General features: G+C 71.1%; 53 protein-coding genes (2 of these 53 cut by a window edge). 18 read left to right on the forward strand and 35 right to left on the reverse strand.

Annotated features, from left to right (window positions below; translation table 11 throughout):
• Positions 1 to 1,292 carry the 5' portion of an HNH endonuclease signature motif containing protein gene (locus CLV30_RS07635; protein WP_106536595.1) on the reverse strand. 70 nt of this gene lie to the left of the window's left edge, so 1,292 of the gene's 1,362 nt are visible here — the first part of the coding sequence; the start codon lies at positions 1,290 to 1,292; its stop codon lies off the left edge, out of view.
• Between the two features lie 170 nt (positions 1,293 to 1,462).
• On the opposite strand from CLV30_RS07635, the gene CLV30_RS07640 reads away from it, so the two are divergent.
• From CLV30_RS07640 to CLV30_RS07650, 3 genes are all read left to right on the forward strand, one after another.
• Positions 1,463 to 4,330 (forward strand): ATP-binding protein, encoded by a 2,868-nt coding sequence (locus CLV30_RS07640; RefSeq protein WP_106536596.1) that lies wholly within the window; start codon positions 1,463 to 1,465, stop codon positions 4,328 to 4,330.
• Positions 4,331 to 4,497: 167 nt separating this feature from the next.
• Positions 4,498 to 5,814, forward strand: a complete 1,317-nt coding sequence (locus CLV30_RS07645) for an FAD-binding oxidoreductase (protein WP_205740509.1) — start codon at positions 4,498 to 4,500, stop codon at positions 5,812 to 5,814.
• Between the two features lie 72 nt (positions 5,815 to 5,886).
• Positions 5,887 to 7,323, forward strand: a complete 1,437-nt coding sequence (locus CLV30_RS07650; RefSeq protein ID WP_106536597.1) for a lipase maturation factor family protein — start codon at positions 5,887 to 5,889, stop codon at positions 7,321 to 7,323.
• Positions 7,324 to 7,377: 54 nt separating this feature from the next.
• Here the strand turns inward: CLV30_RS07650 and CLV30_RS07655 are convergent, their stop codons facing one another.
• A complete protein-coding gene (locus CLV30_RS07655; RefSeq protein WP_106536598.1) occupies positions 7,378 to 7,665 on the reverse strand; it encodes a WhiB family transcriptional regulator in 288 nt (95 codons plus the stop codon).
• Positions 7,666 to 7,886: 221 nt separating this feature from the next.
• On the opposite strand from CLV30_RS07655, the gene CLV30_RS07660 reads away from it, so the two are divergent.
• Positions 7,887 to 10,367 carry a transglycosylase domain-containing protein gene (locus CLV30_RS07660; protein ID WP_106536599.1) on the forward strand — a complete coding sequence of 827 codons (2,481 nt, stop codon included), beginning with the start codon at positions 7,887 to 7,889 and terminating at the stop codon, positions 10,365 to 10,367.
• A gap of 29 nt (positions 10,368 to 10,396) precedes the next feature.
• Here the strand turns inward: CLV30_RS07660 and bagB are convergent, their stop codons facing one another.
• From bagB to CLV30_RS07685, 5 genes are read right to left on the reverse strand one after another with little or no spacing between them, the layout of a single operon-like run.
• The gene (gene bagB, locus CLV30_RS07665) at positions 10,397 to 11,551 is read right to left on the reverse strand and encodes an ArsA family ATPase (RefSeq protein ID WP_106536600.1); all 1,155 of its coding nucleotides are present in this window, start codon (positions 11,549 to 11,551) and stop codon (positions 10,397 to 10,399) included.
• Positions 11,548 to 12,528, reverse strand: coding sequence for an ATPase BagA (gene bagA, locus CLV30_RS07670; RefSeq protein ID WP_106536601.1), 981 nt, complete (start codon positions 12,526 to 12,528; stop codon positions 11,548 to 11,550). The genes bagB and bagA overlap by 4 nt, the downstream gene beginning before the upstream one ends.
• Positions 12,529 to 12,539: 11 nt before the next feature.
• A complete protein-coding gene (locus CLV30_RS07675) occupies positions 12,540 to 13,373 on the reverse strand; it encodes a phosphatase PAP2 family protein (protein WP_205740508.1) in 834 nt (277 codons plus the stop codon).
• A 24-nt stretch (positions 13,374 to 13,397) separates the two neighbouring features.
• Positions 13,398 to 15,053 carry an ABC transporter permease gene (locus CLV30_RS07680; RefSeq protein WP_106536602.1) on the reverse strand — a complete coding sequence of 552 codons (1,656 nt, stop codon included), beginning with the start codon at positions 15,051 to 15,053 and terminating at the stop codon, positions 13,398 to 13,400.
• The gene (locus CLV30_RS07685) at positions 15,050 to 16,000 is read right to left on the reverse strand and encodes an ABC transporter ATP-binding protein (RefSeq protein ID WP_106536603.1); all 951 of its coding nucleotides are present in this window, start codon (positions 15,998 to 16,000) and stop codon (positions 15,050 to 15,052) included. The genes CLV30_RS07680 and CLV30_RS07685 overlap by 4 nt, the downstream gene beginning before the upstream one ends.
• Before the next feature lie 94 nt (positions 16,001 to 16,094).
• Between CLV30_RS07685 and CLV30_RS07690 the strand changes: the two genes are divergently transcribed.
• Together CLV30_RS07690 and CLV30_RS07695 are read left to right on the forward strand one after the other, a co-directional pair.
• The gene (locus tag CLV30_RS07690) at positions 16,095 to 16,601 is read left to right on the forward strand and encodes a GbsR/MarR family transcriptional regulator (protein WP_106536604.1); all 507 of its coding nucleotides are present in this window, start codon (positions 16,095 to 16,097) and stop codon (positions 16,599 to 16,601) included.
• Positions 16,602 to 16,670: 69 nt separating this feature from the next.
• Positions 16,671 to 17,201, forward strand: a complete 531-nt coding sequence (locus CLV30_RS07695; protein WP_106536605.1) for a GbsR/MarR family transcriptional regulator — start codon at positions 16,671 to 16,673, stop codon at positions 17,199 to 17,201.
• Here the strand turns inward: CLV30_RS07695 and CLV30_RS07700 are convergent.
• The 3 genes from CLV30_RS07700 to pdhA are packed head-to-tail and all read right to left on the reverse strand — an operon-like array spanning position 17,172 to position 20,637.
• Positions 17,172 to 18,491, reverse strand: coding sequence for a dihydrolipoamide acetyltransferase family protein (locus CLV30_RS07700; RefSeq protein ID WP_106536606.1), 1,320 nt, complete (start codon positions 18,489 to 18,491; stop codon positions 17,172 to 17,174). The genes CLV30_RS07695 and CLV30_RS07700 overlap by 30 nt on opposite strands.
• Positions 18,488 to 19,507: an alpha-ketoacid dehydrogenase subunit beta gene (locus tag CLV30_RS07705; protein WP_205740507.1), complete on the reverse strand. Its 1,020-nt coding sequence runs from the start codon at positions 19,505 to 19,507 to the stop codon at positions 18,488 to 18,490. Before CLV30_RS07705 ends, CLV30_RS07700 begins: the two co-directional genes overlap by 4 nt.
• Entirely contained in the window at positions 19,507 to 20,637 is a 1,131-nt protein-coding gene (gene pdhA, locus CLV30_RS07710; RefSeq protein ID WP_106536608.1) for a pyruvate dehydrogenase (acetyl-transferring) E1 component subunit alpha, read from the reverse strand. The genes CLV30_RS07705 and pdhA overlap by 1 nt, the downstream gene beginning before the upstream one ends.
• 137 nt (positions 20,638 to 20,774) lie before the next feature.
• Between pdhA and CLV30_RS07715 the strand changes: the two genes are divergently transcribed.
• The 5 genes from CLV30_RS07715 to CLV30_RS07735 all read left to right on the forward strand — a co-directional run bounded on the left by CLV30_RS07715 (position 20,775) and on the right by CLV30_RS07735 (position 23,644).
• Positions 20,775 to 21,287, forward strand: coding sequence for an Lrp/AsnC family transcriptional regulator (locus CLV30_RS07715; RefSeq protein WP_106536609.1), 513 nt, complete (start codon positions 20,775 to 20,777; stop codon positions 21,285 to 21,287).
• Between the two features lie 203 nt (positions 21,288 to 21,490).
• Positions 21,491 to 21,649 (forward strand): Sp36 family protein, encoded by a 159-nt coding sequence (gene sp36 / locus CLV30_RS25920; RefSeq protein ID WP_129710863.1) that lies wholly within the window; start codon positions 21,491 to 21,493, stop codon positions 21,647 to 21,649.
• Entirely contained in the window at positions 21,646 to 22,110 is a 465-nt protein-coding gene (locus CLV30_RS07725) for a RidA family protein (protein ID WP_106536611.1), read from the forward strand. Before sp36 ends, CLV30_RS07725 begins: the two co-directional genes overlap by 4 nt.
• A 2-nt stretch (positions 22,111 to 22,112) precedes the next feature.
• Entirely contained in the window at positions 22,113 to 22,871 is a 759-nt protein-coding gene (locus CLV30_RS07730) for an NUDIX hydrolase (protein WP_205740506.1), read from the forward strand.
• Positions 22,868 to 23,644: an MBL fold metallo-hydrolase gene (locus tag CLV30_RS07735; RefSeq protein ID WP_205740505.1), complete on the forward strand. Its 777-nt coding sequence runs from the start codon at positions 22,868 to 22,870 to the stop codon at positions 23,642 to 23,644. Before CLV30_RS07730 ends, CLV30_RS07735 begins: the two co-directional genes overlap by 4 nt.
• A 4-nt stretch (positions 23,645 to 23,648) precedes the next feature.
• Here CLV30_RS07735 and CLV30_RS07740 read toward each other — a convergent pair whose 3' ends face one another.
• Complete coding sequence (locus CLV30_RS07740) at positions 23,649 to 24,326, reverse strand: Crp/Fnr family transcriptional regulator (protein ID WP_106536743.1); 678 nt, start codon at positions 24,324 to 24,326, stop codon at positions 23,649 to 23,651.
• A 183-nt stretch (positions 24,327 to 24,509) separates the two neighbouring features.
• Here CLV30_RS07740 and nth point away from each other — a divergent pair, with 183 nt between their 5' ends.
• From nth to CLV30_RS07755, 3 genes are read left to right on the forward strand one after another with little or no spacing between them, the layout of a single operon-like run.
• Positions 24,510 to 25,214, forward strand: coding sequence for an endonuclease III (gene nth / locus CLV30_RS07745; RefSeq protein ID WP_106536612.1), 705 nt, complete (start codon positions 24,510 to 24,512; stop codon positions 25,212 to 25,214).
• Positions 25,211 to 25,897, forward strand: a complete 687-nt coding sequence (locus tag CLV30_RS07750) for an NUDIX hydrolase (RefSeq protein ID WP_106536613.1) — start codon at positions 25,211 to 25,213, stop codon at positions 25,895 to 25,897. The genes nth and CLV30_RS07750 overlap by 4 nt, the downstream gene beginning before the upstream one ends.
• Positions 25,882 to 27,072, forward strand: coding sequence for a MarP family serine protease (locus CLV30_RS07755; RefSeq protein ID WP_106536614.1), 1,191 nt, complete (start codon positions 25,882 to 25,884; stop codon positions 27,070 to 27,072). The genes CLV30_RS07750 and CLV30_RS07755 overlap by 16 nt, the downstream gene beginning before the upstream one ends.
• 10 nt (positions 27,073 to 27,082) lie before the next feature.
• Here the strand turns inward: CLV30_RS07755 and CLV30_RS07760 are convergent, their stop codons facing one another.
• The 4 genes from CLV30_RS07760 to CLV30_RS07775 all read right to left on the reverse strand — a co-directional run bounded on the left by CLV30_RS07760 (position 27,083) and on the right by CLV30_RS07775 (position 30,405).
• On the reverse strand, positions 27,083 to 28,003 hold the full coding sequence (locus tag CLV30_RS07760) for an alpha/beta fold hydrolase (RefSeq protein WP_205740504.1): 921 nt from the start codon (positions 28,001 to 28,003) through the stop codon (positions 27,083 to 27,085).
• Positions 28,000 to 28,419: a phage holin family protein gene (locus tag CLV30_RS07765; RefSeq protein ID WP_106536615.1), complete on the reverse strand. Its 420-nt coding sequence runs from the start codon at positions 28,417 to 28,419 to the stop codon at positions 28,000 to 28,002. The genes CLV30_RS07760 and CLV30_RS07765 overlap by 4 nt, the downstream gene beginning before the upstream one ends.
• A 110-nt stretch (positions 28,420 to 28,529) precedes the next feature.
• Positions 28,530 to 29,744, reverse strand: coding sequence for a Na+/H+ antiporter NhaA (nhaA, locus tag CLV30_RS07770; RefSeq protein ID WP_240723174.1), 1,215 nt, complete (start codon positions 29,742 to 29,744; stop codon positions 28,530 to 28,532).
• A gap of 190 nt (positions 29,745 to 29,934) precedes the next feature.
• Positions 29,935 to 30,405 (reverse strand): pyridoxamine 5'-phosphate oxidase family protein, encoded by a 471-nt coding sequence (locus CLV30_RS07775; RefSeq protein ID WP_106536617.1) that lies wholly within the window; start codon positions 30,403 to 30,405, stop codon positions 29,935 to 29,937.
• Positions 30,406 to 30,471: 66 nt separating this feature from the next.
• On the opposite strand from CLV30_RS07775, the gene CLV30_RS07780 reads away from it, so the two are divergent.
• Complete coding sequence (locus CLV30_RS07780; protein WP_106536618.1) at positions 30,472 to 31,437, forward strand: helix-turn-helix transcriptional regulator; 966 nt, start codon at positions 30,472 to 30,474, stop codon at positions 31,435 to 31,437.
• Between the two features lie 307 nt (positions 31,438 to 31,744).
• Here CLV30_RS07780 and acs read toward each other — a convergent pair whose 3' ends face one another.
• The 9 genes from acs to CLV30_RS07825 form a co-directional block, all read right to left on the reverse strand.
• Positions 31,745 to 33,715 (reverse strand): acetate--CoA ligase, encoded by a 1,971-nt coding sequence (gene acs, locus CLV30_RS07785; RefSeq protein ID WP_106536619.1) that lies wholly within the window; start codon positions 33,713 to 33,715, stop codon positions 31,745 to 31,747.
• 317 nt (positions 33,716 to 34,032) lie between these two features.
• On the reverse strand, positions 34,033 to 35,640 hold the full coding sequence (locus CLV30_RS07790) for a solute symporter family protein (RefSeq protein WP_106536620.1): 1,608 nt from the start codon (positions 35,638 to 35,640) through the stop codon (positions 34,033 to 34,035).
• Positions 35,640 to 35,993 (reverse strand): DUF485 domain-containing protein, encoded by a 354-nt coding sequence (locus CLV30_RS07795; RefSeq protein ID WP_106536621.1) that lies wholly within the window; start codon positions 35,991 to 35,993, stop codon positions 35,640 to 35,642. The genes CLV30_RS07790 and CLV30_RS07795 overlap by 1 nt, the downstream gene beginning before the upstream one ends.
• 183 nt (positions 35,994 to 36,176) lie before the next feature.
• Entirely contained in the window at positions 36,177 to 37,922 is a 1,746-nt protein-coding gene (locus tag CLV30_RS07800; RefSeq protein WP_106536622.1) for a sodium/solute symporter, read from the reverse strand.
• Positions 37,919 to 38,281 carry a DUF485 domain-containing protein gene (locus CLV30_RS07805; protein ID WP_106536623.1) on the reverse strand — a complete coding sequence of 121 codons (363 nt, stop codon included), beginning with the start codon at positions 38,279 to 38,281 and terminating at the stop codon, positions 37,919 to 37,921. The genes CLV30_RS07800 and CLV30_RS07805 overlap by 4 nt, the downstream gene beginning before the upstream one ends.
• Entirely contained in the window at positions 38,278 to 39,006 is a 729-nt protein-coding gene (locus CLV30_RS07810) for a LytR/AlgR family response regulator transcription factor (RefSeq protein ID WP_106536624.1), read from the reverse strand. The genes CLV30_RS07805 and CLV30_RS07810 overlap by 4 nt, the downstream gene beginning before the upstream one ends.
• Positions 38,913 to 39,473 (reverse strand): hypothetical protein, encoded by a 561-nt coding sequence (locus CLV30_RS07815; protein WP_106536625.1) that lies wholly within the window; start codon positions 39,471 to 39,473, stop codon positions 38,913 to 38,915. Before CLV30_RS07815 ends, CLV30_RS07810 begins: the two co-directional genes overlap by 94 nt.
• A complete protein-coding gene (locus CLV30_RS07820; protein WP_106536626.1) occupies positions 39,470 to 40,981 on the reverse strand; it encodes a sensor histidine kinase in 1,512 nt (503 codons plus the stop codon). The genes CLV30_RS07815 and CLV30_RS07820 overlap by 4 nt, the downstream gene beginning before the upstream one ends.
• Positions 40,978 to 41,658 (reverse strand): response regulator transcription factor, encoded by a 681-nt coding sequence (locus CLV30_RS07825; protein WP_106536627.1) that lies wholly within the window; start codon positions 41,656 to 41,658, stop codon positions 40,978 to 40,980. Before CLV30_RS07825 ends, CLV30_RS07820 begins: the two co-directional genes overlap by 4 nt.
• Positions 41,659 to 41,762: 104 nt before the next feature.
• Between CLV30_RS07825 and CLV30_RS07830 the strand changes: the two genes are divergently transcribed.
• Positions 41,763 to 42,326, forward strand: coding sequence for a D-alanyl-D-alanine carboxypeptidase family protein (locus CLV30_RS07830; RefSeq protein WP_106536628.1), 564 nt, complete (start codon positions 41,763 to 41,765; stop codon positions 42,324 to 42,326).
• Positions 42,327 to 42,336: 10 nt separating this feature from the next.
• On the opposite strand, the gene CLV30_RS07835 is transcribed toward CLV30_RS07830, so the two are convergent.
• Together CLV30_RS07835 and CLV30_RS07840 are read right to left on the reverse strand one after the other, a co-directional pair.
• Positions 42,337 to 43,539, reverse strand: coding sequence for a sensor histidine kinase (locus CLV30_RS07835; protein WP_106536629.1), 1,203 nt, complete (start codon positions 43,537 to 43,539; stop codon positions 42,337 to 42,339).
• Between the two features lie 38 nt (positions 43,540 to 43,577).
• Positions 43,578 to 44,486 (reverse strand): branched-chain amino acid transaminase, encoded by a 909-nt coding sequence (locus tag CLV30_RS07840; protein ID WP_205740503.1) that lies wholly within the window; start codon positions 44,484 to 44,486, stop codon positions 43,578 to 43,580.
• Between the two features lie 138 nt (positions 44,487 to 44,624).
• Between CLV30_RS07840 and CLV30_RS07845 the strand changes: the two genes are divergently transcribed.
• Positions 44,625 to 46,031 carry an aminotransferase-like domain-containing protein gene (locus CLV30_RS07845; protein WP_106536745.1) on the forward strand — a complete coding sequence of 469 codons (1,407 nt, stop codon included), beginning with the start codon at positions 44,625 to 44,627 and terminating at the stop codon, positions 46,029 to 46,031.
• Positions 46,032 to 46,043: 12 nt separating this feature from the next.
• Here CLV30_RS07845 and CLV30_RS07850 read toward each other — a convergent pair whose 3' ends face one another.
• On the reverse strand, positions 46,044 to 46,997 hold the full coding sequence (locus tag CLV30_RS07850; RefSeq protein ID WP_106536631.1) for a threonine ammonia-lyase: 954 nt from the start codon (positions 46,995 to 46,997) through the stop codon (positions 46,044 to 46,046).
• Positions 46,998 to 47,079: 82 nt separating this feature from the next.
• On the opposite strand from CLV30_RS07850, the gene CLV30_RS07855 reads away from it, so the two are divergent.
• Positions 47,080 to 47,979 carry a LysR family transcriptional regulator gene (locus CLV30_RS07855; protein WP_106536746.1) on the forward strand — a complete coding sequence of 300 codons (900 nt, stop codon included), beginning with the start codon at positions 47,080 to 47,082 and terminating at the stop codon, positions 47,977 to 47,979.
• A gap of 299 nt (positions 47,980 to 48,278) precedes the next feature.
• Here the strand turns inward: CLV30_RS07855 and CLV30_RS25925 are convergent, their stop codons facing one another.
• From CLV30_RS25925 to CLV30_RS07890, 8 genes are all read right to left on the reverse strand, one after another.
• Positions 48,279 to 49,268 (reverse strand): hypothetical protein, encoded by a 990-nt coding sequence (locus CLV30_RS25925; RefSeq protein WP_129710862.1) that lies wholly within the window; start codon positions 49,266 to 49,268, stop codon positions 48,279 to 48,281.
• A gap of 2 nt (positions 49,269 to 49,270) precedes the next feature.
• A complete protein-coding gene (locus CLV30_RS07860) occupies positions 49,271 to 49,624 on the reverse strand; it encodes a hypothetical protein (RefSeq protein ID WP_205740502.1) in 354 nt (117 codons plus the stop codon).
• A gap of 198 nt (positions 49,625 to 49,822) precedes the next feature.
• Positions 49,823 to 50,671 (reverse strand): ABC transporter ATP-binding protein, encoded by an 849-nt coding sequence (locus CLV30_RS07865; RefSeq protein WP_106536633.1) that lies wholly within the window; start codon positions 50,669 to 50,671, stop codon positions 49,823 to 49,825.
• The gene (locus CLV30_RS07870; RefSeq protein ID WP_240723173.1) at positions 50,664 to 51,782 is read right to left on the reverse strand and encodes a FecCD family ABC transporter permease; all 1,119 of its coding nucleotides are present in this window, start codon (positions 51,780 to 51,782) and stop codon (positions 50,664 to 50,666) included. Before CLV30_RS07870 ends, CLV30_RS07865 begins: the two co-directional genes overlap by 8 nt.
• Positions 51,779 to 52,846 (reverse strand): FecCD family ABC transporter permease, encoded by a 1,068-nt coding sequence (locus tag CLV30_RS07875; protein WP_420841958.1) that lies wholly within the window; start codon positions 52,844 to 52,846, stop codon positions 51,779 to 51,781. The genes CLV30_RS07870 and CLV30_RS07875 overlap by 4 nt, the downstream gene beginning before the upstream one ends.
• 278 nt (positions 52,847 to 53,124) lie before the next feature.
• Positions 53,125 to 54,042 (reverse strand): alpha/beta fold hydrolase, encoded by a 918-nt coding sequence (locus CLV30_RS07880; protein WP_106536634.1) that lies wholly within the window; start codon positions 54,040 to 54,042, stop codon positions 53,125 to 53,127.
• Between the two features lie 13 nt (positions 54,043 to 54,055).
• Complete coding sequence (locus tag CLV30_RS07885; RefSeq protein ID WP_106536635.1) at positions 54,056 to 54,541, reverse strand: hypothetical protein; 486 nt, start codon at positions 54,539 to 54,541, stop codon at positions 54,056 to 54,058.
• A gap of 93 nt (positions 54,542 to 54,634) precedes the next feature.
• A protein-coding gene (locus CLV30_RS07890; protein WP_106536636.1) for a class I SAM-dependent methyltransferase crosses the window boundary here: on the reverse strand, positions 54,635 to 55,316 show its 3' portion. It continues 44 nt past the right edge of the window; only the last 682 of its 726 coding nucleotides appear in the window; the start codon falls outside the window, past its right edge; its stop codon occupies positions 54,635 to 54,637.

Consider the following 55,316-nt stretch of genomic DNA (forward strand, 5'->3'; position numbering starts at 1 on the left):
TTCCACGACGTGATGCCGTGTTCGTCGGTGTGGAGTTCGAAGCCGTGGTGGGTCCTGCCGATGTGGTGGCCTCGGTGCAACGTCCACGTGTTGCCGGCGGAAGTCGTGCCGGCGTGTCTGTACGGCCGGATGTGGTCGATGTCGCTGCCGCGGGCGCTGCGGGTGCACGTGGGAAACCGGCACGTCCGGTCGCGGGTGGTGACGAAGTCGGCGAGATCGGCCGGCGGCGAGTACGTGGTGCGGCCGTAGTCGAGCAACCGTCCGCCGGTGGGTTCGGTGAGCAGGCGCCGCCACGTTCCCTCAGTGCTGATGCGCCGTGCGACGTCGGCGGTGATCGGACCGAACCCCTCGAGCTCTCCGGGCTGGTCGTCGGCGCCGAGGAGCGTGGTGACGCCGACGGTGACGTGCACCGCGGCGGCCCGGCGGTGCTGGACGGACAACCGGTGCTCCGGCGCGTCAGCGCACGCGGGGTTGCAACAGCCGAGGTGGCCGGTGTCGAGGCCGGTCCAGCCGAGCCCGGTGAGCAGGTCGAACCGGAGCTGTTCCAGGCCTCGCGAGTCGCCCTGGCGGCGGGTGTGCCGTGCGGCGGCGTCGACGGCGTTCCACAGCGCGGTGACGTCCTCGGCTGGGCCGACGAGCTCCAGCCGAGCCATGCCGTCGTCGCCACCGGGAGCCACCGGCTCGGGCCGTGTGACGTGTCGCCGCGCGCCCGCCCGGCGGCACCGGTCCTCGGCTGCTTCGGGGTCGGCGGCGATGACCTCGCGGCGCAAGGCGTGGTCCAGTTGAGTGCGCGTGCCACGGACGGCGACCGGCAGTACTGCCGCCTCGACTCGGCGCCGCAGGTCCGGATCGTGCAGACAGCGGGTGCGCGACACGATGAGTCGGGCCTTGTCGTCGTCGATGCGGCCGTCCTCGAGCGCGGTCAGGGTGGCCGGCAGTTCTTCGCACAGCTCCGCGGCCGTTGCCACCCGGTCTCGGGCTCGACCGGGTGACCATGTCAGTGCGAGCGAAATTTCGTCTCCTGCCGGCTCGACCGCACGATGCATGTGTCCGGCGTCCGCGTCGATCGGGCAGCGGCAGCGTTGGTACTCCGGGCGCCGCACCACCTCGGCCAGCGCCTGCGTCATCCGCGCTTCGGTGAACGCCTTCTGCCGCTCCCAGGCCGCGACGACCGCGACGACGTCGTGGGTGGACAGTTCGCCGAGATCCAGCGTGGACAGCCATACCGCGAGCTCCGGACCCGGTGGGGTGTCGAGGGCACGTTCGAGCTCCGTACGGATGGCATTGTTCATGGGGCCTCCGCTCCCAGGTGCGTAGCGGCAGCTACTGTTGAAGGAACAGTATCGAACAACAGTTCGAGTCGCAACCTGGCGTCGATCCGCGGTCGGACGGGGTTTGCATGGCTGCCGCCGGTAGGAAACCTCCGTGAGCGAACCTGATCGGCGCCCGACGGCACGGCACAATGACTCGGGTGGCGCCGGAGACACGACCGCAAGCCCAGGTGTCGGCCCGCGAGGCCGAGATCCTCGCCGCGCTCGGTGAGCATCTGACCAATGCGGAGATCGCCGGGCGGTTGTTCATCTCGATCCGTACCGTCGAGAGCCACGTCTCGTCGCTGCTGCGCAAGCTCGACGTGGGTGACCGGCGCGAGCTCGCGGCCCTCGCCCGGCGGGCCGAACCCGGGGCGCGAGAGGCCGCGCCGGCGACGGAGGCGTGGCGGGCGACCGGAGCGTGGCCGGCGCTGTTGACGCCGTTCGTGGGCCGCGCACGTGAACGCGCGGACCTGGCGGCCGCGGTGAGTGACGCCCGGTTGGTGACCGCCGTCGGTCCCGGCGGCATCGGGAAGACCCGCCTGGCGCTGACGGCGGCCGACGACGTTCGTGATCGGTTCGCCGACGGTGCCTGGTACGTCGACCTGACGCCGGTCGCCGGAACGGCGATGATCGCGCCGGCGGTGGCCGCGGCGCTCGGCCTGGGCGAGCAGCCGGACCGGTCCGCACAGGACACGGTGCTCGGCTGGGTCGCCGAGCGGCAGGTCCTGATGGTCCTCGACAACTGTGAGCACGTGATCGACGGGGTGGGCGTCCTGATCGAACCGATGCTGGAGCGTGCTCCGGGGTTGACCGTGCTGGCGACCAGCAGGTCCCGGCTGATGCTGCCGTTCGAGCGGGTGTTCACGGTGCCGGGACTCTCCGTCGCGGGAGACGACGACGGCGTCGGTGACGTCGACGACGACGCGGTCGAGCTGTTCACCGCACGTGCCGCAGCCGCCGGAGCGGTCGTCGCTGACGGAGATCACGCCCGGGTCCGGGCGATCTGCCGGGGTCTGGACGGGATGCCGCTGGCGGTCGAGCTGGCCGCAGCGCGGTTGCCCACGGCCGGTCTGGACGGGCTCGAGGCCGGATTGCCGGACCGGCTGACACTGCTCAGGGGAGGTCGCAGGGCGCACGGCCGGCACGAGTCGCTGCGCTCGGCGTTGGACTGGAGCTACGCACTGCTGGACGGACCGCTGAAGGCGTTGCTGCGCCGCGTCGCGGTGTTCGCCCGGCCGGTGCCCGCCGACGCGGTCGCGGCCGTGGCCGGATGGGACCCGGTCCGCCCCCGCGACGTGGGGCTCGGCCTGGCCGCGCTGGCCGACCACAGTCTCGTGGTGGCGCGGCCCGGTGACGGCGGGACGCGGTACGGCGTGCTGGAGACCGTCCGGCAGTACGGCGCCGAACTGCTGGCCGGCACCGGCGAGCTGGACGAGTGCCGGAGCCGTCACCTGCGCTGGTGCCTCGACGAGGGTGCAGCCCTGCAAGCGCGCGCCGACGCCGACGCGAGCTGGCGCGCGGCGTTCGACACGCTGGCCGACGAGTTCCGCGCAGCGCTGGTATGGGGGGCGACCCCAGGTCGCGCCGACGACGCCCACGCTCTGGCGGTCCTGCTGGCGGCGCTGTGCCACCGGCGCGGAATGCCGGCCGAGGCGCAACAGCGCGGCGAGCAGGCCGCCGAACTGGCGGCGACGCACCACGATGCCGCTACCGACCTGCGTCTGGCGGCCGGCTCGGCGCGAGCGAGACTCGCCGGTGACGACGCGCTCCGCCTGCACCGTGCGGCGGCCGCCGCGGCCCGCCGAGCGGACGAGCCGCGCTTCGCGGCGTGCGAGCTCGCGCACGCCGCTGAACTGGTCGGCCGGGCGGCCGGCATCATGTCCGACCCGCCGCCGGCCGGCGCGGTCACCGAGTGGCTCGCCACCGCCCGGCACCTCGCCGGTGACGACGTGCTGGCCGGGGCGTGGATCGCGATCAGCGAGTCGTTCGTCCACCGTGGCGACGGACCGGATACCGACGGGTTGATCGACGGCGTCGTCGACGTCGCACGGGACGCCGGCGACCCGCTGCTCGAGAGTGCCGCGCTGGACCGGTCGACGACGCTGCGGCTGGCCCGCGGCGATCTGAGCGCCGGTCTGGCCGCGGTGCTGCGGCGGACCGGGAGCCTGGCGAGCGTTCCGGCCGAAGCCGCCCAGGGGTTCGAGCTGTCCGACGCCTACGCGATGGCGTCCGACTCCGCTCTGGCCGCCGGCGAGCTCGCGCAGGCCAGGGAGATGGCCGAGCGGGCGCGTGCGCTGCCGTTCCACCGTGAGGTCGGCCATGTGCCGGCGAGTCGCTTGGTGGTGGTCACGGCGCTGGCCGGCGACTGGGAGGACGCCGTCGCGTTCGGGGAGCTGTTCCGTGACAGCTGGGAGCGGGCCGGCCGGCCGCATGTCCCGTCGCTGCGCCGTGCGGCCCTCGCGGCGGCCATGGTCCACGGGTGCCGGGGCGAGGACGACCGTCGCCGCGAGTGGCTCACCGTCGCCGAGTCGCTCGGACCGACCACTGCCCGGCCGGACGATCGACGCGTCGTCGAGCGGCTCTTCGAGTCGTCGTGGCTGTTGCACCAGGAGCGGGCCGAGGAAGCCGTCGAGTGCCTGCGGCCGAGTCCGGACACGTTCCAGGGCTGGTTCGAGGCGATCTGGCGACCCTGGTATGCCGCGCTCTGGGTCGAGTCGGCTGTTCTGGCGCGAGCTGGTGACATGGCGCGAGCTGACGACATGGCGCGAGCTGACGACATGGCCGAGCGCCTCCGGGTGGCTCGTCGAGCCGTGGCGGGCAACGCCGTCGCGGCGACGCTGGTGGACCGCACCGCGGCGCTGGCTGCCGGGGACCGTGCCGGTGTACTGGCGGCGGCCGACGCGCTGGACGCTGCGGGATGCCGCTATCAGTGGGCACGCAGCCTGGTGCTGGCCGGCGGCGCCGAGCGGGCTCGCGGTCTTGATGCCCTGCACTCGATGGGTGCCGCACCGGCCTGACGGTCCGGTGCCGGTTCGGCGCCACCTCCGTGCCGGATCCGTGCTGAATCCGTGCTGAGCACGGATGCCGTCCCTCGCCGTGACATCGATCGTGGACGTGTCCTGATCGGCGTCGCCGTGTCGAATACCGGTCGCCGTGTTCGACGTCCCGGTGAAGGGAGCTCGAGATGACTCAGACCATGATGACCCGACCGGAAGCCGCCGCGCGATCGCTGCGGCGCACCGGTGCAGCGATCCACCTGCCGGGCGGTGCCGGGTACGACCAGCACCGGAGCGCGCTGGCCCCGACGCTGGACCCGCGGCCGGCGGTGGTGGTGGAGGCCGCGTCCACGGCGGACGTTCACGCCGCCGTCGTCGCCGCGCGAGAGCACGACCTGCCGTTCGCCGTCCAGGCGACCGGGCACGGCACCCACGTCCCGTGTGACGACGGTCTGTTGCTCAAGACGACGGCGATGGCGGCGGTGCAGGTGGATCCGTACCGGCAGGTGGCGCGGGTGGGCCCGGGCGCGCGCTGGGGCGAGGTGCTCGCGGCGGCCGCACCGTACGGGCTCGCGCCGCTGTCCGGTTCGTCCGCCACGGTCGGTGTCACCGGATACACGCTCGGTGGCGGCGTCGGCTGGCTCGGCCGGAAGTTCGGCTTCGCCGCCGACAGCGTGCTGAGCGCCGAGATCGTCACCGCGGACGGGCGGCTGGTCCATGCCGACACACACGAGCACCCGGACCTGTTCTGGGCGATCCGCGGCGGCGGTGGCGGATTCGGCGTGGTGACCTCGCTGGAGTTCCGGCTGTATCCGGTCGCCCGGGTCTACGGCGGCGTCTCGTACTTCGCGGTTGACCGGGCGGGCGAGGTGCTGGCGCGCTACCGCGACTGGGCCTGCGACGCTCCGGACGAGCTGAGCACCGCGGTCGTGCTCACCCGCGCGCCCGAACGCGCCGACATTCCGGCCGAGCTGCACGGCCGGCGGGTGCTCGGCATCAAAGCGATGTACACGGGGGACGCGGACGACGCCGAGCGGTTGCTGCGGCCGCTGCGTGACGTCGCCGGGCCGGCCGTGGTGGACGGCTACCGCACGATGCGCTTCGCCGACGCCGCCATGGGCGGCACACCGGCGCGGTACCTGGACTTCTTCGACCGGCTGCCCGACGCCGTGACCGAGTGCTTGGTCGACGTGGCCGCGCGGCCCGGCGGCAACGGCCCCACCGTGGAGATCCGGCACTGGGGCGGTGCGATGGGCCGGCCCGGTCCGGACGCAGGACCGGTGGGCAACCGCACGTCGCCGTTCAGCGTGATCGTCGACGCGCCAGACCCGGCTCTGGTCGGCACGTTGCGGCCCCACGGCACCGGCAGCACCTTCCTGAACTTCCTCGCCGACACGTCGCGGACCGCGCAGGCCTACACCAGGGCGGACTACGCGCGGCTGCGCGACATCAAGCTTGCGCACGACCCGGGCAACGTGTTCGGCATCGGCCACGTCGTCCGCTGATCGTCTGGGATTCGGCGCCGCTCTCGCGGGTACCACCTACACCGATCAGGGTCGTGTGGAAGGCGTCGATCGATGGAGTGGTTCTCGGCCGAGGGGTACTGGCTGAGCCGGCTGGTGTTCCAGCGGGCGCTCGCACTCGTCTACCTGGTGGCGTTCCTCAATGCCGCGCTGCAGTTCCGCGCGCTCATCGGTGAACACGGGTTGACGCCCGTCCCGCGCTACCTGGCGGCGACGTCCTGGCGGCAGGCGCCGAGCGTGTTCCGGCTGCACTACTCGGACCGCTTCTTCGCGACGTTGGCCTGGGGCGGGGTCGTCGTCTCCGCCGCGTTGCTGCTCGGGCTGGGTGACGTGTTGCCGCTGCCGGCGCACATGCTGGTGTGGGCGGCGCTGTGGGCGCTGTATCTGTCGATCGTGCACGTCGGCCAGATCTGGTACGGCTTCGGCTGGGAGTCCCTGCTGTGCGAGCTCGGTTTCCTGGCGATCTTCCTCGGCTCGGACGACACCGCCCCGCCCATGCTCATGCTGCTGGCGCTGCGCTGGGTGCTGTTCCGGCTCGAGTTCGGCGCGGGCCTGATCAAGATGCGCGGCGACCGGTGCTGGCGTGACCTCACCTGCCTGGACTACCACCACGAGACGCAGCCGATGCCGAACCCGCTGAGCTGGCGGTTCCATCAGCTGCCGGCACGGATGCACCGGGTCGAGGTGGCGGCCAACCACGTGACGCAGCTCGCGGTGCCGGTGCTGCTCTTCTTGCCGCAACCGGTCGCCGGCGGCGCCGCGGCGGTGATCGTCGTGACGCAGCTGTGGCTGGTGTTCAGCGGCAACTTCTCGTGGCTGAACGCGCTGGCGCTCGTGCTGGCGACGTCCGCGCTCGGCGACGACGCGTGGGCAGTGGTGCTGCCGGTGTCGCCGCCGGCGGAGCTGGCCTCGCCCCGGTGGTACGAGGTCCTCGTGACCGTCGTGGCGGCGGTGGTGGTCGTGCTGAGCTACTGGCCCGCGCGGAACATGCTGTCGCGCAGGCAGCTGATGAACTACAGCTTCACGCCGTTGATGCTGGTGAACACGTACGGCGCGTTCGGCAGCATCACCCGGGTCCGGCACGAGATCGTTCTGGAGGGCACCTCGGACCCCGATCCGGGCCCCGTGACGGTCTGGCTGGAGTACGAGTTCAAGGGCAAGCCGGGTGACGTGCACCGCCGGCCGCCCCAGGTCGCGCCGTATCACCTGCGGCTGGACTGGTTGATGTGGTTCGCGGCGCTGTCGCCGGCGTACGGACGCCCGTGGTTCGTCCGGTTGATCGGCAAGCTGCTGCAGAACGACCCGCGCACGCTGGCGTTGCTGCGGCACAACCCGTTCCCCGACGAGCCGCCGGCGAACGTGCGGGCGTCGTTCTACCGTTACCGGTTCACCGACAGGGAGCAGCGTCGTCGCACCGGTGCGTGGTGGGAACGGGAGTACGTCGGCGAGTACCACCCGCCGACGTCGTTGTCGGACGGGTCCCGGACGTGACGCGGCCGGCGGAGCGTCGTGCGATCCGCCGGCCGGGAACGTCGGGTGATGCCGTCAGCCTGCCTTCACCATGTAGTCGTCACGGGCCGCCTCCAACAGGGCGCGCCACGAGGTGACCTCGGGCCGCCGCCGCAGCAGTGCGCGCCGCTCGCGCTCGGTCATGCCTCCCCAGATGCCGAACTCCGTCTTGTTGTCCAGAGCGTCGGCGAGGCACTCGGTGCGAACAGGGCACCCGAGGCACACGGCCTTGGCTCGGTTCTGTGCCGCACCTGGAACGAACAACTCATCCGGCTCGGTACTGCGGCACGCTGCCAGGCTGGTCCAGTCATCAATCCACGTCATACGGCTGTCACCCCCGTCAACTTCGGCGAACACACAAACCCTCTCTCGTTCACCCCGATGGCCGTGACGCTATGCAAACATGGGGGTCATGACCAGACCCTGATCGACCGAAATGAATATCGGCCACTTGGACGATGGCGGCAATGCCGGGCATCTGATAGCCGCAACCCGGTTGCGCTATCAATTACGGCTAGTCTGCCATGAGCACGTAGCATGCTTCCATGGCGATTCGTCCTGGTGCTGTCGTGAGTTCGGTCCGCCGTGTCTTCCTCGTCGTCGGGGTCAGTGCGCTCAGTGGCGTGTTGATGGCCGGTCTCATCCTCCCGGTGGTCGCCGGGCTGGGGCTGACCGCGCGCGAGAGCGCCGATGCCTTCGCCGACATGCCGAGCGAGCTGGACGCGGGCCCGATGGCGCAGCGATCGGTCATCGTCGACGACAGCGGCGACCGGCTGGCCACGTTCTACGAGGAGAACCGGGTCTACGTCGGCCTCGACAAGATCGCCCCGGTGATGCAGGACGCCATCCTCGCCATCGAGGACGATCGCTTCTACGAGCGCGGACCCATCGACTTCCAGGGCACCATCCGAGCGCTGATGCAGAACCTCGAGGCGGGCGAGACCACCGGCGGCGGCTCCACGCTGACACAGCAGTACGTCAAGCTCGTGCGGCTGTCGAAGGCGGACACCGAGGAAGAGCGACAGGACGTCACGGACAGCACCGGCGTCGACGGCTACCGCCGCAAGCTCGAGGAGCTGCGGATGGCGGTGGGTGTCGAGAAGGAGCTGTCGAAGGACAAGATCCTCGAGCGCTACCTCAACATCGCCTACTTCGGCTCCGGGGCGCACGGCATCGAGGCGGCCGCGCGCACGTACTTCTCCACCAGCGCCGCCAAGCTGTCCATCCCGCAGGCGGCGATGCTCGCCGGCCTGGTGCAGCGCCCGTACGCCTACGACCCCACCCGTGACCCCGAGGCGGCGCAGGCGCGGCGCAACACCGTCCTGAACCGGATGGCCGACACCGGCCGTATCACCGAGAAGCAGGCGGCCTCCGCCCGCAAACAGGGCCTCGGGCTGGACGTGCGGCCGTCGTCCGACGGCTGCACCAACGCGTGGGCCGGATACTTCTGCGACTACGTGGCACACGAGATCCGCACCATGGAGGAGCTCGGCGGGACGCCGGAACAACGGCAGATGATGCTCGAGCGCGGCGGGCTGCGGATTCAGACGACGCTGAACCGGCAGGTGCAGGAGGCCGCCGACGAGGCGGTGTCGGACAAGGTGGCGCCCACCGACTCGATGATCGGCTCGATCGCCACGGTCGAGCCCGGAACCGGGCACATCAGGGCCATCGCCAACTCGCGCAAGTACGGAGTCAAGGGCGAGGGCGTCAGCAACATCAACTACGCCGTCGACCAGAACATGGGCGGCGGCATCGGCATCCAGCCAGGGTCGACGTTCAAGGTCTACGTGCTGGCCGCCGCGATCAACCAGGGCATCCCGCTGGACACCACGATCAACTCGCCGGACAGCATCAGCATCCCCGAGGACGAGTTCACGACCTGCGACGGGGAGTACCGCAGCACAGGGACCTGGTCCCCTGAGAACTGGACCGGGCTCGAGCCGGGCAACTACAACCTGCGCACCGGCACCGAGATGTCGGTGAACACGTTCTTCGCCCAGCTCGAGCTGCGCACCGGCATCTGCGAGCCGGCCACCATCGCCGAGAAGACAGGCATGACGCGGGCCAACGCCGGAGAGAATGGGGTCGGCGAGGCGCTCGAGCAGGTGCCGTCGTTCACGCTGGGTGTCAACGAGGTGTCGCCGCTGTCCATGGCCGAGTCGTACGCGACCTTTGCGAACCGCGGCGTGCACTGCCCGGCCACCGCGATCGAGAAGATCACCGACAGCGAGGGCAACGTCCTGGTCGACAACACCGACCCGAAGTGCGAGCGGGTGCTGGAGCAGCCGGTCGCCGACGCGGTGGCCTCGGTGCTCGAGGGCGTCATGCACAACCCGGGCGCCACCGGGAACGACATGCAGCTCGACGACGGCCGTGTCGCCGGCGGCAAGACCGGTACCACCCAGAGAGCCAAGGCCGTCTGGTACGTCGGGTTCACCCCGCAGCTGTCCACCGCGGTGGCGGTCGCCGACGTCGAGGCGCCGCAGGAGAGCCTGGACGGCCGCGAGTACAACGGCGAGTACGAGGACAGCGCGTGCGGTAGCTGCGTCCCGGGCCCGATGTGGAAGCAGATGATGGACGAGGCCCACGAGGGCCTGCCCGAGAAGGACTTCCCCGAGCTCGACCCCGAGGTCATCGAGGGCGTCAGCGCCACCGTGCCGGACGTGCGCGGCATGACCGAGGACGCCGCCGTCGACACCCTCGAGGGCGACGGGTTCGACGTGGATGTCTTCGATGAGGTCAACTCGGATCTCGACGAGGGCCTGGTCGTGCGGACCAGCCCCGGCCCCGGCAACGAGGTGAGCTCCGGAACGACCATCGGGCTCTATCTGTCCAACGGCATCCCGCCCAGTGATGACGACGAAGGTAACGGCGAGGGCGAAGGTAACGAGGGCGAGGGCAACAACGACGACGATGACGACGAGAGCGAGCCGCCGGACATCGACCTGCCCACGGTTGATCCGTCGTTCCCGCCCGGCAACGAGGGCGGTAACGAGGGTGGCAACGACGGCTGGCGCGACTGAGCCGGCCGGCGCGGCTGAGTTCTACCGCGTCAGCTCTCCGGCCCGGCCGACAGCGCTCCCACCTGGCGGAGCCCGTCCAGGTCGTGCACGTCACCGGCGAGCGCCGGGACCCGGGCTACCGGGACGTCGGGGTGCGCCGAGGTGAACCGCTCTCCGGTGCGCGCGTCGCGGGCCGCGAGTCGCAGCCGCTCGGCGTGCAGGCGCAACAGGGCGGCGGTGAGCCGATGTTCGTCCGCGGCCTCCAGCCGCTCGGCGCCGGCGATCGCCTGCTCGATGCCGACGCCGCCGGTGTGGTCGGCGTGCACCCGGTTCAGGACCAGGCCGGCCAGGGGCATCGCGTCCTGCGACAGACGGTCGACGAAGTAAGACGCCTCCCGCAACGCGTCCGGCTCGGGGGCGGCCACCACGACGAACGCCGTCTCCGGCCGCTTGAGTAGCGCATAGGTCGCGTCGGCGCGTTCGCGGAACCCGCCGAACATCGTGTCCAGCGCGTTCACGAACGTCTGCACGTCTCTGAGCAGTTCACCGCCGAGGATTTTGGTCAGCGCCGAGCTGACGACGGTGAACCCGGCGTGCAGCACCTTCAGGTAGGTCCGGCCGCCGGTCTTGGCGGTGCCGCTGAGCAGTTTGATCAGCCGGCCGTCGAGGAACGACCCGAGCCGTTCCGGCGCGTCCAGGAAGTCCAGCGCGGACCGCGACGGCGGCGTGTCGACTACGATCAGGTCCCAGTCGGCGCGGTGCCGCAGCTGACCGAGCTTCTCCATGGCCATGTACTCCTGCGTGCCGGCGAACGACGACGACAGCGCCTGGTAGAAGGGGTTGGCCAGGATCTGGCGGGCCTTCTCGGGCGTGGTGTGCTCTTCGACCACCTCGTCGAACGTGCGCTTCATGTCGAGCATCATCGCGTCGAGCGAGCCGCCGGAGCCGGTGTCGACGCCGCTGACCGCGCGCGGCGTGTTGTCCAGCTCGGTCAGCCCCATCGACTGCGCGAGCCGTCGCGCCGGATCGATGGTCAGCACCACGGCACGGCGGCCGCGTTCGGCGGCGCGCAGGGCCAGCGCGGCCGCGGTAGTCGTCTTGCCGACGCCGCCAGAACCGCAGCACACGACGGTGCGGATGCGCCGGTCGTCGATCAGCCGGTCGACGTCGAGGTGCGGCGCCCGGTGCGGATGGGCAGGGTTCATGCGGCCCCCTGGTCCGCGAGCGTGCCGGCGAGCTCGTAGAGCGCGGTCGGGTCGATGCCGTCGGGATAGCGCGGCAGCTGGTAGGTCGGCCGGTCGAGCCCGTCCAGGACCTCCCGCTGCTTCTTCTCCAGCGCCGCGCGCTCGGCGTGCTCGCGCGCCCGTTCGGTCAGCAGGTCGACGACCGTGTCGTCGTCGGCCAGGCCGGCGGCACGAAGCCCTTCGGCGACGGCGTCGCGGTCCAGCCGGCGACGCCGCGCCGCGGTCAGCTCGCGTGCCCGCAGATGCGGCTCGCGAACCTGGTTGACGACGACACCGCCGACGGTGATGCCTGCGGCGTGCAGCTCGTCGACAGCGTCGGCGGTCTCTTGCACCGGCATGTCCTCGAGCAGCGAGACGATGTGCACCGCGGTCCGCGGGCTGTGGATCAGCTCGGTGATCGCGGCGGCCTGCCGGTTGATCGGCCCCACCCGCGCCAGGGACGTGACCGACGAGTTGACGTCCAGGAACCGGGCGATCCGGCCGGTGGGCGGCGCATCGAGAACGACCGCGTCGTAGCTGAACCCGCCGGAGCTGTCGCGCCGGCGCGCCGCCTCGTACGTCTTGCCCGTGACCAGGACGTCGCGCAGCCCGGGCGCGATGGTCGTCGCGAAGTCGACGAAACCGAGCTTGTCGAGCGCGCGTCCGGCCCGGCCCAGGCGGTAGAACATGGCCAGGTACTCGTGCATCGCCTCGTGGGCGTCGATGGCCAGCGCGTGCACCTCGCCGCCGCCCGGCGCCGGGGCCACGCGCAGCTCCTCGTAGCTCAGCGGAGCGACGTCGAAGAGCTGGGCGAGCCCCTGGCGTTCCTCGACCTCGACGATCAGGACCCGGCCGCCGCCCGCGGCCAGCGCCAGGGCGAGCGCGCCCGCGACCGTCGTCTTCCCGGTGCCGCCCTTGCCGGTGACCACATGCAACCGCACGCCTTCCCAGTCACCCATACCCGTAGAGCCTACGTAACAGCCACCACGTCACGTTGGAACGCGTGCACCGGCCGGCCGTGCAACACGCGCTGCAGCGCGAACCCGAGGGCCAGCGTCAGCCAGCCGCCGACGGCGTCGAACACGTAGTGGTTCGCGGTCGCGGTGATGACGATCAGCGTGGCCGCCGGGTACAGCAGGCCCAGCAGACGCAGCCACCGGTGACGGGTGAACATGATGATGGCGATGCCGCACCACAGTGACCAGCCCGCGTGCATCGACGGCATCGCGGCGTACTGGTTGGACAGGCTCTGCAGGTCGCCGGAGGCCATGGAGCCCCACGTCTGGTGGATGGCCACCGTGTCGAAGAAGCCCCCGTCGGGCAGCAGCCGCGGCGGCGCCAGCGGGTAGACGAAGTAGCCGACCAGCGCCAGCCCGGTGGTGAACGCCAGGACGGTACGCGACGCTCGGTATCGCCCGGGATGTCGCCAGAACAGCCACACCAGGACCGCGCCGGTGACCACGAAGTGCATGATCGCGTAGAAGTAGTTCATCGACACGGTGAGCCAGTCGATGGCGTTCACCGTGTGGTTGAGCCAGAGCTCGAAGTCGATGTTGAGGCTCTGCTCCAGCTGCCACAGGTTCATGCTGCGCGTGATGGCCTCGACCTCCTGGTCGGGCACGGCGTTGCGGATCAGCGAGTAGATGCCGTAGCCGATGGCCATGATCGCGAGTTCGACGAAGAACCTGGGCCGCCGGGGTGTCCGGAAGTAGCTGAGCAGCTGCCTGGGACGCGAGCGGACCGGCGGCCGGTCCGGCGCAGGGGTCACCTCCGCCGGGCCGGCCGTCGTGGACGTTGTTGCCACGCCGGGACCCCCAGTTGTGAAGACTCAGTTTGTCGTCAAGTCACGTCGCCGGAAGGCGTCGATACCGGTCCAGACTAGACCTGCGGTGATCGCGGTGAGTACGACCACTGGTGTGATCGTGAACTCCTCCGCAGGTATACCCGGGACGTGCCCGAAGGGTGACAAGTTGCTCATCCAGTCGGGGAACTGCAGGAGCCCGCCGAGCATGCTCACGACCAGCGCATACACGAGCACCGCCCACGCGAACGCGAGGGCGCGCGGCGCCAGCCCGAACAGTGCGACCGCGAGGCCGGTACTGATCCACAACGCGGGGATGTTCACCAGCACGGCGGCGATGATGTCCCCCGTGATGCCGGCGTCGCCGGTGCTCGCCCCGCCGGAGATCGCCAGCCCGGCGCCGCCGGCGAGGAGCACGAGCGCCCCTCCGGCCAGCGCCACCGTGACGTGCCCGCCGGCCAGCCGCGCTCGCGGCACCGCGGTGGCCAGTACCGGCTCGGCTCGTCCGGTGGTCTCCTCACCGCGCAGCCGTTGCACCGCGAGGATGCCGTAGATGGTGCTGACGATGGCCAGCATCGAGATGATCAGGGTGAGGAACGAGTCGATGGCGGTCTCGCCGCCGATGTTGGAGACCATGTCCCGGACGGCTTCGTTGTCGGAGACGAACTCCTCGACGTCGGACAGGATACTGCCGTACATCGCGCCGAACAGGAACAGTCCGATGCACCACCCGATCAGGTTCGCCCGCTGCAGCCGGAACGCCAGCCCGAGCGGGGTGCCCAGGCTCGGCTTGGCGGACGCCGGCCCAGGGCGCTGGTGGCGCAGGCCCAGGCCCACGTCCCGGCGGGTGCTCAGTACCAGCGCGGTGACGATCAGCGCGCCGCCGACGACGAGCATCAGAGCCAGCGGCCACCAGCGCTCGTCCACGTACGGACGCATCCGCTGGGCCCAGCCGATCGGCGACAGCCAGGACAGCGCCCCGCTACCGATGTCGCCGACAGCACGCAGCACGAACGCGACCCCGATGGCCGCGGCACCCATGCCCGAGGCGCCGCGGGTGTTCTCGGTGATCTGCGCGGCGACGAGGGCGATGCCGGTGAAGACGATGCCGACGCCGGCCAGGCCGAAGCCGAAGGCGGCCGAACCGACCCCGTCGATGGACTCGATGCCGGAGCCCGCGAGCGACGCCGCAATCAGCGCTCCGAGCAGCAGGTTCGTGCCGATGACGACGGTCAGGGCCGCCGCGGAGTGCGCGTGCCGGCCGACGACGTTGGCGCGCACCAGTTCCGCGCGGCCGGACTCCTCCTCGGCGCGGGTGTGCCGGGTCACCAGGAGGACGCTCATCAGGGCCACGAAGATGGCCACGAAACCCAGCATCTCGTTGGAGAGCATCGCGCCGAACGTGTAGTCGTCGAGGCCGAACCCGGGCCCGCTCATGGCGGTGGCGGCCGGGCTGTCCATCAGCTCGGCGCGGGACTGCCGGTCGGCGGCGGTCTTGTACAGGTCCGGGAAGCCCGCCGCCGTGGACACCGTGCTGATCGTCAGCGCCACGATCCACACCGGGATGCGGACACGGTCGCGCCGGAGGACGAACCGGATCAGCGTGCCGGTGCCCGCGAGCGCGGCCCTGCCGCTCGGCTCCGCGGTGCCGGTGGCCGTCGGCCTGTCGGTGGTGGTCGTCATGCGTGGTCTCCCGCGCCCTGTCCGTTCCCCGCGGTCGCGTGCCGGCCGGCGCCGTTGGCCTCGAGCTCGTCGCCGTAGTGGCGCATGAACAGCTCTTCGAGCGTCGGCGGCTGGCTGATGAGCGAACGCACGCCGAGCCCGCTGATGTGGCGCAGGGCGGCGTCCATGTGGTCGGTGTCGACCTCGAACTCGGTGCGGTTGCCGTTGACGACGACCTCGTGCACCCCGGGCAGGTCGGCCAGCCCGGCGGGCTCGCGGTCGGTCTCGGTGACGACCGAGGTGCGGGTCAGGTGCCGCAGGTCGTCCAGCGTGCCGGACTCGACCACCCGGCCCTCACGGATGATGCTGACCCGGTCGCAGAGCTTCTCGACCTCGGCGAGGATGTGACTGGACAGCAGGACCGTGCGTCCTTCGGCCATGAACTCCGAGATGCACTCGGTGAACACCGCCTCCATCAGCGGGTCCAGCCCGGAGGTCGGCTCGTCGAGGATGAGCAGCTCGACGTCGGCGGCCAGCGCGGCCACCAGGGCGACCTTCTGCCGGTTTCCCTTGGAGTAGGTGCGGCCCTTCTTGCTGGGATCGAGGGAGAACCGCTCGAGCAGGTCGGCGCGGCGCTGCGGGTCGAGCCCGCCGCGCAGCCGGCCGAGCAGGTCGATGGCCTCGCCGCCGGTGAGGTTCGGCCACAGGTTGACGTCCCCGGGGACGTAGGCCAGCCGGCGGTGCAGCTCGACGGCCTCGTTCCACGGATCGCCGCCGAGCAGCGAGGCCGTGCCGGAATCGGCGCGGAGCAGGCCGAGCAGCACGCGGATGGTCGTGGACTTCCCGGCGCCGTTCGGGCCGAGGAAGCCGTGTACTTCGCCGGTGGCGACGTTCAGGTCGAGCCCGTCCAGGGCACGGACCGGCCCGAACGTCTTGACCACCCCAGTGACGTCGATCGCTGTAGTCATGATTCAGACCCTACACAAGTTTCACGGATTTGTGAATGTCGTCAACTTGGTTATGGTCGTAAAGTCGGGATCGAGTCATGGGGGTGATCCGCCGATGCCGGACGGTCAGCACGAAGCGGCGGTGCGGCGCTTCGTCGAGCAGTTCGGGATGCTGCTCACCGACTCCGGGATACCCCGGATGCCCGCGCGTGTGTTCGCCTACGTCCTGGCCGACGATGCCGAGACGTACACCGCCGGCGACCTGGCGAGCGGTCTCCAGGTGAGTCCCGCGGCCGTGTCCGGCGCGGTGCGCCAGCTCGTCCAGATGGGGCTGCTCGCCCGTGAGCGTGCGCCGGGCTCCCGTGTGGACCACTACCGGGTGTACGACGACGATGTGTGGTCGGCCATCAGCGCGAAGCAGCTGCTGGTGCTGGGCCGCTACGAAGAGGTGCTGACCGAGGGGGTCGAGCTGCTGGATCTCGACCGGCCCGGAGGTCGCCGGGTCTACGAGACGCGCGAGTTCTACCGCTTCATGGGCTCGGAGCTGGCGGGGGTGATCAGGCGCTGGTCGGAGTATCGCCGCGACCTGTTCGCCGACGACGACAGGGATGCCCTCACCTGACGGTTCGTTCAGAAAGTTGTGAACGAACTGAAATGTACGATGGTGGCGTATGGATGTGGGGAGCCTGGGATGAGCGAGACGGCGCCGTCGCGTGACGACGAACTGCTGAAGTTCGTCGAACAGTTCGCGTTCGTGCTCGTCGACGCCGGCATGGCCCGGATGCCCGCGCGGGTGTTCGCCTACGTCCTGGCCGACGACGCGGAGAAGTACACCGCAAACGAGCTCGCCGAGGGGCTGCAGGTCAGCCCGGCGGCCATCTCCGGCGCGGTACGTGCCCTGGTCCAGGGCGGCCTGCTGGCCAAGGAGCGTGAGCCGGGCTCGCGGGCCGATCACTACCGGATCTACGACGACGACGTGTGGTCGCACATCATGATGCAGCGGCTGCCCCTGCTGAGCCGCTACGAGACCATCCTCGAGCACGGCATCGAACGCATCGGCCCGGGCCAGGGCGCGAATCGGCTGGCCGAGACCCTTGACTACATCCGTTTCACCCGCGAGGAGTTCACGCAGATGCAGAAGCGCTGGCAGCAGCGCCGCGCCGAGAAGTTCGGCGACGGCACCACCAAGCGCTCAGAGGTCGGCCAGCAGACCGATCGGTGACTCCACCCGGTCGGCGATCCAGCGCAGGAACCCACCGGCCACACCGCCGTCGCACACCCGGTGGTCGAAGGTCAGCGACAGTTGTCCGACGGTGCGCACGGCGAGCTCGCCGCCGACCACCCACGGCTTCGGCGTGAACCGGCCGACGCCGAGCAGGGCCGCTTCGGGGTGGTTGATGATCGGCGTCGAACCGTCCACGCCGAAGACGCCGTAGTTGTTCAGCGTGAACGTCCCTCCGGTCAGGTGCTCCGGTTCCAGGCGCCCCTCGCGCGCCAGCGCGGTCAGCCGGGCGATCTCGTCGGCCAGGTCCCCGGTGTTCATGCGGTCGGCGCCGCGCACGACCGGGACGACGAGCCCGCGGTCGGTCTGCGCCGCGAACCCCAGATTCACGGTGCCGTGCCGGACGACGATCAGCTCGTCCGCGTCGTGCTCGACCGACGAGTTGAGCTGCGGATAGCGCTGCAGCCCGGCGACGACGACGCGGCCGAGCAGCGCGAGCAGCCCCACCGGCCGGTCGGTGCCGGCTCTGATGGCGTCCTTCGCCTCGACGAGCGCGGTCGCGTCGACGTCCACCCAGGTGGAGGCGTCCGGAATCTCGCGGCGACTACGCGCCAGTGTCTCGGCGGTGGCGCGGCGGATTCCGCGCAGGTGCTCGCGGGACTCCTGGGGGATGGTGTGGGTGGCGTCCGGTCGGTCCGCTGCGTCCGGTCGGTCCGGCGCGGACGGTCGAGCGGTCGCGGCCGCCGCCTCGACGTCGCGGCGGACGATCACGCCGGCCGGGCCGGAGCCGCGCACGAGGTGGACGTCCACGCCGAGCTCGCGGGCGAGCCGGCGCACCACCGGCGAGATGACCCGCGCCGCGTCGCCCGGAGCGCCGCCGGCACCCGCCCGGGACGCGGTGCGCTCGCGTCGCCGCGGCGGTCCGTGCCCGGTGCCGTAGCCGACCAGCACGGCGCCGGACCCGTCCGCGTCGTCGGTCGTGTCCGCGACGGTGACCAGTGGTTGACCCACCTGGACGACGTCGCCGACGCCGGCGTGGCGCTCGACGACCCGCCCGGCGTACGGGCACGGCACCTCCACGGTCGCCTTGGCCGTCTCGACGTCGACCACCACGTCGTCGACGCTGATGACGTCGCCGTCGTCGACCCGCCACGCGACCACCTCGGCCTCGGTCAGGCCCTCGCCGAGATCGGGCAGCCGGAACGTCCGCCCCTCCCCATGATCATCGGCACTTTCCGGCCCGTGTGACCGGTAACTGCCGATGATCCCGGGGTCGTCGCCGCCGGTCATTGCATCGTCCTCGCTGCCGCGGTGAGGAACCGGGTGTCGGGCTCGTCGTCCCACTGCAGCCGCTCGACGGTGTCGAGGATGCGGTCGACGCCCGGCAGGTGGTACTGCTCCAGTACCGGCGGCGGATACGGCACGTCCCAGCCCGTGACCCGCAGGACCGGCGCCGACAGTGAGTGGAAGCACCGTTCCTGCACGCGCGCGGCGATCTCGGCCGCGATGCCGGCGAACCCGGCCGCCTCGGACACGACGACGCACCGGCCGGTCTTGCGCACCGACGCCGCGACGGTCGTGTCGTCGAGCGGAACGATGCTGCGCAGGTCGATGACCTCGAGATCGCGCCCGGACTCGGCGGCTGCAGTAGCCGCCTCCATGGCCAGCGGCACGCACGCGCCGTAAGCCAGCACCGTCGCGTCCGAGCCGGTGCGCCGGACGGCGGCGGTCCCCAGCGGCTCGGTGGTGACCGGAAGACTGACCTCGTCCTTGGTCCAGTAGAGCTTCTTCGCCTCGAGGAAGACGACCGGGTCGGGGTCGGCGATCGACTCGCGCAGCAGCGAGTAGGCGTCGGCCACCGTGGCCGGCGTGACCACCTTCAGCCCGGGTGTGTGCGCGTAGAGGGCCTCGGAGGAGTCGGAGTGGTGTTCGACGCCGCCGATGCCGCCGCCGTACGGGATGCGCACCACCATGGGCAGCCCGACGCTGCCGCGGGTGCGGTTGCGCATCTTGGCCACGTGCGAGGCCAGCTGCTCGAACGCGGGGTAGGCGAACGCGTCGAACTGCATCTCGACCACCGGGCGGAAGCCCTGCATGGCCATGCCCAGGGCGAAGCCGGCGATGCCGCTCTCGGCCAGCGGTGAGTCGAAACAGCGGTCGGTGCCGTACTCGCGGCTGAGTCCGTCGGTCACGCGGAACACCCCGCCGAGCCGGCCGACGTCCTCCCCGAACACGACCACCGACTCGTCGTCGCGCATCGAGTGGTGCAGTGCCGCGTTCAGCGCGCGGCCCATGGCCAGCGGCATCAGGTCTCACCCAGTTCGGCGGCCAGCCAGCCGGCCTGCTCGCGCAGCTGGGACGTGGGCTCGGCGAAGACGTGCGCGAACAACTCGCGCGGATCGGCGTCCGGGTCGCCGGCCATCCGGGTGCGCAGGTCGTCGACGAGCGTCTCGGCCCGGGCGCCGGCGGCGGAGACGTCGTCGTCGCTCAGTGCGTCGTTCGCCCGCAGGTACGCGTCGAGCCGGTCGACCGGGTCGCGGTGTTTCCACGTCTCGACCTCGTCGTGCTCGCGGTAGCGGGTGTCGTCGTCGGCGTTGGTGTGCGGCTCGACGCGATAGGTGTCCGCCTCGACCAGCACCGGGCCGGCTCCGGACCGCGCCGTCTCGACCGCGTCGGTGAGCACGGCGAGCACGGCGACGGGGTCGTTGCCGTCGACGCGCACGCCCGGGACGCCGTAGCCGATGCCCTTGTCCGCCAGCGAGGCGGCGGCCGTCTGGTCCGAGAGCGGCACCGAGATGGCGTACTGGTTGTTCTGGACCAGGAACACCACCGGCGCGGCGAAGATCGCGGCGAAGTTCAGCGCTTCGTGGAAGTCGCCCTCGCTGGTGCCGCCGTCGCCGACCAGGGCCATGACCACGGTGTCCTCGCCCTTGCGCCGCGCCGCGTAGGCCAGGCCGGCGGCGTGCGGCAGGTGCGTGGCCAGCGGCGTGCACTGCGGCGCCGTCCGAGTGGCGTGCGGGTCGTAACCGCAGTGCCAGTTGCCGCGCAGCAGCGTCAGCGCCTCGACCGCGTCGATGTCCCGGGTGACCAGCGCCATCGTGTCGCGATACGTGGGGAACAGCCAGTCGGTGGGCCGCAGCGCCAGGACGCTGCCGACCTGGCAGGCCTCCTGCCCCCGGCTGGACGGGTACACCGCGAGCCGGCCCTGCTTGGTCAGCGCGGTCGCCTGCGCGTCGAACCTGCGGCCGACGACCATGCGGCTGTACGCCTCGCGCAGCAGCGCCAGGTCGGGCTCTCGGTAGCGGCCGCGCCGGTGCTCCGGTGCCGGCGAGCCGTCGTCGTCGAGGAACGCGACGGGCTCGGCTGCCGGGAGCAGCCCGGCCGGATCGGCGGGAGCCGCGGCGGACGATGCGGGATGCTCGGCCTGCGTGGTCATGCGTCGCTCACCCCTGTCGGCAGGGGACCGGGACACACCGGTCCGTAAGGACGTCCTACCGACAAATGGTGCTCCGACCGAGATGGTCATCTCTACAATGCGGGGAAAGTGATGACACACGGCAGGTGAGGGCGGCCATGAGCGACCAAACGTCTCGACGTGACGCGGGTCACACCTGGAACACCGGCCATTCGTCTCCGCGCCCGCTCGACGACGTCGACCGGCGCATCCTCGCCGAGCTGAGCGCGAACGGCCGGACGTCCATCCGCGGCCTGGCCGAACGGGTGCACGTGTCCCGGGCCAACGCCTACGCGCGCGTCGACCGGCTGCTGTCCGACGGGGTGATCACCGGCTTCAGCGCGCACGTCGATCCCGAGCGCGCCGGGCTGTCGACCAGCGCGTACGTGCTGCTCTCGATCCAGCAGAACGCCTGGCGCGAGGTGGCCGCCGCGCTGGGCTCGCTGCCGTACGTGGAGCACTTCGCGCTGGTGGGCGGCGACTTCGACGTGCTGGCCCTGGTCCGCGCGCCGAACAACGCCGAGCTGCGGCACGTGGTGCTCGAGCACATCCAGGACGTGCCCGGTGTCCAGAGCACCCGGACCTGGCTGGTGTTCGACGAGCACCCCGGTCAGGGCACCCGCTGGGCCTGACCGCCCCACCCAGTGCGGCGAAATCAGGCTTTTCGACCCGATCCGGGGTGGTGATCGCGCCGACCGCGCCGACCGCGCCGCTCCAGGCGGAGCACGGTGTGGAGCTGGTGTCGCTGTGGCGACACGATGCTCGCACCGCGTCGTGGCCCACCGCGGCGCCATGGGTCGTGAACCAGCGCCGCTCGGCAAGTAGGCTCGCGCCCATGGCTAAGTGGGAGTACGCGACGGCGCCGATCCTGGTGCACGCGACGAAACAGATTCTGGACACGTGGGGCGAGGACGGCTGGGAGCTGGTCCAGGTCGTCCCCGGGATGAACCCCGAGAACCTGGTCGCCTACTTCAAGCGGGAGAAGCCGGAATGACCTCCGCGCCGGAGAGCCGGATCACCGAGCTCGGGCTGACCCTGCCGGACGTCGTGGCCCCCGTGGCCAGCTACGTCCCGGCGGTGCGCACCGGCTCGTACGTCTACACCGCGGGGCAGTTGCCGCTGCGCGACGGCGAGCTGATGCACGTCGGCAAGGTCGGCGCGGCGGTCACGCTCGAGCAGGCCCACGAGTGTGCGCGGCAGTGCGCGCTGAACGCCCTGGCGGCCGTGCGCTCGGTCACCGGCGACCTCTCGGCGGTGACGCGGGTCGTCAAGATGGTCGGGTTCGTCGCGTCGGCGAGCGACTTCACCGCCCAGCCGAAGGTGGTCAACGGGGCCAGCGACCTCCTGGGCGAGATCTTCGACGACACCGGGCAGCACGCCCGCAGCGCCGTCGGTGTCGCCGTGCTGCCGCTCGACGCCCCGGTCGAGGTGGAGCTCGTCGTCGAGGTGGGCTGATCGTGTCCACGGGCGGGCGAATCCTCCCGGAGGCCCAGGCTCGCCGCGCACGCGAGTTCGTCGCCGGGCGCCCGCCCGTGGTCCCGGCCCGGCCGGCGTCGACGGTCGTCCTGGTGCGTGACGGTGCTGCCGGACTCGAGGTCTACGTCCAGCGCCGGCACACCAGCATGGCGTTCGCAGGCGGGATGATCGCGTTCCCGGGTGGCCGGGTCGACGCCGCTGACGCCGCCGATGCCGCCGACGCCGAGCCTGGCGGGGCCGCGGCGCCGGGGTGGGTGAGCACCCTCGACCCGGATCCGGATGCCGCGCGTGCGTTCGTCCGGGCCGCGCTGCGTGAGACCGTGGAGGAGACCGGCGTCCGGCTCGGCGCCGACGGCCTCGTGCCGTGGGCTCGCTGGATCACACCGAGGTTCGAGCCGCGCCGCTACGACACCTGGTTCTTCCTCGCCGTGCTGCCGAAGGGGCAGGGCGCGGCCGACGTCTCGGGCGAGGCCGCCGAGGCGTGGTGGACGCGTCCGGCCACCGTGCTCGAGCGTGCCGACCGCGGCGAACTGGTCATGCTGCCTCCCACGGTGGCGGTGCTGACCGAACTGGACGGCTTCGCCACCACCGCCGAGGCGCTGACCGCGGGCGCCGGCCGGCAGATCCGCACCATCCTGCCCGGCTGGGTCGACGACGGCCGGGTGGTGCGCAGCCTGGTGCCCGGTGACGAGGGCTACCCCGGCGACGACCCGGGCGAGGACCAGGGGGAGGACCCGTGACCGACGCACCGTCGCCGCTGCCCGCGTGGTGCCGTTCCATCCGGGCGGACAATCCCGGCCCGATGACGCTCGACGGCACCAACACCTACGTCATCAGCACCGACGCCGGCGCCGTCGTCGTCGACCCCGGTCCGGCCATCGAGGAGCACCTGTCCGCGGTGGCGGCCGCGGCCGGCCCGGTGGTCGCCACGGTTCTCACTCATCGCCACGACGACCACACCGGTGGTGCGCACCGCTTCCGCGAGCTCACGGGTGCTCCGCTGCTGGCGCGTGACCCGGCGTGGTGCGTGGACGGTGCGCTCCCCACGGACGGTGCGACGTTCGAGCTGCCCGGTCCGCGGCTGCGCGTCGTCGACACGCCCGGGCACACGTCCGACTCGATCTGCGTCGTCGCCGACGACGGAACGTGGACGGTCCTGTTCAGCGGCGACACCGTGCTCGGCCGTGGCACCACCGTCGTCGCGCATCCGGACGGCGACCTCGGCGCGTATCTCGACTCGCTGCGTCGCCTCGAAACCGCCGTGGGCCCGGGGTGCCTGCTGCTGCCCGGCCACGGCCCGGTCCGCGACGACGCCGCGGGGGTGATCGGCGACTACATCGTGCACCGGCATCAGCGGTTGGACGAGGTGCGCTCGGCCCTGGCCGCGGGTGCGCGTACCGCACGTGACGTCGTCGAGGTGGTCTATGCCGACGTGGATCGCGCGGTGTGGCCGGCGGCGGAACTGACCGTGCGGGCCGCTCTGGAATACCTCGACGACAGCGCCGGGCGGTGACGTCTCAGCGGGCGCGGCGACGGATCCGCTCGACGTCGAGCATGACCACCGACCGCTGCTCCAGCCGGAGCCATCCGCGCGCGACGAAATCGGCCAGCGCCTTGTTGACGGTCTCGCGCGACGCGCCGACCAGCTGGGCGAGCTCTTCCTGGGTGAGGTCGTGCACGACCCGGACTCCCTCGTCCGACGGCACGCCGAACCGTGTCGACAGGTCGAGCAGCTGCTTCGCGACGCGGCCCGGCACGTCGGAGAACACGAGGTCGGCGAGCGTGTCGTTGGAACGGCGCAGCCGCGAGGCCAGCTGAAGCAGCAGCCCGCGCGAGACCTCCGGGCGCCCGGTGAGCCACGGCAGCAGGTCGGGGTGGCTCAGGCTCCACAGCGTGGTGTCGGTGACGGCCGTGACGGTGGCGGACCGGGGACCCGGGTCGAACAGGGACAGTTCGCCGAACATCTGGCCGGGCCCGAGCAGGGCGAGCAGGTTCTCGCGCCCGTCCGAAGCCGTGCGGACCAGCTTGATCTTCCCGTCGGTGACGACGTAGACGCGGTCTCCTTCGTCGCCCTCGCGGAAGAGCGTCTCGCCGCGTCCGAGGTGGACCTCCGTCATCGAAGCCCGCAACGCGGCGGCGGCTTCGTCGTCCAACTCGCGGAACAGCGGTGCGCTCCGCAGTACGTCGTCGTCCACTACCTGGTCCTCCTCGCCGTTGAGCACGGACGTGACACGCGTCCCGATCGGTCGGTGTTTCGCGTCACGTCGGCCGCAACCTATTGTGCCTGGGGCCCATCATGGCTGACCATGCGCCCCGGTGCGCATCTTCCACGGCATTCCGCCGGGACCGTGCCGTGAACATAAGGTGAGGTGGTGCCCATGGTCGAATCCGAATCCCACCTCGCGCTCGTCCGGCGGGCTCGGCGCATCAACCGCGAGCTCGCCGACCTGTATCCGGACGCGCACTGCGAGCTCGACTTCACCAACCCGTTCGAGCTGCTGATCGCCACGGTGCTGTCGGCGCAGACCACCGACGTCCGGGTCAATTCGGTCACGCCGGCGCTGTTCACGAAGTATCCCGACGCGGCGGCCCTCGCCGCGGCAGACCCCGAGGACGTCGAGAAGCTCATCCAGCCGACGGGCTTCTTCCGGGCCAAGACGACCTCGATCATGAAGCTGTCGAGGGCTCTGGCCGACGAGTTCGGCGGTCAGGTGCCCGGCCGGCTGCGTGACCTGGTCACCCTGCCCGGCGTGGGGCGCAAGACCGCCAACGTGGTCCTGGGGAACGCGTTCGACGTGCCCGGGCTGACGGTCGACACGCACTTCGGCCGGCTGGTGCGGCGCTGGGGCTGGACCGACAGCACGGACGCGGACAAGGTCGAGCAGGACGTCGCGGCGCTGTTCCCGAAGAAGGACTGGACGATGCTGTCGCACCGGGTCATCTGGCACGGCCGCCGGCGCTGTCACGCGCGCCGTCCGGCCTGCGGCGCGTGCCCGCTGGCCCGGCTGTGCCCGTCCTTCGGCGAGGGGCCGACCGATCCCGCGGCCGCGGCGAAGCTGGTCCGTGAAGGTCCGCGTGCATGACGGTTGCGAACAGCGTGCCGGCGTGGTTGCGCCCGTTGGCCGAAGCCGCTCAGCAGGTGCGCTCCGGCGAGCTGTCCCGGTTCGCGCCGCCCGACGACGGCTCGGCGCGCCCGTGCGCGGTGTTGCTGCTGTTCGGCGAGTCCGACGGGGAGCCCGACGTCCTGCTCACCGAGCGGGCGGCCGGTCTGCGGCGGCATGCCGGCCAGGCGGCGTTCCCGGGCGGCGTCGTCGACCCGGAGGACTCCGGGCCGGTGCAGGCGGCGCTGCGGGAGGGCGCGGAGGAGACCGGGCTGGATCCGGCCGGTGTCGACGTGCTGGCGACGGCGCCGCCGCTGTGGATTCCGGTCACGAACTACGCGGTGACGCCGGTGCTGGGCTGGTGGCGCGTGCCGACCGAGGTGCGGGTGGTCGACGAGGCCGAGGTGGCGGCCGTGCATCGGGTGCCGCTGGCGCAGCTGCTCGACCCGGCGAACCGGCTGTCGGTGCGGCATCCCAGCGGCTCGGTGGGACCTGCGTTCCGGGTCCCGGGGCTGCTGGTGTGGGGGTTCACGGCGGGCGTTCTGTCCAACTTGTTCGACGCGGCCGGGGTCGCCGAGCCGTGGGATCGTAGCCTCGTGGAGGCGTTGCCGGGGGCGGGACCGGGTGACCGGGAAGGTCGGGGTGTGACATGTTTCTGTGGCTGAACGCCGTCGACTGGCTCATCATCGTCCTTGCCGTGGTCGTCGGGTTCACCGGGTGGACGCACGGGTTCGTGGTCGGCCTGCTGTCCTTCGTCGGCTTCGTCGGCGGAGCGATCGCCGGTCTGCTGCTGGTCCCCGCGGTCCTGGGCGGGTTCGAGCCCGGCCTCGGCGTCTCGGTGCTGGCGGTACTGCTGGTGCTCGGCGTCGCCTCCATCGGGCAGGGGATCCTGTCCTGGGCCGGAGGCTGGGTGCGGTCGAAGGTGTCCTCACGCCCCGCCCGCCGCTTCGACGCCGCCGGCGGGGCGACACTGGGCGTCGCGGGACTGCTCGTGGCCGCTTGGGCGTGTGGGCTGGCCATCTCCACCGCCGCGGTGCCGTACGCGTCGCCCGGCGTGCGCGAGTCGCGCATCCTCGACGTGGTCGACGACGCGGTGCCGGTCTCGCCCGACCGGGTCCGGCGAGCCTTCGAGGACGTCGTCGCGGCCGGAGGGTTCCCCCAGGTCGTGGCGCCCTGGGAGGCCGAGCCCATCGTCGAGGTGCCGCCGCCGGATCACCTGCTGGCGCGGGACGACGACGTGCGCCAGGCCGCGGCGAGCGTGCTCAAGATCACCGGGCGCGCGCCGTCCTGCGACCGGGTCATCACCGGCTCCGGGTTCGTCGTGGCGCCCCAGCGGGTGGTGACCAACGCGCACGTCGTCGCGGGCGTCAGCGAGCCGGTCATCACCTTCCCCGACGGTGAGCCGCTGGCCTCGCGGGTGGTGGCCTTCGACCCGGACACCGACCTCGCGGTGCTGGCGGTGCCGGACCTGCAGCGTCCGGCGCTCGACGTCGGCGAGGCGCTCGGAGCCGGCAGCGAAGCCGTCGTCGTCGGGTACCCGAACAACGGGCCGCTGGACTCCGAGAACGTACGGGTGCGCGAGACGCACCAGCTGCGTGGCCGCGACATCTACGACGACGACGCGGTGACACGCTCCGTCGTGTCGATGCGTGGCAACATCCAGCCGGGCAACTCCGGCGGCCCGCTGATCGGCGGAGACGGCACGGTGCGTGGCGTGGTGTTCGCCGCGTCGCTGACCGACCCCGACACCGGCTACGCGCTCGCTCCCGAGGAGTTCACCGAGCTGGCCCAGCAAGCGGCCGACGCGACCGAACCCGTGCCGACGGGTGCGTGCACCTGAGTCATCCGGCTCAGGTGCGGACGGTGCGCAGCCAGTCGACGAGTGCGCTGGTGACGTCGTCGGGGGTCTCCTCGTGCGGGAAGTGCCCGGCCGAGTCCAGCGCCAGCCACCGCCGGCGGCCGGTCAGCTGGTCCCGGGACGCCGCCGCCAGATCGACCGACACGTTGCGGTCCTGGGAGCCGTGGATCTGCAGCACCGGCATGGTCAGCGGGTCCTGGACGCGCTTGGCGAAGCGCCTGCCGTCGCCGCGGAACAGTGACCGGAACACCCACCGCTGATACTCCAGCGCGCAGTGCGGCGCGGGCCACAGCTGCATCGCCCCGCGATAGTGCCGCGCCGCTTCGGCGTCGGGGAAGGCCGACCCGGGAGCGGCCCAGCGACGCAGCAGCGTCTCGACGTGCGCGCCGTCGTCGGCGATGAGGCGCCGTTCGGGCACCATCGGGGTCTGCACGCCGGCGAGCGAGCCGCTGTTCCGGAACCCGCCGCGCAGCAGGTGGTGGCGCAGCACCAACGGGTGCGGCATGGACAGGACCGCCAGCGCGGCGACGTGAGCCGGGCGCATGGCCGCCGCCGTCCATGCGCCGTAGGCCCCCCAGCCGTGTCCGACCAGCACCGCGCTGCGCTCACCCAGCGAGCGGATCACGCCGGTGATGTCGGCGGCGAAGGTGAACGGGTCGTATCCCCGCGGCGTCTTGTCGCTGCCGCCGTAGCCGCGGAGGTCCATGGCGACGACACGCCAGCCGGCCGCCGCGATGGCCGGCATCTGGTGCCGCCAGGCCCACCAGAACTCGGGGAAGCCGTGCAGCATCAGCACCAGCGGCCCGCGTCCCTGCTCGGCGACGTGGAACTGTGCGCCGTTGGCCGCGATCGATCGGTGTGACCAAGGGCCGTTGATCTCGACCGTGTACCGGGGCGTCTCGGTGGCCGTCACGTCCGCGGCGGGCGAGAAGGCCGGATGGCGAGCGCGGCCTCACGTGCGGTGACCTTGGTCCGGGCGACCTTGGTGATGCGGCCGAACCGCCCCTTGGCGATCAGCGCCAGCACCAGCGCCAACAGGACGTAGAACCCCGCCACCACCAGGAACGACCAGCCGAGCGGGAGCCCGAGCCAGTGGACGCCGTAGACCAGCGCGAAGGAGGCGAAGATGAGCGCGAAGAAGGCGAGGACCGCGCCGACGGCGATGAGGGCGCCACCGACCGCGGCGGACTTGGCGTCCTGACGCAGCTCGGCCTTGGCGAGTTCGATCTCGTCGCGGACGAGACCGCTGAGATCGGTCTTGATCGAGGCCACCAGCTGGCCGATTGAGGCCGGCGCCTCGGTGACGTCGTCGGGTGCCCGCGCGGCCATCCAGTACTCCCCTCGCAGTTCGGTGTCGTCCCTGTGCTGTACCCGACTCTAGAGCACCGGAACCCGGCCCGGCGGCCGGAACATCACCCGCGTGGCGCGGGCCCGAACGATCAGGGCTCGTCGGTCTGGTAGATGTCCGGAATGCCGTCCTGGTCGACGTCGCGCTTCTCCTCCTCGGAGATCCGCCGGTACGTCGCGTTGCGCCGCCCGAGCACGACCACCGCCAGCAGCGCGGCCAGCACCGACCCGACGAGTACGGCGGTCTTGACCAGCTCGGCCGTCGCCGGGTCGTCGTGGAACGCCAGCTCTCCGATGAGCAGCGACACGGTGAACCCGATACCGGCGATCGCCGACAGCCCGAACACGTCGCTCCACGACAGGTCCGGGTTGAGCTCGGCACGGGTGAACCGGGCCATCAGGGCGGTGCCGCCGAAGATGCCGAACGCCTTGCCGAGCACGAGGCCCAGCGTGACGCCGAGCGCCACCGGCTCGGTGAACACGTCGACCAGCGCCTCACCGGAGATCGTGACACCGGCAGCGAACAGCGCGAAGATCGGCACGCAGATGACGGCGGAGTAGGGCCGCACCCGGTGCTCGACCCGCTCGGCCGGCGCCTCGTGTTCGCCTTCGTGGTGGTGGGCGCGGGTCAGCAGGCCGAAGGCGACGCCGACGACGGTGGCGTGCACGCCGCTCTCGTGCATCAGCACCCAGCAGAGCAGGCCCATCGGCACGTAGAGCCACCACGCGCTGACGTTGAGCCGTTGCAGCACGTAGTAGACGGCGAGGATGGCCGCGGCCGCCAGCAGCGGCCAGATCTCCAGGCCGGTGGTGAAGAACACCGCGATGATCATGATGGCCAGCAGGTCGTCCACCACCGCGAGCGTCAGCAGGAACGCGCGCAACGCGGTGGGCAGCCGGGAGCCGATGACGGCCAGCACGGCGAGCGCGAACGCGATGTCGGTGGCCGTGGGCACTGCCCAGCCCTGCATGGTGCCGTCGCCGATGGCGTTGATCACTACGTAGACGAGGATCGGCCCGACCATGCCGCAGACCGCGGCGACGATCGGCATGATCGCCTCGGAGGGCCGTCGCAGGCTGCCGACGACGATCTCGCGCTTCAGCTCAAGCCCCGCGACCAGGAAGAAGACCGCGAGCAGCCCGTCCGCGGCCCAGGTGGCGAGGTCGAGATCGAGGTGCAGCGACTCCGGGCCCACCGTCGTCGTGATGACCGTCGAGTAGCTGTCCGAGCCCACGTTCGCCCAAAGCAGCGCCGCCGCGGCGGCCAGCAGCATCAGGAACCCGCCGGTGGTCTCGTTTCGCAACATCTGTGTCACGAACTGTGTATCGGGCCAGGTCGAACGGTTGAAAACGCGGCGAGGCACAGCGATACCACTTTCTGTCGGGGACCCATGGCGCGATGACAGCCGACCAGACTTCCCGGCACACCGAGCCATATTCTACGTGGCCGTGCCCGGTCCTCGGTTCGGCCACGTTCACCGGGGCGTGGTGCTTGCGTCAGCGGCGCTCGAACGACTGCACGTCTCGGCCGGGTCGCCACAACCGGATCAGCATCGCGTCCCGCTCGGCGTTCAGCCCGGCCAGCACGACGTCGTCGATGTCCAGCCGGAACAGGTGGAACGGTTGCGGCGTCTCCGGGGCCTCGTCGAGGAACGCGGCGATGTCGTCCGGGCCCGCCTCGGTGGCGCGACCGGATATCTTGACGTCTGCGGCGTCCATCGAGCCGTCGCCGGGGTTGGCGTGCAGCGCGTAGCGTGGGTCGCGCTGCAGGTCACGTGCCTTGACGGCGTTCAGCATCGACCCGAGGACGAGGTCGTCGGCGAAGAAGTCGACCTCGGTGCCGCTGACCCGAGGGGATCCGTCGCCGCGCAGGGTGGCCAGCACGTGGTGCTTGGTGGCGGTGAGCCGGTCGCGGACCTCGCGAGCGAGGTCCGGAGCATCGTCGGTGAACTGTTTCCATGTCGCCATGGGTCCGAGTGTGCGGGGTCATCCCTGACAACGCCTGTCAGGGATCACGGCGTACCGTCGGTCCGCATGAGGGCCAGTCGGCTGGTGGCGACGATGCTCCTGCTGCAGCAGCGCCGCGCCGCCACCGCGGCGGAGATCGCGCGCGAGCTCGAGGTCTCCGTACGCACCGTGTACCGCGACGTCGCCGCGCTGCAGGCGGCCGGCGTTCCGGTGTGGACCGAGACCGGACCGGGCGGCGGGCTGCGCCTGGTCGAGGGCTGGCGGACCAGTCTGGACGGACTCACCGGCGACGAGGCCGCGGCGCTGTTCCTGGGCGGCGTTCCCTCCGCGGTGGCCGACCTCGGGCTGGGAACGGTTCTCGTCGCCGCGCAGAGCAAGGTCATCGCCACGATGCCGCCGGAGCTGCGCGGACGGGCCGGCCGGCTGCGTGAACGGTTCCACCTGGACGCGCCGGGCTGGTTCGGCCCGAAGGGGCCGCCCGCGCACCTCGGCACCGTCGCCGACGCGGTCTGGCGCGACCGCCGTCTCGACGTCACCTACCGGCGGTCGGATCGGGTGGTGCACCGGCGCCTCGACCCGCTGGGGCTCGTGCTCAAGGCGGGAACCTGGTACCTGGTCGCCGCTCACCGGCAGCGGGTCCGCACGTACCGGGTCGGTCGTGTCGACGACGCCTCCGTGCGCGACGAGGCGACCTCCCGGCCGACGGGGTTCGATCTGGCGGCGTGGTGGGCGGACTCGTCCGCGGAGTTCGACCGGTCGCTGTTGCGGTACAACTGCCGGGTGCGGATCACCGAGCGGTCGCTGCGCCAGTTGCACCACTACGTGGGTGTCGAATCGGCGCGACTGGCGCGAGAGTCCGCTGAGCCGCCGGACGAGGACGGGTGGCTGGTGGTGACGCTGTGGAGCGAGACCGAGGACGTCGCCTGCCACCAGCTGACCGGCCTCCCGGACCCGCCGCAGGTGCTGGAGCCGGCCTCGTTGCGCGCCGCCATCCACGAGGTGGGTCGCGCGCTGGCGGAACTCAACGCGTGACGGCCGCAGCACGGGCGCGAGCACTGTGCGTGAGCGGTGGCGCATTCAAGAGGACTTGAACGTGTGGGTGTCAGATTCAAGTTCGACGCGAGATACTTGAATCTCATCGCCGTAGTTTCAAGTTCTCGAGAGGAGATCGTACCCGAAGCGCTACGTTGCGCCCGACGTGCTGGCGACACGGGAGCGTACGTAAGCGCGCCAACGCGCCCCACACCGTTGTCGATCGTGGAGTTCTTGGGCTGCGGTGGGCCGGAATGCCGGAATCTCAGCCCAAGAACTCCACGATCAACGTGCGTCGGAGGGCGGGTCAGTCCTCGCCGGAGCTGGACGACATGCCTTCGCTGATCAGGTTCATCACCGTCGGGTCGGCGAGCGTCTGGACGTCGCCCAGCTCGCGGTTCTCGGCGACGTCGCGCAGCAGCCGACGCATGATCTTCCCCGACCGCGTCTTCGGTAGCTCGGAGACGATCATGATCTGCCGCGGCTTGGCGATCGGGCCGATCTCCTTCGCGACGTGGTCACGCAGCTCGTTGATGATCTCGGAGCCACCGGCAGCATCCGGGGCAGCGCCGGCACGCAGGATGACGAACGCGACGATGCCCTGCCCGGTCGTGGGGTCCGACGCGCCGACGACGGCGGACTCGGCGACCTTCGGATGCGACACCAGCGCGGACTCCACCTCGGTGGTCGAGATGCGGTGCCCGGAGATGTTCATGACGTCGTCGACGCGGCCCAGCAGCCACAGGTCGCCGTCCTCGTCCTTCTTGGCGCCGTCGCCGGCGAAGTACCGGCCCTCGAACCGCGACCAGTAGGTGTCGATGAACCGCTGGTCGTCACCCCAGATGGTGCGCAGCATCGACGGCCACGGCTCGGTCAGCACGAGGTAGCCGCCGTGCCCGTCCGGAACGACGTTGCCGGCGTCGTCGACGACCTCGGCGGAGATGCCGGGCAGGGCGACCTGGGCCGAGCCGGGCTTCGCGGAGGTCACGCCGGGCAGCGGACTGATCATGATGGCGCCGGTCTCGGTCTGCCACCAGGTGTCCACGACGGGGGTGCGGTCGCCGCCGATGACCCGGCGGTACCAGATCCACGCCTCCGGGTTGATCGGCTCTCCGACGCTGCCGAGCACCCGCAGCGACGAGAGGTCACGGCGTCCCGGAATCTCGTCGCCCTGCTTCATGAACGTGCGGATGGCCGTCGGCGCCGTGTACAGGATGGTGACGCCGTACTTCTCGACGATGTCCCACCACCGTCCGGGCTCGGGGTAGTCGGGCGTGCCCTCGTACATCACCTGGGTGGCGCCATTGGCCATCGGGCCGTACACCAGGTAGCTGTGCCCGGTGACCCAGCCGATGTCGGCGGTGCACCAGTACACGTCGGTGTCCGGCTTGAGGTCGAACACGTTGCGGTGCGTGTACGCGGTCTGCAGCAGGTAGCCGCCCGAGGTGTGCTTGATGCCCTTGGGCTTACCGGTGGTTCCCGAGGTGTAGAGGATGTAGAGCGTGTCCTCGGAGTCATGGGGCCGTGCGTCGTGCTGGTCGGACTGCCGGTCGACGACGTCGTGCCACCACACGTCGACGTCGTCGTTCCAGTCGACCTCCTGCTCGGTGCGGCGCACCACCAGCACGTTGCGCACCGACGTGGACGCCGCCACGGCCTCGTCGACGGCGGGCTTGAGCGACGCCGGCTTGCCGCGGCGGTAGCCGCCGTCGGCGGTGATGACGAGCTTCGCCTCGGCGTCCTCGATGCGGCTGCGCAGCGCCTCGGCGGAGAACCCGCCGAACACGACCGAGTGGATGGCGCCGACGCGGGCGCAGGCCAGCATCGCCACGGCCGCCTCGGGGATCATCGGCAGGTAGATGGCGACCCGGTCGCCGTGCCCGACACCCAGTTCGGTGAGCGCGTTGGCGGCCTTGGACACCTCGCGCTGCATGTCCGCGTAGGTGAGGGTGCGGCTGTCGCCGGGCTCGCCCTCCCAGTGGATGGCGACCCGGTCGCCGTGCCCGGCCTCGACGTGCCGGTCGACGCAGTTGTACGCGACGTTCAGCTTCCCGCCGACGAACCACTTCGCGAACGGTGGATTGCTCCAGTCGAGCACCTGGGTCCATTCGGTGTCCCAGCTGAGCAGCTCACGGGCCTGGCGCTCCCAGAAAGCCAGCCGGTCGGCGCGGGCTTCGGCGTACAGCGCGTCGGTGGCGTTGGCCTGGGCCGCGAACTCCGCGGGCGGCGGGAAGCGGCGTTCCTCGTGCAGCAGATTGGACAGAGCGTCGTCGGTCACGTTCGTCTGCTCCTCGTGTCGTCGTGTCCGTCGGTCTCGCCGGTACCTCGTCGGGACCCGTCGGAACTCGTGCGTTCCACCTCACCACTGCACGGTCACGATCGGCAAGACCGCCGCGGCGGGGTATGGATCAGGTGACGAACGAGCCCCTCAGCGCCCCTTTCTGACACCTGATCGTTCCAGGTCCACTTCGTGAGATGTGAGTGGGTGACGTTTCCGCGGTTACGCCTCCCGTTTCCGGCGCCGTCGTCACCTGATCGTCTCCGTCGAAACGATCAGGTGACGCAACGGTGATCAGGTGACGCAGCCGGTAGGGGTCAGTGCTGTACCGCCTTCTCGGCGCCGGCTCCGGTGAGCGAGCGCACCTCCATCTCGGCGTACTTTGCCGCGTTGAACTCGCTGGACGTCCGGGTGCCGATCCAGCCCAGCAGGAACCCGGCCGGGATGGACACGAGGCCCGGGTTGTCCAGCGGGAACCAGTGGAAGTCCACGTCCTGGAGCATGGACGGGCTGCGGCCGGTGGCGGGGTCGACCGGCTTGCCCGAGACCACCGGGGAGAACACGATCAGCGTCACGGCCGTGGCCAGTCCGCCGTAGATGCTCCACAGCGCGCCGCGTGTGTTGAAACGCTTCCAGAACAGCGAGTACAGGATCACCGGCAGGTTCGCGCTGGCCGCGACGGCGAACGCCAGCGCTACGAGGAACGCGACGTTCTGGCCGTTGGCGAAGATGCCGCCGACGATCGCCACCGCCCCGATGACCACGGCGGTGATGCGGGCGACGCGGACCTCGTCGTTCGCGCCCATCTCGCCCTTCTTGATGACGTTCGCGTAGATGTCGTGGGCGAACGACGCCGACGCGGTGATCGTCAGCCCCGCCACCACGGCCAGGATCGTCGCGAACGCGACCGCGGCGATGATGCCGAGCAGGATCGTCCCGCCGAGCTCGTAGGCCAGCAACGGGGCCGCGGAGTTGACGCCTCCGGGTGCGTTCAGGATCTCGTCGCGGCCCACCAGCGCGCCGGCGCCGTACCCCAGGATCAGGGAGAACAGGTAGAACAGGCCGATCAGCGCGATCGCCCAGGTGACGCTGTGCCGCGCCTGCTTCGCCGTCGGCACCGTGTAGAAGCGCATCAGCACGTGCGGCAGGCCGGCCGTGCCGAGCACCAGCGCCAGCGCCAGCGAGATGAAGTCGAGCTTCGTCGTGGCGCTCGCGCCGTAGCGGTTCATCGGCTCGAGCAGCCCCTCGGCTCCTCCCGCGCGCTCCACCGCGGCGGCCAGCAGTGACGACAGGTTGAAGTTGTGCTTGGCCATGACCCAGACGGTCATCACGCCCGCGCCGGTGATCAGCAGGAGGGCCTTGACGATCTGCACCCAGGTGGTGCCCTTCATCCCGCCGACCAGCACGTAGAACACCATGATCGCGCCGACCACGGCGATGACGACGCGCTGGCCGCTCCCGCTGTCGATGCCCAGCAGCAGCGCCACGAGCCCGCCTGCGCCGGCCATCTGCGCCAGCAGGTAGAAGAACGAGACGGCCAGCGTGGACGTGGACGCGGCGGTGCGCACCGGACGCTGGCGCATCCGGAACGAGACGACGTCGGCCATCGTGAACCGGCCGGTGTTCCGCAGCAGTTCCGCGACCAGCAGCAGCGCGACCAGCCAGGCCACGAGGAAGCCGATCGAGTAGAGGAAGCCGTCGTAGCCGTACACGGCCACGGCGCCGGCGATGCCGAGGAACGACGCCGCGGACAGGTAGTCGCCGGAGATCGCGATGCCGTTCTGCTGGCCGGTGAACGACCGCCCGCCGGCGTAGTAGTCGGCGGCGGTCTGGTTCCGACTGGCCACCCGGAGCACGATGAACAGGGTCGCGACCACGAAGACCGCGAAGATGGTGATGTTGACCGCAGGGTTACCGATGTCCATCAGGCGTCGTCCCCCTCGAGCTCGTGACGCAGCCGTGTCCCGATCGGATCGAGCGAGCGGTCGGCGTGGCGGATGTAGAGCCAGGTGATGAGGAACGTCGAGACGAACTGCCCGAGCCCCAGCACGATGCCGACGTTGATGGTGCCGACGACCTGGGTGGACATGAAGTCGACGGCGTAGGTCGACAGCAGCACGTACAGGAAGTACCAGGCCAGAAACGCCGCGGTCATGGGGAACGCGAACGCCCGGAACCGGCGGCGCAGCTCGGTGAACTCGGGGCTGGCCCACACCCGTTCGTACTCATCCGCCGACGGGCCGGTGGCCTCGGGTGGTGGATTGTCGGTCTGTGCCATGCGCCGACCTCCTCGTCGTGGTTGTGGCCCGGCTCACACGCCCGGGATGGGCCGCCACGCTAGGGGCCGACGCGTGTCGGCCGGCAGTGCTCGGTGGATCATGTGCGGCGAGCGGCCTCGCTGCATCGACGTGCGGGAGCGGCGGGTGCGACGAGCGGTCGGCACGGCGCGACGAGCGGTGCCTCAGTCGCGCCAGCGGTCCTCGGGGTCCCAGTCGCCGCGGTTCAGCTCGAGATTCTCGGGCGTGTGCAGCCGCACCATGAGGCGGTCGACGCCCGGCGCACGGTGCCGCGGTGTCGAGAGCGAGACGATCACCATGACGGCGAACGCCAGCGGCATCGTCCACGCGGCCGGCTGCGAGAGCAGCGCCCCGGGCCAGCCGTCCTGCGGGCCGGCCACGATCGTCGCCAGCACCGCCACCGTCGACGTCCCGCCGCCGGTGACCAGACCGGCGACGGCGCCCGGCCAGGTCAGCCGCCGCCACCAGATGCCGAGGAGCAGCAGGGGGCAGAACGACGACGCGGCCACCGCGAACGCCAGCCCCACCACGTCGGCGATGCCGAGCAGCGGGCTCGACAGCGCCAGCAGGATCGGCACCACCAGTGCCAGGCCGGCGCCGACCCGGAACCCGGTCACCGGATGCCGGATCCGGGTGCGCAGCAGATCCTGCGACAGCACGCCGGCCACCGAGACCGTCAGCCCGGACGACGTCGACAGGAAGGCGGCGAACGCACCGGCCGTGACCAGCGCGCTCAACGCGTCGCCGAGCGCGCCCTCGACCAGCCGGCCCGGCAGCACCAGCACGACCGCGTCGGTACGCCCGGTCAGCAGCAGCTCCGGTGTGTAGAGCCGGCCGAGCGCGCCGTACACCGCCGGCAGCACGTAGAAGATGCTGAGCAGTCCGAGCACCGCCAGCGTGGTGCGGCGCGCGGCCCGGCCGTCCGGGTTGGTGTAGAAACGCACCAGCACGTGCGGGAGCCCCATCGTGCCGAAGAACAGCGCGAGGATCAGCGAGTACGTCGAGTACAGCGGATGCTCGTCCCCGGACCGCAGCGGCAGCGCCCAGGCCTCGCCGCTCAGCGGCGTCAGCCGGGACGCGTGCGGTAGCCGCGCGCCCTCGGGGAACACCAGCTCGGTTCCGGCGGCGACGTCGACGTCGCCTGGCGGCACGACGACCGGGCCGTCGCGTTCCTCGCCGGCGAGGGTGCCGTCGACGTCGACGGTGACCCGCTCGGGGACCTCGATCGTCACGTCGGTGGTCACCTCGACCGTGGTGGTCTCCTCGAACACCGGCTGCTCGGGAGGCGCGACCTCCGGGCGTCCGTCGTCGTGCCAGGTGAGCAGCAGGAACACGACCGGGACCGCGAGGGCGGTCAGCTTCAGCCAGTACTGGAACGCCTGGACGAACGTGATGCTGCGCATGCCGCCGCCCAGTACGCTGACCAGCACGACGGCGGCGATGACCAGCGGGCCCACCCACGCGGGCGCGCCGGTGACGGTGCGCAGCGTCAGCCCGGCCGCCTGGAACTGCGGCAGCAGGTACAGCCAGCCGATGGTGACCACGAGCACGCTCGCCGTGCGACGCGCCACCGTGGACTCGAGCCGCGCCTCGGCGAAGTCCGGCAGCGTGTACGCGCCCGAGCGCCGCAACGGAGCGGCGACCAGGACCAGCAACATCAGATACCCGGCCGTGTAGCCGACCGGGAACCACAGCATGTCCGCGCCGTAGGCGAGCACCAGCCCGGCGACGCCGAGGAACGACGCCGCCGACAGGTACTCGCCGCCGATCGCCGAGGCGTTCCACCACGGAGTCACGGCGCGCGAGGCGACGTAGAAGTCGCTGGTCGTGCGGGAGGCCCGCACCCCGAACGCCCCGATCAGCACGGTCACCACCGCGGTGACCGCGACGGCGGCGACCTCGGCCGTCATCGGCGGTCGACCATCGCGGCGAAGTCGCGTTCGACCCGTTCGGCCGCGCGCACGTACAGCCACGCCGCCGTCAGCAGAACCGGGTAGACGAGGCCGCCGAGCACCACCCACGGAAGCGGGACGCCGAACACGTCGACGTCGGACACCCCCGGCGCCACCGCGAACACCAGCGGCACGGCGGCCAGCAGCCCCAGCACGGTCCCGGCGACGGTGAGCCCGAGTCGCAGCTGGGCGCGCAGCAGCGCCCGCATGTACACCTCGCCGAGCCGGGTCTGGTCGTCGATCTCGGTGGTGACCGCTCGTGGCCGTGCGGGCGGCCGGCCACGACGGCGTCCGGTGACGGTGACGCGCTCGGTCATCCGGTGGTTCCGGCGCGGCGTAGCAGGACGTCGCGCAGTTCCCGGGTGTGCCGTCGGCTCACCGGCAGCACGGTGCCGCCGACGACGACGGTGTACCGCCCGGCGTCGAGGTGGACCTCGTCGACGTGCGCCAGGGCGACCAGGTGGCTGCGGTGAATGCGGACGAAGCCCGCGGACGACCAGCGTTCCTCGAGCGCCGCGAGCGGCACGCGCACGAGGTGGCTGCCGTCGCGGGTGTGCAGCCGGGCGTAGTCCCCGTGCGCGGTGACGTAACCGACGTCGCTGCGCCGGACGAACCGGGTGACGCCGCCGAGCTCGACGGTGATGGTCTCGTCGTCGGGCTCGGCCGGCGGCGTGGGCTCGCCGGCCGCCTCGGTGGCCCGCCGCACGGCCTCGGACAGCCGCTCCCGGCGGAACGGCTTCATGACGTAGTCGACGGCGTGCAGGTCGAACGCGGTGACGGCGTGGTCGTCGTAGGCGGTGACGAACACGACGGCCGGCGGCCGGCGGAACCGTGCCAGGACGCGGGCGAGGTCCAGCCCGGACAGCCCGGACAGCCGGATGTCCAGGAACACGGTGTCGACGTGCTCGCGCTCGAGCACCCGCAGCGCCTCGGTGGCGTCGCCGGCCGTCAGCACCCGCCCGGCGCGATCGTCCTGGTCGAGGAGGAAGGCGAGCTCGGCCAGTGCCGGGGGTTCGTCGTCGACCGCCAGGACGGTGAGCATGGCGGGAGGCTAATGGAAGTTGGCGTCACCGGACAGCCCGCGTCGTGGACGACGGCGCCGTCCGGCCCGTGCAGCGTCCCGGCCGAGGGACCGGCCACTCCGTTCCGCTGCAGTGTGCAGGCGATCTGGACCAGGGCGGGTTCCGGAAGCGTGCCCGCGGCGTCGACGACGATGCGGCCGTCCTCGACCGTCACTCGCAGCGAGGCCGGGACCTCGTTGTGCAGGCCTGCCGCCCGCTCCTGCGCGGTGGTTCCGTCGGCGAGGATCGCGGCCAGATCCTCCGGGTCGCGGGCGCGTTCCGTGGGCCGGAACGCCGGATACGGCTGGTCGCCGTTCAGGTAGTAGACGGTGGTCGCCTGCCATTCCGCGCGGGCGCCCGGCCCGGCGCCGACGCTGCCGGTCGGCTGGATACCGCAGGCGCCGGCGACGAGCACGGCGGCGACGGCGGCGAACGACGACCGTCTCACGAGCGCCCCGCACCGTCGTCGAGCGTGTCGCCGGGTCCCTGGCCTGGCCGATCGCGAGGGTCGCGCGGCAGCCGTACGGTGAACCGCGTTCCCTCACCGGGCGAGCTGCTGAGGTCGATCCGCCCGCCGTGCAAACGGACGTTCTCCCACGCGATCGCCATCCCCAGGCCGCTGCCGTCGGAGCGGCCGCGGCTGGCGTCGGCCTTGTAGAACCGGCCGAACACGTTCTGCTGTACCTCCGGGGGCATGCCCGGCCCGTCGTCGTGCACGCTGATCGTCACCTCGTTCTCCCCGCGGGCCGCCGGCACGTCGGACACGGTGACGGTGATCGGTTCCGCCCCGTGGGTGACGGCGTTGCCGACCAGGTTGGCCACGACGACGTCGAGCCGGCGCGGGTCGGCGACGAGTGCGACCGCCGACCGGCCGGTGCCCGGCGCCGTGCGCAACTCCACCGCATCCGACCATCCGCGCCGCGCGATCGCGCGTTCGACGAGCTCGCGTGCGTCGATCTCGCGCAGGTGCAGTTCCGCGCTGCCCGCGTCGAAGCGGCTGATCTCGATCAGGTTCTCCACCAGCTCGGCCAGGCGATGCGTCTCGGTGCTGAGGACACCGGCCGCGGCCGCGCCGTCGCCGCCGAGCCGCGCCGCCTCCTCGTCGAGGGTGTCGGTCACGGCGGTCATGGCGGACAGCGGAGTGCGCAGCTCGTGGGACACGTCGGCGACGAACCGGCGCGAGTTGGCCTCCTCGCGCCGTAACCGTGTCACCGAGTCCTCCAGCCCCGCGGCGGCGTCGTTGAAGCCCCGGACCAGCCCGGCCAGTTCGTCGTTCCCGCGGACCGGCAGCCTGGTGGTCAGGTCGCCCGCGCCGAGCCTGGCCGCGGCCAGCCCCAGCGCTCGCACCGGCCGGAGCACGCTGCGGGCGGCGACCAGCGCGACGACCACCGCGGCGACGGCGGCGACGCTGAGCACGATCGCGGCCTGCCTGGCCAGCGCGTCGATGCGCTGCTGTTGCGGCGCCAGCGAGACGGCCGCGTACACCTCGATGCCGGTGGGGGTGCCGTTGTCACTGGTCACGGGCGTGCCGGCGTACAGGAACGGTTCGCCGGACTCGACCGTGCGCTGGAACGCCAACCGCCCCTCCTGGCGCACCGAGGTGCGCAGTCGCGCCGGAACGCGGTCGAGGGTCGTCATGTCGCCCACGGCGGTGTCCGCGTAGACGACGACGCCGCCTTCGACGTTCAGCCGGTCGGCGATCTCGGCCACGGTCCGGAGGCCGCCGGACGCCGGCTCCGTGCGGGACACGACGTCGGCGACCTGGTCACGCAGCTGGGTGAGGAACTGCACCTGGCTCTCGTCGAGGAGGGCGTTGCGCGCCGACACGTAGCTCAGGCCCGCGGCGGCCATGCCGCTGCCCAGCGTGACGAGCAGGAACGCCACCATCAGCCGTGCACGCAGACCGATCAGCCAGGACGGCCTGCGGATGCCGCTGCTGTCGGAACGCGGTGTCATACCGGCCCGAACCGGTAGCCGAACCCGCGGACGGTCTGAACGTAGACCGGCGTGGCCGGATTGTCTTCGAGCTTGGCGCGCAGACGCTGCACGCACGCGTCGACGATGCGGGAGTCGCCGAGGTAGTCGTGGCCCCAGACCGCCCGCAGCAGCTGCTCGCGGCTGAACACCCGCGCCGGCGAACGGGACAGCTCGAGCACGAGGCGCAGCTCCGTCGGGGTCAGCGCCACCTGCCGGCCGGCCTTCACCACCGACAGCGCGGAACGGTCGACGGTGAGGTCACCGAACGTCTCCGCCGCGCCGGGATGCCACTCGGCGCGGCGGAGCACGGCGCGGATGCGTGCGTCGAGCACGCGCGGCAGGACGGGTTTGACCACGTAGTCGTCGGCACCGGCCTCGAGACCGCTGACGACGTCGATGTCCTCGTTGCGGGCGGTGAGCATGATGATCGGGATCGACCCGTGGGCGCGTACCCGCCGGCAGACCTCGAAGCCGTCCATGCCGGGAAGCATGAGGTCCAGCACCATCAGGTCGACGTCGTCGTCCAGCCGGCGCAGCCCCTGCTCGCCCGTGGACGCCGACACGACGTCGTGGCCCTGTCGCCGTAGCGCGAGCTCCAGCCCGGACCGGACGGATTCGTCGTCCTCGATCAGCAGTACGCGTGGCACGTGCTTCATTGTTCAGCACGCTCGCGGTCCGGCGCCGCCGGTCGCGTGAGCTGTAGCGAAACCATGACACGACGCGGACGGGTTGCCTAAATCCGCCGTCGAGCGTGGATCCCATGACGAGCACATCTTTGCGAAAGAAGCGTTCCGCCGGATCCGCGACCCTGGTCGCGCTGGGAGGAGTCCTGCTGGGTGGTGCCGTGTTCGCCGTCCTCGGTGATCCGAGCGAGGCGAGCGACGGCGGCGGGTCCGGCGGCTCTGGCGAGTCGGCGCTCGCCGGCTGTACGGACCGCGGTGACCTCGACGATCTCGGCGGGTTGACGGACCCGACCCGGCAGGCGTGGCTCGCGGCGGTCGACGCCGCCGCGGCGGACGGCGCCGAGATGTCGCTGACGTCCGGCTACCGCACCTGCCAGCACCAGCAGCGGCTCTTCGACGAGAAGGTCGACGAGTACGGCTCGGTGGAGGAGGCGTCGGTGTGGGCGCTGCCGCCGGACGAGTCGAACCACGTCCGTGGAATCGCCCTGGACGTCGGCCCGGGTCCGGCCGCGGACTGGCTGCAGGACCACGGTGCGCGGTTCGGCCTCTGCAAGACCATGAGCTGGGAATGGTGGCACTTCGAGTACGACCCGGAGTGGGAGCGCTCGGAGTCCTGCCCGGACCCGGCGCCACGGCCCTGACCGCGCGTTTTCATGTCGCGGCGGGGCCGGTGACGTGCACGCCGGCCCGGTACTTCGGCACCCGCATGGCGACCTTCGTTCCGGCGCCCACGGCGGTCTCCACGGTCAGGCCGTACTCGTCGCCGTACACCGCGCGCAGCCGCTCGTCGACGTTGCCGATGCCGACCCGGTCACCGCTCGACTCGCCGGACAGGATCGCCTCGACGACAGCGGGGTCCATGCCGACACCGTCGTCGTCGATGCTGATCAGCGCGTCGTGTCCGGCATCCTCCGCGACGATCGTGATGTGCCCGGGATCGGAACGGCCCTCGAGGCCGTGCCGCACCGCGTTCTCCACCAGCGGCTGCAGGCACAGGAACGGCACCGCCACCGGCAGCACCTCCGGCGCCACCCGTAGCGTCACCGACAGCCGGTCGCCGAAGCGGGCCTTCTCGAGCGTGAGGTACCGCTCGACCGAGCGCAGCTCGTCGGCCAGCGTGGTGAAGTCGCCGTGCCGGCGGAACGAGTAACGGGTGAAGTCGGCGAAGTCGAGCAGCAGCTCGCGTGCGTGCTCGGGCTCGGTGCGCACGTACGAGGCGATGGCGCCGAGCGCGTTGTAGATGAAGTGGGGAGAGATCTGCGCGCGCAGCGCCCGGATCTCGGCCTCGGCGAGCTTGGCCCGCTCCCGGTCGAACTCGGCGAGCTCCAGCTGACCGGAGACGAACCGGGCGACCTCCTCGACCGCGCGGACCAGCCCCGCGGACGGGCGGGCCGACGTGTAGGCCAGCAGCGCGCCGACGACCTTTCCCTCGGTGCTCAGCGCCGCGACGACGGCGTGCCGGACCGGACAGTCCAGATGCTCGCAGGCCACCGTCTCCGGATCGAGCACCTCGGTCGAGCCTGCCGCCAGCGCCTGTGCGGCGTGCTCGCCGACGTGCTCCGCGTGCGCACCGCTCCCGGCGCCGTCCCACGCGGTGACCTCGTCCCCGTCGGTCAGCGCGAGCGCCGGCGTGGCCAGCAGCTCGCGGAGGTGTTTCGCGGCGCGATCGGCTCCGGCGGCGAGCCCGGCCCGCAGCTCCGGCGACGCCAGGCTGGTGGTGTGCAGGACGCGGTAGGTGGTCTGGTTCTCGGACGTGCCCAGGACCACCCGCGACCGCACCAAGCGCACCAGCAGCACGCCCGCGGTCGCGACGAGCGCCGCCACGACCACGGACACGACGACCGTCGAGTCCATGCCGCGGACCCTACTGCGGACCCCGACCGGGGTGTCGCTCAGGCGACGGCCGTCAGCCAGTCGCGGTGCCGGGTGTCCCGGCCGTGGACGGCCTCGGCGAGCGCGTCGCGCAGCTTGCGGGTGATCGGTCCCGGCGCGCCGATCTCGCGGTCGTCGACCGAGCGGACCGGCATGATCTCGGCGGCCGTGCCGCACAGGAAGACCTCGTCCGCGGCGTAGAGGTCGGAGCGGACGACGTCTCCGTGCCGGAAGGGCAGGCCGAGGTCGGCGGCGAGCCGGCGCACGGTGTCCAGGGTGATCCCCTCGAGCACGCCCGCCGACGGCGACGGGGTGGTCAGCGCACCGCCGCGGACCACCACGACGTTCTCGGTGCTGCACTCGCTGACCTGCCCCGTGCTCGAGAGCAGGACGGCCTCGTCGTAGCCGGCGGCGTTCGCCTCGGCTCGCGCCAGCACCGAGTTCAGATATGGCCCGGTGGCCTTTGCGGCCGGTGGTACGACGTTCGGGTCGTTGCGCCGCCACGAACTGACCATGAGCCGCGCGCCTTCGTCCCGGCCGCCGACGTGCGGAGCCCCTTCCCAGCTCGCGATCGAGACGTTGACGGGGCACGACCGGGTGTCGATGCCCATGGATCCGTAGCCGAGGTACACCAGATGCCGGACGTAGCAGGCGTCGTGCCCGTTCGCCGCCACGAGTTCCAGCGTCGCGGCGCGCAGCTGTGCGGCCGAGTACGGGACGGTGAATCCGACGATGCGTGCGCTGGTGACGAGCCGGTCGAGGTGGTCGTCCAGGCGGAACACGCTCGGCCCGTCCGGCGTGGGATAGACACGGGTCCCTTCCAGGACGCCCGTGCCGTAGTGCAGGCCGTGGGTGAGGACGTGAACACGGGCGTCCGCCCACGGGACGAGCGCGCCGTCCATCCAGATGACGTCTGCTTCCGATAGCACAGGTCACTCCTCGACTTGGCACGTTAGAGTGGCTCAATCTTCCCCGAATAGATGAGCCACTTGATGGATGAATGGAACAGTATCAGGTGGTCCGATCGGTACTCTCCGTATGGGCCACCAGCGTGGAGAATGGCCGGCATGGCCACGTCTGAGCAGGACCACTTCGTGCTCCTCGTGCGCGACGGTGTCCGCGGCCGGGGCGGTCGAGGGACGCCGGGGCGCAGGCTCACGGAGGTGCTCCGTGACCTGATCGGCGCCGATGCACTTTCCGCCGGCGCGCGGCTGCCGTCTGAGCGCGAACTGGCCAAGGCCGTGGACATGAGCCGAGGGACGGTCGCCGGGGTTTACCGGACGTTGTGCGCGCAGGGCTGGTGCGAGAGGCGGCACGGCAGTGGCACGTACGTGCGCGAGCCGGTGGACGCCGCGGACGGCGTGCGGCGCATCGAGCGGTTGATGCGCCGCGACGCAGGGCTCATCGACCTGTCGAAATCCGTCGTCCCGGATGCGTCGCACCTGCCGGTCCCCGCCCTCGACGTCGCGGAGCTGCTGCGCACGCCGAGCGGGCACGGGTACGACGCGCTGGGTGACAGCCGGTTGCTGGCACAGCTGCGCCGGCGAACCGACGCGGATCCGCTGGTCACGGCGGGCGCCCAGCAGGGGATCGCGCTCGCGGCACGGTGCGTCGTGCGCGCCGGCGACGTCGTGCTCGTGGACGAGGCGGCCTACCCGGGCGCGCTGGCGGTGTTCCGGCGCCGCGGTGCGCAGGTGGTGACGGTGGCCGACGACGGCGGGGGAATGGCGCCGGAGGCGTTCCGGGAGGCCGTGGTGCGGCACCGCCCGGCCTGCGCCTACGTCCTGCCGGTGCACAACCCCACCGGCCGGGTGGTCGAGCCCGATCGGATGGCGGCGATCGCGGTGACCGCCCGCGAGCACGAGGTCAGCCTCATCGAGGATCGCACCCTGGCGGAGATCACCTTCGGCTCCACCGCGGCGCCGCCGTGCACCACGGCCCATCCGGACGGCACGATCGTGGTGGACTCGCTGTCCAAGGTGTTGTGGGGCGGGTTGCGCATCGGCTGGGTCACCGCGGCCGAACCGTTGCTGGCCCGGCTCGTCGAGCTCAAGCACGAGGCCGACCTCGCAACCAGCGTCGTCGGGCAGCGGATGGCCGCCGCGGTGCTGGAGCGTGCCGACGTCGACCAGTGGCGCCAGGAGCTCGCACGGCGGCGGGACCGGTTCACCGCCGCGCTGGGTGAGCGGCTGCCGACCTGGACGTGGGACGTGCCGGACGGCGGGCTGTCGCTGTGGGCGCGGCTTCCGCGCACCGACACCGACGCTTTCGCCGAGGCGGCGCGCGGGCACGGTGTCGCCGTCGCGCCCGGGTCGGTCTTCTCGCCGGACGGGCGTCAGCGCGACCGGCTCCGGCTGAGCTTCGCGCCCGGCGACGAGCTGCTGGACGAGGCGGTCGCCGCGCTGAGCCGGGCCTGGTCGGGCCGGCAGTCGGCCCCGGCGGCGCGGCCGGGTGGGATGGACCTCACGGTCTGAACCGGCGAACCGTCACCCGGCGCACGCGCGGATCTCGCGCTCCGACGCGTTGCCGCCGCTGCACACGACGGCGACCCGCCGCCCGGCGAAGCGCGACGGGTCGGCGAGCACCGCCGCCAGCGCGGCCGCTCCGGCGCCCTCGGCGAGGGTGTGGATCTCGTGCATCATCACCCGTTGTGCGGCGGCGATGGCGTCGTCGTCGACGAGCACGAAGTCGGTGAGCCGCTCCCGCATGATCGACTGGGTCAGTTCGAACCCGGAGCCGGTCGCGAGCCCGTCGACGGCGGTGTGGTTCGTCCGGGTCACGCACTCGCTCGCGTGCCACGAGTCGTGCGCGGCCGGGGCGGCCGACGACTGCACCCCGACGATCTCGCAGCCCGGCGCCAGCGCGGCGGTCACCAGGCACGCTGCCGCGGCCCCGCTGCCGCCGCCCACCGGCACCAGCACGACGTCGAGTTCCGGCTCCTGCTCCACGAGCTCCAGGTACACGGTCGCGACCCCGGCGATGATCTCGGCCTCGTTCGCCGCACTGACCAGCCGCTTCCCGGTGTCTCGAGCGAGGCCCTCGGCGTGCGACCGGGCCTCGTCGAAGTTGCCGCCGTACTCGACGAGTTCCGCGCCCCAGGCCCGGACAGCGTGCGCCTTCGCCGGGTTCGCTCCCTCGGGCATGACGATGGTGCACGGTGCGCCGAACGTAGCCGCGGCGTAGGCGAGCGACTGCGCGTGGTTTCCGGTCGAGTACCCGACGACGCCACGGCCGCGTTCGGCCGGATCCATGCCCGCCAGCAGCGTGAGCCCGCCGCGGACCTTGAACGCGCCGGTGGGCTGGGTGTTCTCGTGCTTGACGTGGATGGTGGCCGAGGTCCGGGCGTTGAGGACCGGGTAGGTCCACATCGGGGTGGGCGGTAGCTGCCGGGAGAGCAACTGCCGTGCGTACAGCACATCGGAGATGGTCGGGCGTCGCATATCGTCCACGCTGGCACCCGGCAATTCATAAGTCCAATTTCTATTTTCGAGGAAAGTATCAGTTCCGTTTATGATTGCGTCGATGCTCGATCTGGTCCGGTTGCGGGTGCTGGTCGCGGTGGCGCGCGAGCGGTCGGTCACGGCTGCAGCGGAGGCGCTGCACTACTCGCAGCCATCGGTCAGCCACCACCTGGCCAGGCTCGAGGCCGACGTCGGCGTGCCGCTGACGCAACGGGCCGGCCGCGGCATCCGGCTCACCGAGGCGGGCCGGATGCTCGCCGCCCGCGCCGAGGAGATCCTCGGCCGGGTGGAGTCGGCGCAAAGCGAGGTCGCCGAGCATGCGGGGCTGCGCACCGGACGCGTGCGGGTGGCCGCGTTCCCGTCGGCGTTGTCGACACTGGTGCCGCCGGCCGTCGCGCGGTTCGGCGCCGCACATCCGGGCGTCGACGTCGCGCTGACCGAAGCGGAGCCACCGGCGGCGCTGGCCGCCCTGCGCAACGGCGATGTCGACGTCGCGCTGGTTTTCGAGCATGGCGAGCCGTCGGCCGGGGACGACCGGAACGTCACCCTCACCGCCGTGCTCACCGAGCCGATGTACATCGTTTCGCCGAGTCGGCGGGAATGGACTGGCGACCGCGCCAAGCTGAACACCTACGCTGACGATCGCTGGATCGCGGGCTGTGAGCGCTGCCGTACGCACCTGGTCGGGGCCTGCGAACGCGCCGGTTTCGCGCCGGACATCGCGTTCGAGACCGACGACTACGTCGCCGTGCAGGCGTTGGTCGCCGCCGGGCTCGGCGTCAGCACCCTGCCGGGCCTGGCGCTGGTCGCGAGCCGGCATCCTGATGTGCGGATCGATCGGCTACCCGACGATCAGCGGTCGGTACTGATCGCGACCTACGGACGCTCACCAGCGCCGCTGCCTGTGCAGGCGTTCGGCGCCGCCCTGGACGCGGCGAACACCGTGCCTACCTGGCCCTGACCAGGTAGGCAGGAGTCGTGGACGCGTTGATCAATCGACACCTGGTGACTCCTGCGGAGTTCGGGACAGGCGACCTGAGGCGAGCCATGATCGAATGATCTCGTCGGCCCGCCTCGCACTGATCTCTTCGGGGTTGTCGCGGTCCCAGTGCCCGGCAAAAATCCTGAAGAAGACATCGCTGGGACGCCATTCCCCCGACGGCAGATCGAGGATCTCGGCAGACCGCGTCGTCTCCTCCGAGTCACGCCGCCAGAGAGCTCCCGACGTCGGCGTGAAATCCAGGACGAAGTATCTCCACATCAGCGATCCTTCCCATGTAGGTCGACAGCTCCCTGGGGGCAAGGAATGCTCCTGAAAACATATGACATGTGCGCCTCCGCCGCCGATTTTACGGCGTCGTCGCTGTCCGGACGCCTCCACATCTCGTAATCATGGTGTGTCGTCACTTTCGCTTCGAAGCTCTCGTGCGTATGGAATTGGACTTCGAAGGTCAACGCCGCTGCCACGTCCCACCATACGCTGTTGATTCCTTGATAACCCGAACCGCCCCAGTAGTTTTTGAACTTGATGAGTTCGAATCCAACTTCCGGCATGATGTCAAGCGCATGCCGCACGCCTACAACGTAGGCGGCCGTTGGAAAACATAGGGTGTACCGAACAGAATCAGAGATGCTGGCTAATTCGTGTGAAACGCCCACGCCAAACGGCGAATCGGCGTCGGTGGCGATTTTGCGTTTCAGGGAGTCTGCACGCTTGAGCCGATGCTCGAGTCCCTCCAATACTGCGTCCGGCAAGCGGTCCCGCAGACGTTTCACGCGATCGGTGATCCAGGGCTCCACCTCCGCAGTTCGTTCTACATGTTGATCGACGAGCGCGTTCTCGTCCGGTGAAAGTCGCAAACCCGATTCGTCGCGCCATTCGCCGGGCTCTGCCGATGGTCCGGTCGTGTTCGCGACGAGGGGTGGCCCACTCCGTTCTCCGACTTCGGATGAGCCGTCGCCGATGGCGTTGCCGGCGCGCGCCGTCAGACGCGAGACGTATACGAGACCTTGCTCCGCCGTCAGCACCAACTGGGTGATTGCGGTTTCGAGGTCGTCCGCGGCGACCTGGGTGAGACGGGCCACGTCGACTAGTCCGCGATCGTCGCTGGCACTGGAGAATTGCGATGCTTTGGCAGCGAACTGCACGAGGCGCCGGTGACGTTCTTGCAGGCGCGTCGCATCACGCAGGATTTGCCGGCACATTGCCCTGATCGATTCGGCGAGCTTCTCAAGCTCGGATTGTGCCACGATCAACCCCTACTGGAGGCGTGGCCGGGCGAATATTCGGCCAAGAGTCGAAGCGTGTCGGCGTACTTGGCTTCGAGTCGCATCCGGTGGTCCGGATCGAGCAGTTCGAGAAGGCCGGGGTCGGTGTTGTCGGCGACGTCGCACCGTTTGACGATACGGGCGATCGGATCGGCGGCGGCCCGGGCGATGGATTCGGCTAGCGGCTCGCCGGGAAGCTTCGTGAGCGCTTCGACAGCACGGATGACGTTCTGGGGACAACCGTGCATGTGTAGGTCGGCGGCTGTGACATCGGTGTCTTCGAGAACGTCGTGCAGGACGGCGACCGTTTTCTCGTGTTCGCCGGACACGCGGTCCATGACCCGGAGTGGGTGCTCAATGTAGGGTCGGCCGGCTTTGTCGACCTGGCCGGCGTGCGCGGCGGTGGCGAGCGCGACAGCGGCGTCCAGATTCCAGTGCGCTCCATGGCGTGGATCATGCGGCCGATGCACGGCAGTCATTTTCCTCGAGGACGCTTCGGTGACGCAACGATGCACGTCGCCGTCGTCTCTCGCGTATCACGCATCCACCGGTTCGGGCTCGGTCGCCGGAGCGAGGCGCCGCGCCGCGGGCACGACCAGTGGCGTCCCCGTCTCCGGGTCGTCGACCACGCGGCAGGCGAGGCCGAACACGTCGTGCACCAGCGCCTCGTCCACGATCTCACCCGGGCTGCCCTCCGCGACGATCTGCCCGTCGCGCATCGCGATCAGGTGCGTGGCGTATCGGCACGCGTGGTTGAGGTCGTGCAGCACCGCGACCAGCGTGCGGCCGTGCCGGCCGTGCAGGTCGTGGCAGAGTTCCAGCACGTCGACCTGGTGGGCGATGTCGAGAAATGTCGTCGGCTCGTCCAGCAGCATGATCGGTGTCTGCTGGGCGAGGACCATCGCCAGCCACACCCGCTGCCGCTGCCCGCCGGAGAGCTCGTCGACCCGCCGGTGTTTGAGGTCGGCGACGCCGGTGTCGGTCATCGCCTCCGCGACGGCGTTCGTGTCGGCCGACGACCACTGCCGGAACATCCTCTGGTGCGGGTACCGGCCCCGCGAGACCAGGTCGGCGACGGTGATGCCGTCCGGTGCGATGGACGACTGCGGCAGCAGCCCCAGCCGTCGCGCCGCCTCCTTGGTCGCGTACTGCGTGATGAGCTGGCCGTCCAGGTGAACCGTCCCGGCGGTCGGCTTGAGCATCCTGGCCAGCGCCCGCAGCAGGGTGGACTTGCCGCACGCGTTCGGCCCGACGATGACGGTGAACGACCCGTCGGGAATCGAGACCGACAGCTCGCGTGAGATGACCCGTTCGTCGTAGCCGAGGGTGAGGTCGCGGCCGTGCAGACGCGACTCGGTTGCGGAGCCGGGGCGGGGTTCAGACATGGTGACGCCGTCCTTCGCGTGCGAGGAGCCAGATCAGGTACAGACCGCCGACGCTCACCGTGACCACGCCGACCGGCAGCGGACTGGGCAGCATCCATTGCGCGACCAGGTCGCTGACGCCGAGCAGAAGCGCGCCCATCAGCGCCGCCGACCCGACGGTCGCGCCGGGCGCGCGTGCCAGCCGGCGTGCCAGGTGCGGTGCGGAGAGCGCGATGAACGAGATCGGCCCGGCGGCCGCGACCGCCATCGCGGCCAGCACGGTGGCCGCGATCAGCATGCCGACGCGGGTGCGTTCGGCGTCGACTCCGAGGCCGGTGGCGGCGTCGTCGCCCATCTCGATCACGCGCATCGGCCGGGACAGCCCGAGCAGCACCGGCGCGACGACGGCCATGCCGATGGCGACCGCCACGACGTGCTCCCACGCCCGGGTGTTCAGCGAGCCGGTCAGCCACACCTGCGCCCCGGTCGCCTCGATCAGGTCGGCGCGCATCAGCATGTACGACACCGCCGACTGCAGCATCGCCCCGGCGGCGATACCGACCAGGATCAGCCGGAAACCCTGGACGCCGCGCTTGTACGCCAGCAGGTAGACCGCCGTGGCGGTGAGCAGACCGCCGACGATCGCGCCGCCGGCGACCTGCAGCATGCTGCCGCCGGCGACCAGGATGACGAAGACCGCGCCCGCCGAGGCTCCGGAGGTGAACCCGATGACGTCCGGACTGCCGAGCGGGTTGCGCGAGAGACTCTGGAACACCGCGCCCGACGCGCCCAGGGCCGCGCCGACGAGGAACGCGACCAGCGCACGCGGCAGCCGGCGGCCGTTGACGATGAAGTCGGCGAGCGGATCCGGCGGGCTGCCGACGAGCGTCCGCAGAACCTCGGCCGGGCCGATGCTGTAGTCGCCCACAGCCAGTGAGATCAGCAGGACGACGGCGAGAGCGGTGGTGAGCGCGGCACACACCACGGCGACCCGGCGGTCGAAGCGGACCGACCAGCGGTCGCCGCGGCCGCGCACGGTGTAGCTGGTGGGCGAGAGGTCGATCCGCTCTACCGTGACGGCCCTGGGCGCGGTGTCCGTGGCGGTGTCGTCCCGCGTGTTCGTCGTGGTCACAGCGCCACCGTCCGTCGGCTGCGCACCAGCGCGATCAACACCGGGCCGCCGATGATCGTGGTGACGATGCCGACCTGCAGTTCGCCGGTGCTCAGCACCACCCGCCCGAGCACGTCGGAGAGCAGCATCAGGATCGGCGCCACCACCAGGCAGAACGGCAGCACCCACCGTTGGTCCGGCCCGGTGAACGTGCGCACGACGTGGGGCACGATCAGGCCGACGAACCCGATGGGGCCGACGGCGGCGGTCGCGGCTCCGCACAGCAGGGTTACGGCGAGGACCCCCACGATCCGTGCCACCAGCACGTTCGCTCCCAGGGCCGACGCGGTGTCGTCGCCGAGCGCCATCGTGTTCAGCGTGCGGGCCAGCCCGAGCGCCAGAACCACGCCGACGGCGATGAACGGCAGCACCGAGTCGACCGTGTCGGCATTGCGTCCGGCCAGTGAACCGACCTGCCAGAACCGGAAGACGTCCAGCACTTCGGAGTCCATCAGGATCATCGCCTGGGTGAATCCCATCAGCACGGCGGCGAACGCCACCCCGGACAGGGCCAGGCGCACCGGCGTCGCCTCCGCGTTGCCGACCGACGCCAGCGCGTACACCACGACACTGGCCAGCGCGGCGCCGGCGAAGGCGAACCAGATGTAGCCGAACAGGCTCATCGCGCCGAGCAGCGAGACACCGAGGACCACGCCGAACGAGGCGCCCGCGTTGACGCCGAGAATGCCCGGGTCGGCCAGCGGGTTGCGGGTCAGGGCCTGCATGATCGCGCCGGCAAGACCGAGGGCGACCCCGCACATCAGTCCGAGCAGGGTGCGGTTGACGCGCATGTCGCCGACGATCACCTGGTTGTTGACGTCGCCGGAGCCGAACAGCGCGGCCACGACCTCGTCCAGCGGGATGGACTTGGCGCCGACGGCGATGCTCGCCATGCACACGATCGCGAGGACCGCCACGGCCGCCACCAGCCACAGCACGCGAGCCGTGGTGGAGCGGGCCAGCCCTTGCGCGGTGGCCTCAGCGGTCGGGGGCGGCTGCGGCGTCGTCGGTGCGGACACGGTCAACGGCCCGGTTCGACCAGCGAACGGACGCCGAACTTGCGGAGGACGATCGGGAACCAGGCGGTCTCGCGACGGCTCATGGCGAACGGTCCTCTCCCGGCACGGCGACTACGACTCTGAGCAGAGGCTAGCCTTACCTGTACTGTACCGAGAAATCCAGGTTCGCCCACCGGACCTCTTCCGCGGGAATGATCACGTCCCGCATGGAATTACCTGCGTCACCACCCCTGCAAGCCTGGTGACGCGGGCGAAAGCCTCGTGATGTGCCGCGCCCGGAAGGTCTAATGTTCCGCAGCGACGAAATCGCGAACCAGCGTGACGACGGAGTTGGGCTCCTCGGCGAGCATGCCGTGGCTGGCGTCGATCTCTCGGACGTGCAACTGTGGACGCAGGTCGGCGAGGGCGGCGAGATCGCGCCGTAGCCCTTCCCGGAGTGCTGTCAAGAGCGCAGTGAACTGACTCGGAAGTGTCGGCAGGTCGCGGGTGGCCAGTACGACCAAGAGCGGGCTGTCGAGTTCGGAGAAGACAGGCAGCGCATCGAGGAACTCGGGAGCGACGCGCAGCGCATCGGCCACGTCGCGCCCCGGACGCAGGTACGTCGCGCCGTCCTTTGCGCGCAGCCCGCGACGGACCATGGCCAGCCACGCGTCCTCGTCCGCGCCGGCAGCCGCAGCCGCTGCTCGCTGTCCTTCGAGCATCGCTTCGACCTCGGCCGGTGACATCGGCTGCGCCATCGCTTCGGTCTGTGCGTCGAACTGAGTGCGCAGGCTCTCGAGGTCGCGGCCGAGCTGGTCGCGAGGGATGTCGACATAGTGCTCGGCGGACGTCAGTGCAGGGCGGTGGCCATCCAAGCTCACCGCGGCCGGGCATTCCGGATGGCGACGCGCCCACATGCCCGCGATCATCCCGCCGAGGGAGTGCCCGACCACCGCCGGCGCGGCAAGGCCCAACTGGGCGACGACGGCCTCGATGTCGTCGAGGACGGCGTCCCACTGCCAGGGGCCGTCGCCGGACCGGCCGTGTCCGCGTAGGTCGAGTGCGATCGTGCGGTGCGCGTCCGCCAGTTGCGGGCCGACGGCGTGCCAGGCCAGCAGGTTTCCGCCCGCACCGTGCAGCAGTACGACCGGCGGCCCGTCGCCGCCGTGGTCGTGGACGCTGATCGGCACGTCACCGGTCCGTACGGTGATCTCGGTGGGCATTCAGTCACATCTCTCATGAGTCGTGTGTGGGGTCGGCGGCGGGTCGGATGCTCAAGCGGTGCTGCACCGACTCGGTCGTGACGCCACCATCCGGGTGGCGGTGCAGCTTCTGCCTGGTGATCAGGTCGTGGACGCCCTGGCGGCTGATGCCCAGCATCGCGGCGGCCACCGAGAACGGGACGTGCTGCCGTGACGGATGGCCGAGCCGCCTGGCGACCGTCCGGCCCAGCGGGGTCTGCCACCAATCGTCGCGTGGGTCGAATGGCGCGTCGCCGGGGTAGAGGGCGGCGACAAGGCGAACGGCGACGGCTCGGGCGGTGTGATCGTCGGGGCCCAGCAGCTGTGCCGCCCACATCTCGGCGTCACCGCGCAGCTTGGTGCGCAGTGGATCCGTCGCATCGTCGGACTGCATGAGGATGGCGATCGGGTCGAGCAGTCGAGCGGTGACCAGTCGAACGATGTCGTCGACCAGGGCGACGTGATCGGCGGTGGCAGCCATGAAATCTCCGCATCGAGACGGGGCGAAGGGCACAGCCTAGCTGCTACTTGACGCAAAATGTCAAGTAGCAGTGTCCAGCGCTTGTGTCGTCCGTTACGAGACCGCGGCGCGGTAACAGTGCGTGCGGTAGGGCAGCACGAGCCCGTCCGGTCCCGCCTGCTGCTCGAAACAGGCGCGCATCGCCCGGAACACGTCGGCCCGGTCGTCGTCGGACAGCAGAACGACGTGCGAGCGCGACGCGGCCAAATCCAGGAGGCCGTCGAGGTCGATCAGTTGCGAGTGAGCGAAGACGGCCGTCTCGGACCGGCCGAACAGCTCGCCGAGTGCGGCCGGTTCGACGACCATGGCCTCGCTCGGGCCGATCGCCTCCCACAGCTCCCGGACCCACGGCAACGAGCCGTCGCGATGGTTCCATACCAGCCCGAGCCGCCCGCCCGGTCGCAGTACGCGGGCGATCTCCGGCAGCGCGGTGGCGTGGTCGAACCAGTGGAACGCCTGGGCGACGGTCACGACGTCGACGGAGTCGTCGGCGACGGGCAGGGACTCGGCGGTGCCGGGGCGGATGTCGGCGGCCGGAACCAGTTCGCTCAGTTGCGACAGCATCGCCTCGGAGGGGTCGACGGCGACGACGTCGTGTCCGGCATCGGCGAGCGCGCGGGTCAGCTTGCCCGTGCCTGCGCCCAGGTCGAGCACCCGCATCGGCGGCTCGCCGGACAGCCACGCCACGGCGGCGTCCGGATAGTCCGGCCTGGCCCGTTGGTAGATCTCCGCGACG

It is taken from the genome of Haloactinopolyspora alba (genome assembly GCF_003014555.1).
Lineage (GTDB): Bacteria > Actinomycetota > Actinomycetes > Jiangellales > Jiangellaceae > Haloactinopolyspora > Haloactinopolyspora alba.

Excerpts from the sequence above, each read along its gene's own strand:
- CLV30_RS07860 (WP_205740502.1), bottom strand. The coding sequence starts at position 49,624 with ATGGACCGCGTGTCCGGCGAACACGAGAAAACGGTCGCCGTCCTGCAC.
- CLV30_RS07795 (WP_106536621.1), bottom strand. The coding sequence starts at position 35,993 with ATGGCACAGACCGACAATCCACCACCCGAGGCCACCGGCCCGTCGGCG.
- CLV30_RS07660 (WP_106536599.1), top strand. The coding sequence starts at position 7,887 with ATGGCGATTCGTCCTGGTGCTGTCGTGAGTTCGGTCCGCCGTGTCTTC.
- CLV30_RS07855 (WP_106536746.1), top strand. The coding sequence starts at position 47,080 with ATGCTCGATCTGGTCCGGTTGCGGGTGCTGGTCGCGGTGGCGCGCGAG.
- CLV30_RS07695 (WP_106536605.1), top strand. The coding sequence starts at position 16,671 with ATGAGCGAGACGGCGCCGTCGCGTGACGACGAACTGCTGAAGTTCGTC.
- CLV30_RS07775 (WP_106536617.1), bottom strand. The coding sequence starts at position 30,405 with ATGGCGACATGGAAACAGTTCACCGACGATGCTCCGGACCTCGCTCGC.
- CLV30_RS07830 (WP_106536628.1), top strand. The coding sequence starts at position 41,763 with ATGACGAGCACATCTTTGCGAAAGAAGCGTTCCGCCGGATCCGCGACC.
- CLV30_RS07690 (WP_106536604.1), top strand. The coding sequence starts at position 16,095 with ATGCCGGACGGTCAGCACGAAGCGGCGGTGCGGCGCTTCGTCGAGCAG.
- CLV30_RS07680 (WP_106536602.1), bottom strand. The coding sequence starts at position 15,053 with ATGACGACCACCACCGACAGGCCGACGGCCACCGGCACCGCGGAGCCG.
- CLV30_RS07655 (WP_106536598.1), bottom strand. The coding sequence starts at position 7,665 with ATGACGTGGATTGATGACTGGACCAGCCTGGCAGCGTGCCGCAGTACC.
- CLV30_RS07750 (WP_106536613.1), top strand. The coding sequence starts at position 25,211 with ATGACGGTTGCGAACAGCGTGCCGGCGTGGTTGCGCCCGTTGGCCGAA.
- CLV30_RS07755 (WP_106536614.1), top strand. The coding sequence starts at position 25,882 with ATGTTTCTGTGGCTGAACGCCGTCGACTGGCTCATCATCGTCCTTGCC.
- CLV30_RS07845 (WP_106536745.1), top strand. The coding sequence starts at position 44,625 with ATGGCCACGTCTGAGCAGGACCACTTCGTGCTCCTCGTGCGCGACGGT.
- CLV30_RS07640 (WP_106536596.1), top strand. The coding sequence starts at position 1,463 with ATGACTCGGGTGGCGCCGGAGACACGACCGCAAGCCCAGGTGTCGGCC.
- CLV30_RS07825 (WP_106536627.1), bottom strand. The coding sequence starts at position 41,658 with ATGAAGCACGTGCCACGCGTACTGCTGATCGAGGACGACGAATCCGTC.
- CLV30_RS07705 (WP_205740507.1), bottom strand. The coding sequence starts at position 19,507 with ATGCCGCTGGCCATGGGCCGCGCGCTGAACGCGGCACTGCACCACTCG.
- CLV30_RS07650 (WP_106536597.1), top strand. The coding sequence starts at position 5,887 with ATGGAGTGGTTCTCGGCCGAGGGGTACTGGCTGAGCCGGCTGGTGTTC.
- CLV30_RS07805 (WP_106536623.1), bottom strand. The coding sequence starts at position 38,281 with ATGACCGAGCGCGTCACCGTCACCGGACGCCGTCGTGGCCGGCCGCCC.
- nth (WP_106536612.1), top strand. The coding sequence starts at position 24,510 with ATGGTCGAATCCGAATCCCACCTCGCGCTCGTCCGGCGGGCTCGGCGC.
- CLV30_RS07685 (WP_106536603.1), bottom strand. The coding sequence starts at position 16,000 with ATGACTACAGCGATCGACGTCACTGGGGTGGTCAAGACGTTCGGGCCG.
- CLV30_RS07790 (WP_106536620.1), bottom strand. The coding sequence starts at position 35,640 with ATGGACATCGGTAACCCTGCGGTCAACATCACCATCTTCGCGGTCTTC.
- CLV30_RS07715 (WP_106536609.1), top strand. The coding sequence starts at position 20,775 with ATGAGCGACCAAACGTCTCGACGTGACGCGGGTCACACCTGGAACACC.
- CLV30_RS07865 (WP_106536633.1), bottom strand. The coding sequence starts at position 50,671 with ATGTCTGAACCCCGCCCCGGCTCCGCAACCGAGTCGCGTCTGCACGGC.
- CLV30_RS07820 (WP_106536626.1), bottom strand. The coding sequence starts at position 40,981 with ATGACACCGCGTTCCGACAGCAGCGGCATCCGCAGGCCGTCCTGGCTG.
- CLV30_RS07850 (WP_106536631.1), bottom strand. The coding sequence starts at position 46,997 with ATGCGACGCCCGACCATCTCCGATGTGCTGTACGCACGGCAGTTGCTC.
- CLV30_RS07725 (WP_106536611.1), top strand. The coding sequence starts at position 21,646 with ATGACCTCCGCGCCGGAGAGCCGGATCACCGAGCTCGGGCTGACCCTG.
- CLV30_RS07800 (WP_106536622.1), bottom strand. The coding sequence starts at position 37,922 with ATGACGGCCGAGGTCGCCGCCGTCGCGGTCACCGCGGTGGTGACCGTG.
- sp36 (WP_129710863.1), top strand. The coding sequence starts at position 21,491 with ATGGCTAAGTGGGAGTACGCGACGGCGCCGATCCTGGTGCACGCGACG.
- CLV30_RS07645 (WP_205740509.1), top strand. The coding sequence starts at position 4,498 with ATGACTCAGACCATGATGACCCGACCGGAAGCCGCCGCGCGATCGCTG.
- CLV30_RS07885 (WP_106536635.1), bottom strand. The coding sequence starts at position 54,541 with ATGGCTGCCACCGCCGATCACGTCGCCCTGGTCGACGACATCGTTCGA.
- bagB (WP_106536600.1), bottom strand. The coding sequence starts at position 11,551 with ATGAACCCTGCCCATCCGCACCGGGCGCCGCACCTCGACGTCGACCGG.
- CLV30_RS07765 (WP_106536615.1), bottom strand. The coding sequence starts at position 28,419 with ATGGCCGCGCGGGCACCCGACGACGTCACCGAGGCGCCGGCCTCAATC.
- nhaA (WP_240723174.1), bottom strand. The coding sequence starts at position 29,744 with ATGTTGCGAAACGAGACCACCGGCGGGTTCCTGATGCTGCTGGCCGCC.
- CLV30_RS07835 (WP_106536629.1), bottom strand. The coding sequence starts at position 43,539 with ATGGACTCGACGGTCGTCGTGTCCGTGGTCGTGGCGGCGCTCGTCGCG.
- pdhA (WP_106536608.1), bottom strand. The coding sequence starts at position 20,637 with ATGACCACGCAGGCCGAGCATCCCGCATCGTCCGCCGCGGCTCCCGCC.
- bagA (WP_106536601.1), bottom strand. The coding sequence starts at position 12,528 with ATGGGTGACTGGGAAGGCGTGCGGTTGCATGTGGTCACCGGCAAGGGC.
- CLV30_RS07880 (WP_106536634.1), bottom strand. The coding sequence starts at position 54,042 with ATGCCCACCGAGATCACCGTACGGACCGGTGACGTGCCGATCAGCGTC.
- CLV30_RS07780 (WP_106536618.1), top strand. The coding sequence starts at position 30,472 with ATGAGGGCCAGTCGGCTGGTGGCGACGATGCTCCTGCTGCAGCAGCGC.
- CLV30_RS07700 (WP_106536606.1), bottom strand. The coding sequence starts at position 18,491 with ATGACCGGCGGCGACGACCCCGGGATCATCGGCAGTTACCGGTCACAC.
- CLV30_RS07810 (WP_106536624.1), bottom strand. The coding sequence starts at position 39,006 with ATGCTCACCGTCCTGGCGGTCGACGACGAACCCCCGGCACTGGCCGAG.